This is a genomic window from Pokkaliibacter sp. CJK22405, assembly GCF_046614695.1.
Taxonomy (GTDB): Bacteria; Pseudomonadota; Gammaproteobacteria; order Pseudomonadales; family Balneatricaceae; genus Pokkaliibacter.
Window position 1 is genome coordinate 1 of sequence record NZ_JBKKHQ010000023.1, and the last position, 57,671, is coordinate 57,671.

Annotated in this window: 46 protein-coding genes (1 of these 46 running past the window's edge); 27 read left to right on the top strand and 19 right to left on the bottom strand. The window is 54.7% G+C overall.

Annotation, left to right across the window (positions count from 1 at the left end; all coding sequences use genetic code 11):
• Positions 1 to 161: 161 nt before the first annotated feature.
• Positions 162 to 1,904, bottom strand: a complete 1,743-nt coding sequence (locus tag ACKC9G_RS16020) for a monovalent cation:proton antiporter-2 (CPA2) family protein (RefSeq protein WP_411407222.1) — start codon at positions 1,902 to 1,904, stop codon at positions 162 to 164.
• A gap of 258 nt (positions 1,905 to 2,162) precedes the next feature.
• Between ACKC9G_RS16020 and ACKC9G_RS16025 the strand changes: the two genes are divergently transcribed.
• Positions 2,163 to 3,926 carry a methyl-accepting chemotaxis protein gene (locus ACKC9G_RS16025; RefSeq protein ID WP_411407223.1) on the top strand — a complete coding sequence of 588 codons (1,764 nt, stop codon included), beginning with the start codon at positions 2,163 to 2,165 and terminating at the stop codon, positions 3,924 to 3,926.
• A 70-nt stretch (positions 3,927 to 3,996) separates the two neighbouring features.
• Here the strand turns inward: ACKC9G_RS16025 and ilvD are convergent, their stop codons facing one another.
• Complete coding sequence (gene ilvD / locus ACKC9G_RS16030; RefSeq protein ID WP_411407225.1) at positions 3,997 to 5,841, bottom strand: dihydroxy-acid dehydratase; 1,845 nt, start codon at positions 5,839 to 5,841, stop codon at positions 3,997 to 3,999.
• Positions 5,842 to 6,047: 206 nt separating this feature from the next.
• On the opposite strand from ilvD, the gene ACKC9G_RS16035 reads away from it, so the two are divergent.
• A complete protein-coding gene (locus ACKC9G_RS16035) occupies positions 6,048 to 6,704 on the top strand; it encodes a Crp/Fnr family transcriptional regulator (RefSeq protein WP_411407227.1) in 657 nt (218 codons plus the stop codon).
• A gap of 43 nt (positions 6,705 to 6,747) precedes the next feature.
• Here ACKC9G_RS16035 and ACKC9G_RS16040 read toward each other — a convergent pair whose 3' ends face one another.
• From ACKC9G_RS16040 to ACKC9G_RS16095, 12 genes are all read right to left on the bottom strand, one after another.
• Positions 6,748 to 7,389 carry an MBL fold metallo-hydrolase gene (locus tag ACKC9G_RS16040; protein WP_411407309.1) on the bottom strand — a complete coding sequence of 214 codons (642 nt, stop codon included), beginning with the start codon at positions 7,387 to 7,389 and terminating at the stop codon, positions 6,748 to 6,750.
• Between the two features lie 85 nt (positions 7,390 to 7,474).
• Positions 7,475 to 8,146: a hypothetical protein gene (locus tag ACKC9G_RS16045; protein ID WP_411407229.1), complete on the bottom strand. Its 672-nt coding sequence runs from the start codon at positions 8,144 to 8,146 to the stop codon at positions 7,475 to 7,477.
• 268 nt (positions 8,147 to 8,414) lie between these two features.
• On the bottom strand, positions 8,415 to 9,920 hold the full coding sequence (locus ACKC9G_RS16050; protein ID WP_411407231.1) for a methyl-accepting chemotaxis protein: 1,506 nt from the start codon (positions 9,918 to 9,920) through the stop codon (positions 8,415 to 8,417).
• Entirely contained in the window at positions 9,917 to 10,573 is a 657-nt protein-coding gene (locus tag ACKC9G_RS16055; RefSeq protein ID WP_411407233.1) for a DUF6436 domain-containing protein, read from the bottom strand. Before ACKC9G_RS16055 ends, ACKC9G_RS16050 begins: the two co-directional genes overlap by 4 nt.
• A gap of 145 nt (positions 10,574 to 10,718) precedes the next feature.
• Complete coding sequence (locus ACKC9G_RS16060; protein ID WP_411407235.1) at positions 10,719 to 11,330, bottom strand: SCP2 domain-containing protein; 612 nt, start codon at positions 11,328 to 11,330, stop codon at positions 10,719 to 10,721.
• A 10-nt stretch (positions 11,331 to 11,340) separates the two neighbouring features.
• Entirely contained in the window at positions 11,341 to 12,108 is a 768-nt protein-coding gene (ubiE, locus tag ACKC9G_RS16065) for a bifunctional demethylmenaquinone methyltransferase/2-methoxy-6-polyprenyl-1,4-benzoquinol methylase UbiE (protein WP_411407237.1), read from the bottom strand.
• Positions 12,109 to 12,216: 108 nt separating this feature from the next.
• Positions 12,217 to 12,597, bottom strand: a complete 381-nt coding sequence (locus ACKC9G_RS16070; RefSeq protein ID WP_411407239.1) for a gamma-butyrobetaine hydroxylase-like domain-containing protein — start codon at positions 12,595 to 12,597, stop codon at positions 12,217 to 12,219.
• A 51-nt stretch (positions 12,598 to 12,648) separates the two neighbouring features.
• Positions 12,649 to 13,983, bottom strand: a complete 1,335-nt coding sequence (gene hslU, locus ACKC9G_RS16075; RefSeq protein WP_411407240.1) for an ATP-dependent protease ATPase subunit HslU — start codon at positions 13,981 to 13,983, stop codon at positions 12,649 to 12,651.
• Positions 13,984 to 13,996: 13 nt separating this feature from the next.
• Positions 13,997 to 14,533: an ATP-dependent protease subunit HslV gene (gene hslV, locus ACKC9G_RS16080; protein WP_411407241.1), complete on the bottom strand. Its 537-nt coding sequence runs from the start codon at positions 14,531 to 14,533 to the stop codon at positions 13,997 to 13,999.
• A gap of 120 nt (positions 14,534 to 14,653) precedes the next feature.
• Positions 14,654 to 15,301, bottom strand: a complete 648-nt coding sequence (locus ACKC9G_RS16085) for an SPOR domain-containing protein (RefSeq protein WP_411407243.1) — start codon at positions 15,299 to 15,301, stop codon at positions 14,654 to 14,656.
• Positions 15,302 to 15,304: 3 nt separating this feature from the next.
• Positions 15,305 to 17,059 (bottom strand): arginine--tRNA ligase, encoded by a 1,755-nt coding sequence (gene argS, locus ACKC9G_RS16090; protein WP_411407245.1) that lies wholly within the window; start codon positions 17,057 to 17,059, stop codon positions 15,305 to 15,307.
• Positions 17,060 to 17,206: 147 nt separating this feature from the next.
• Positions 17,207 to 19,435 (bottom strand): primosomal protein N', encoded by a 2,229-nt coding sequence (locus ACKC9G_RS16095; RefSeq protein ID WP_411407247.1) that lies wholly within the window; start codon positions 19,433 to 19,435, stop codon positions 17,207 to 17,209.
• A 301-nt stretch (positions 19,436 to 19,736) separates the two neighbouring features.
• Between ACKC9G_RS16095 and rpmE the strand changes: the two genes are divergently transcribed.
• From rpmE to ACKC9G_RS16150, 11 genes are all read left to right on the top strand, one after another.
• Positions 19,737 to 19,952: a 50S ribosomal protein L31 gene (gene rpmE / locus ACKC9G_RS16100; protein ID WP_411407249.1), complete on the top strand. Its 216-nt coding sequence runs from the start codon at positions 19,737 to 19,739 to the stop codon at positions 19,950 to 19,952.
• 318 nt (positions 19,953 to 20,270) lie between these two features.
• Positions 20,271 to 21,917, top strand: coding sequence for a methyl-accepting chemotaxis protein (locus ACKC9G_RS16105; protein WP_411407251.1), 1,647 nt, complete (start codon positions 20,271 to 20,273; stop codon positions 21,915 to 21,917).
• 255 nt (positions 21,918 to 22,172) lie between these two features.
• Complete coding sequence (locus ACKC9G_RS16110) at positions 22,173 to 23,819, top strand: methyl-accepting chemotaxis protein (protein WP_411407253.1); 1,647 nt, start codon at positions 22,173 to 22,175, stop codon at positions 23,817 to 23,819.
• A 258-nt stretch (positions 23,820 to 24,077) separates the two neighbouring features.
• Positions 24,078 to 25,346 (top strand): ABC transporter substrate-binding protein, encoded by a 1,269-nt coding sequence (locus tag ACKC9G_RS16115; protein WP_411407255.1) that lies wholly within the window; start codon positions 24,078 to 24,080, stop codon positions 25,344 to 25,346.
• A 95-nt stretch (positions 25,347 to 25,441) separates the two neighbouring features.
• Positions 25,442 to 26,389 carry a carbohydrate ABC transporter permease gene (locus tag ACKC9G_RS16120; protein ID WP_411407257.1) on the top strand — a complete coding sequence of 316 codons (948 nt, stop codon included), beginning with the start codon at positions 25,442 to 25,444 and terminating at the stop codon, positions 26,387 to 26,389.
• Positions 26,382 to 27,257 (top strand): carbohydrate ABC transporter permease, encoded by an 876-nt coding sequence (locus ACKC9G_RS16125; protein ID WP_411407259.1) that lies wholly within the window; start codon positions 26,382 to 26,384, stop codon positions 27,255 to 27,257. Before ACKC9G_RS16120 ends, ACKC9G_RS16125 begins: the two co-directional genes overlap by 8 nt.
• Positions 27,258 to 27,336: 79 nt before the next feature.
• Complete coding sequence (locus ACKC9G_RS16130) at positions 27,337 to 28,455, top strand: ABC transporter ATP-binding protein (RefSeq protein WP_411407261.1); 1,119 nt, start codon at positions 27,337 to 27,339, stop codon at positions 28,453 to 28,455.
• A 193-nt stretch (positions 28,456 to 28,648) separates the two neighbouring features.
• Positions 28,649 to 29,284 (top strand): hypothetical protein, encoded by a 636-nt coding sequence (locus ACKC9G_RS16135; RefSeq protein WP_411407263.1) that lies wholly within the window; start codon positions 28,649 to 28,651, stop codon positions 29,282 to 29,284.
• Positions 29,285 to 29,426: 142 nt separating this feature from the next.
• The gene (locus ACKC9G_RS16140; RefSeq protein WP_411407265.1) at positions 29,427 to 30,275 is read left to right on the top strand and encodes a S1 RNA-binding domain-containing protein; all 849 of its coding nucleotides are present in this window, start codon (positions 29,427 to 29,429) and stop codon (positions 30,273 to 30,275) included.
• A 129-nt stretch (positions 30,276 to 30,404) separates the two neighbouring features.
• A complete protein-coding gene (locus ACKC9G_RS16145) occupies positions 30,405 to 31,367 on the top strand; it encodes a carbohydrate kinase family protein (protein ID WP_411407267.1) in 963 nt (320 codons plus the stop codon).
• A 3-nt stretch (positions 31,368 to 31,370) separates the two neighbouring features.
• Positions 31,371 to 32,555 carry an AGE family epimerase/isomerase gene (locus tag ACKC9G_RS16150; RefSeq protein ID WP_411407269.1) on the top strand — a complete coding sequence of 395 codons (1,185 nt, stop codon included), beginning with the start codon at positions 31,371 to 31,373 and terminating at the stop codon, positions 32,553 to 32,555.
• A 92-nt stretch (positions 32,556 to 32,647) separates the two neighbouring features.
• Here the strand turns inward: ACKC9G_RS16150 and ACKC9G_RS16155 are convergent, their stop codons facing one another.
• Positions 32,648 to 35,155 (bottom strand): penicillin-binding protein 1A, encoded by a 2,508-nt coding sequence (locus tag ACKC9G_RS16155; protein WP_411407271.1) that lies wholly within the window; start codon positions 35,153 to 35,155, stop codon positions 32,648 to 32,650.
• Positions 35,156 to 35,530: 375 nt separating this feature from the next.
• On the opposite strand from ACKC9G_RS16155, the gene pilM reads away from it, so the two are divergent.
• From pilM to ACKC9G_RS16205, 10 genes are all read left to right on the top strand, one after another.
• On the top strand, positions 35,531 to 36,619 hold the full coding sequence (gene pilM, locus ACKC9G_RS16160; protein WP_411407273.1) for a type IV pilus biogenesis protein PilM: 1,089 nt from the start codon (positions 35,531 to 35,533) through the stop codon (positions 36,617 to 36,619).
• Entirely contained in the window at positions 36,619 to 37,200 is a 582-nt protein-coding gene (locus tag ACKC9G_RS16165; RefSeq protein WP_411407275.1) for a PilN domain-containing protein, read from the top strand. The genes pilM and ACKC9G_RS16165 overlap by 1 nt, the downstream gene beginning before the upstream one ends.
• Positions 37,190 to 37,828 carry a type 4a pilus biogenesis protein PilO gene (locus tag ACKC9G_RS16170; protein WP_411407277.1) on the top strand — a complete coding sequence of 213 codons (639 nt, stop codon included), beginning with the start codon at positions 37,190 to 37,192 and terminating at the stop codon, positions 37,826 to 37,828. The genes ACKC9G_RS16165 and ACKC9G_RS16170 overlap by 11 nt, the downstream gene beginning before the upstream one ends.
• On the top strand, positions 37,828 to 38,412 hold the full coding sequence (locus ACKC9G_RS16175; RefSeq protein ID WP_411407279.1) for a pilus assembly protein PilP: 585 nt from the start codon (positions 37,828 to 37,830) through the stop codon (positions 38,410 to 38,412). Before ACKC9G_RS16170 ends, ACKC9G_RS16175 begins: the two co-directional genes overlap by 1 nt.
• Positions 38,413 to 38,439: 27 nt before the next feature.
• On the top strand, positions 38,440 to 40,488 hold the full coding sequence (locus ACKC9G_RS16180; protein WP_411407281.1) for a type IV pilus secretin PilQ: 2,049 nt from the start codon (positions 38,440 to 38,442) through the stop codon (positions 40,486 to 40,488).
• 13 nt (positions 40,489 to 40,501) lie between these two features.
• Positions 40,502 to 41,032, top strand: a complete 531-nt coding sequence (gene aroK, locus ACKC9G_RS16185) for a shikimate kinase AroK (protein WP_411407283.1) — start codon at positions 40,502 to 40,504, stop codon at positions 41,030 to 41,032.
• The gene (aroB, locus tag ACKC9G_RS16190) at positions 41,025 to 42,128 is read left to right on the top strand and encodes a 3-dehydroquinate synthase (protein ID WP_411407285.1); all 1,104 of its coding nucleotides are present in this window, start codon (positions 41,025 to 41,027) and stop codon (positions 42,126 to 42,128) included. Before aroK ends, aroB begins: the two co-directional genes overlap by 8 nt.
• Before the next feature lie 31 nt (positions 42,129 to 42,159).
• A complete protein-coding gene (locus ACKC9G_RS16195; protein ID WP_411407287.1) occupies positions 42,160 to 43,812 on the top strand; it encodes an AAA family ATPase in 1,653 nt (550 codons plus the stop codon).
• A gap of 307 nt (positions 43,813 to 44,119) precedes the next feature.
• A complete protein-coding gene (gltB, locus tag ACKC9G_RS16200) occupies positions 44,120 to 48,577 on the top strand; it encodes a glutamate synthase large subunit (RefSeq protein WP_411407289.1) in 4,458 nt (1,485 codons plus the stop codon).
• Between the two features lie 93 nt (positions 48,578 to 48,670).
• On the top strand, positions 48,671 to 50,101 hold the full coding sequence (locus ACKC9G_RS16205; protein ID WP_411407291.1) for an FAD-dependent oxidoreductase: 1,431 nt from the start codon (positions 48,671 to 48,673) through the stop codon (positions 50,099 to 50,101).
• An 87-nt stretch (positions 50,102 to 50,188) separates the two neighbouring features.
• Here the strand turns inward: ACKC9G_RS16205 and ACKC9G_RS16210 are convergent, their stop codons facing one another.
• Positions 50,189 to 50,962 carry an exodeoxyribonuclease III gene (locus ACKC9G_RS16210; RefSeq protein ID WP_411407293.1) on the bottom strand — a complete coding sequence of 258 codons (774 nt, stop codon included), beginning with the start codon at positions 50,960 to 50,962 and terminating at the stop codon, positions 50,189 to 50,191.
• A gap of 331 nt (positions 50,963 to 51,293) precedes the next feature.
• On the opposite strand from ACKC9G_RS16210, the gene pyrE reads away from it, so the two are divergent.
• Positions 51,294 to 51,935 (top strand): orotate phosphoribosyltransferase, encoded by a 642-nt coding sequence (gene pyrE, locus ACKC9G_RS16215; RefSeq protein ID WP_411407295.1) that lies wholly within the window; start codon positions 51,294 to 51,296, stop codon positions 51,933 to 51,935.
• A 68-nt stretch (positions 51,936 to 52,003) separates the two neighbouring features.
• On the opposite strand, the gene hisA is transcribed toward pyrE, so the two are convergent.
• From hisA to hisB, 3 genes are all read right to left on the bottom strand, one after another.
• Positions 52,004 to 52,738: a 1-(5-phosphoribosyl)-5-[(5-phosphoribosylamino)methylideneamino]imidazole-4-carboxamide isomerase gene (gene hisA, locus ACKC9G_RS16220; RefSeq protein ID WP_411407297.1), complete on the bottom strand. Its 735-nt coding sequence runs from the start codon at positions 52,736 to 52,738 to the stop codon at positions 52,004 to 52,006.
• A gap of 82 nt (positions 52,739 to 52,820) precedes the next feature.
• Positions 52,821 to 53,468 (bottom strand): imidazole glycerol phosphate synthase subunit HisH, encoded by a 648-nt coding sequence (gene hisH / locus ACKC9G_RS16225; protein WP_411407299.1) that lies wholly within the window; start codon positions 53,466 to 53,468, stop codon positions 52,821 to 52,823.
• Positions 53,468 to 54,061 (bottom strand): imidazoleglycerol-phosphate dehydratase HisB, encoded by a 594-nt coding sequence (gene hisB / locus ACKC9G_RS16230; RefSeq protein WP_411407301.1) that lies wholly within the window; start codon positions 54,059 to 54,061, stop codon positions 53,468 to 53,470. The genes hisH and hisB overlap by 1 nt, the downstream gene beginning before the upstream one ends.
• Positions 54,062 to 54,304: 243 nt before the next feature.
• Here hisB and ACKC9G_RS16235 point away from each other — a divergent pair, with 243 nt between their 5' ends.
• The 3 genes in view from ACKC9G_RS16235 to ACKC9G_RS16245 are tightly spaced (at most 8 nt apart) and all read left to right on the top strand, a layout consistent with a single transcriptional unit that may run on beyond the window.
• The gene (locus ACKC9G_RS16235; protein ID WP_411407303.1) at positions 54,305 to 56,494 is read left to right on the top strand and encodes an AsmA family protein; all 2,190 of its coding nucleotides are present in this window, start codon (positions 54,305 to 54,307) and stop codon (positions 56,492 to 56,494) included.
• Positions 56,491 to 57,549, top strand: a complete 1,059-nt coding sequence (gene mutY, locus ACKC9G_RS16240; RefSeq protein WP_411407305.1) for an A/G-specific adenine glycosylase — start codon at positions 56,491 to 56,493, stop codon at positions 57,547 to 57,549. The genes ACKC9G_RS16235 and mutY overlap by 4 nt, the downstream gene beginning before the upstream one ends.
• Before the next feature lie 8 nt (positions 57,550 to 57,557).
• Positions 57,558 to 57,671 carry the start of an oxidative damage protection protein gene (locus ACKC9G_RS16245; protein WP_411407307.1) on the top strand. 159 nt of this gene lie beyond the right edge of the window, so only the first 114 of its 273 coding nucleotides appear in the window; it begins with the start codon at positions 57,558 to 57,560; the stop codon falls past the right edge of the window.

Here is a 57,671-nt window from a genome sequence, read left to right on the forward strand (position 1 = left end):
TCACGCTTCACGCTTCACGCTTCACGCTTCACGCTTCACGCTTCACGCTTCACGCTTCACGCTTCACGCTTCACGCTTCACGCTGATTAGGTTTTCTATACCTTAAAAAGCATTCAGGCCTGCGTGATGGCAAGCCTGAATGTCTGAGAGGGTTTGTAGGGTCAGTGCGCATCCCATTGAGTGGATTGCGGTCCGGCAGCACGATGAAGGCGTTTGGCATCCAGTTGTGCCAGATCGGCCTCTCGGAAGGCGTGAATACGATCAATCGCCTGATCCCGATGAATTCCCAGTGCCTCCAGGGCTTGCTGACCTACCGCAAGGCTGGTGTCGTAGGTTTCCAGAAACACGTGATCAAGGTCCAGTTCCAGCAGGTGCTGGGCATTCTCCGTATTACGAGCGCGCGCAAATACCTTCACGCCCGGGAAGTGCTGGCGAATCTGACTGGCGGCCTTGCCGGAAATGTCCGGGTTATTGATCGCCAGAATGATCAGCTGCGCTTTATTGGCGCCAGCGGCTTCCAGTACATCGGTGCGAAGAGCATCACCATAGAACACCTCATAACCGAGACGGCGTGCGATACGAATGTGTGCCGGGTTCGCATCGATAGCGGTAAAGGGGATGTGACTGGCCTTGAGGATGCGCGCAACCGTCAGGCCAATACGACCAAAACCAATGATAATGGCCTGTGGCGTATGTTCGGGGAAGGTTTCATGTTCCAGGTCTCCCTGTTCAGGCTCGCTGGAATGCGTTTTGGCTTTTTTCTTGCCCAGATAGCTGTCCATCAGCTTCACGCTGAGAGGCGTCAGGGCCATAGAGAGGCTGACGACCAGAATGAGTATGCCCGTGAGCTCTGGCGCCATTACCTGGCTCTGTAGGGCGGTACTGAAGAGCACAAAAGCAAACTCGCCGCCCTGTGACAGTAATACACCCACTTTCAGAGCATTCTCACGTGACTGGCCAAAGCGCTGCGCCAGGCGATAGATGATGTAGCTCTTGCCTGCCATAAGCACGACCACCAGCGCTGCAATTAGGAAGACATGATCCAGCAGTAGCGCCAGATCCATCTGCATGCCAATGGCCATAAAGAAGAGGCCCAGGAGTAATCCACGGAAGGGTTCAATATCCGCTTCCAGCTGATGACGGAACTCGGAATCAGACATCAGCATCCCGGCCAGGAAGGCGCCCAATGCCATGGACAACCCCACCATTTCTGTCAGCCAGGCCGTTCCCATTACTGTCAGTAGTGCTGCTGCGGTAAAGAGTTCACGACTGCGTGCTTTGGCGACCAGATGAAAGGCGGGCTGCACGATAAAACGCCCAACCAGAATAATCAGTGCGATAGCGCCCATTTCCAGCAGTAGTGTGACGAGCGCATTACTTTCGTGCTGCTTGCTCTCTGCCAGTGCGGATACCAGTGCCAGCAAGGGAACGACTGCCAGATCCTGAAATAGCAGGATGGCAAAGGCGCCGCGTCCATGGTGGCTATTGAGTTCATTTCGCTCCGACATGAGCTGCAAGGCAAAAGCGGTGGAGGAAAGTGCAAGACCAAATCCTGCAACGATGGCGCTTTTCCAGCCGATTCCGGCGATCAGTCCGATAAGTGCCAGCACCAGGCCGCAGGCGATGACCTGAGCACTGCCGAGGCCAAAAACAGCTCGGCGCATGACCCAGAGTCGGCGGGGTTTTAGCTCTAAACCGATAAGAAATAGCAGTAAAACGACGCCAAATTCGGAGAAGTGGAGAATGCTCTCGGTTTCGGTCACAAGGCCAAGTGCGCCTGGGCCGATCAGAAGACCAGCGCCGAGATAACCCAGGATGGCGCCGAGTCCATTCTCTTTGGCGATAGGGACAATGATAACGGCGGCCAGCAGGAAGATGACCGCACTTTGCAGAAAATGATCCATAAGGAGTGCTGTGCTCACAGTGGAGGGTGAAAGTCTGTGGTCACAGACTACGCGAAGGTCTAGCACGCTAAAATGCAAAAATGTCGTCTTTTCGTATCAGAACCCGTGTCAGGTCAAGGTCAGTAGATAAAACTCGGGCTACGCTTGTCTGGATGCTGGGGTTGTTATTGCTTTTAAAAGGGCAGAGCGACGCCAGCCTTGTCACCCTGAGTGAATAATCAAACTAATAACAACAGCACGGATGTCAGGAGGTGGGCAGTGGGACGAGTGTTTCAGCGTTTGTACAAGGCGGTTGAGAGGCGCCTTTTCTTCACTTTAACCCGCAAGCTGCTAGGTAATCTGGGGTTTATTTTTCTGGCGACGACACTGCCATTGTGGGGCATTGCCTGGGCTATGGCAGAGCAGGGTGACCGTGCTACAGAAGCATGGCTGATGCCGTGGTTGTGGGGAATCGCTCTGAGTAATCTGGTGATCTGCACCGGGATTGGCCTTTATATGCGTCATCTCTTCCTGCACCCCATTCGACATATGATCGACGTACTCTCGGCGATCAAAGAGAAAGATGGCGATATCTCTGCCAGCCTGCCGACCTTTACTTACGATGAAATAAGCCTGATGGCCGAGCGCTACAACCACTTCTCCGGCAATCTGAAGGAGGTGATCGATAAGGTGCGTGGCCGCAGCGTCACATTGTCCCTGGAAGCGACCCGGGTGCGTAAGGTGGTGGCGAGCAGCCGGGATGCCATGGCCCAGCTGGAGCAGGCTTCTAACGTTTGTTATCAGGAAAGTGAAAAATCCACCCATACGGTACAGGGGATTGCCTCACACACCTCAAGTATTGCCGCCAAGAATACCGCCACCATCGAAAAGGTTGGCCAGACTGCGCAGGAGCTGACCCATACCAGCCAGCAGATTGAGCAGGCGCATGTGCGTATTAGCGAGTTCCAGCAGACGGTGGGTGAGCTTCGGGAGAACTCTGATCAGATCCAGCGCATTCTGGCGATGGTGAATGATTTCTCTGACCAGACCAACCTGCTGGCTCTTAATGCCGCCATTGAGGCCGCGCGGGCCGGAGATCATGGCCGGGGGTTTTCTGTGGTGGCGGATGAGGTTCGGCAGCTATCACAGAAGGTAGGAGCAGCGACCAAGGAAATTCACGGCTATATCACGCATATGAGCACGCTGGTGGATCATACCCAAAGCGCTTCGGAAGATATTCAATCCACCATCGATAAAGCCCGTACGGTGGTGGAAACCACCTGTCGGGATTTCTCCTCGATGCAGATGGGTTTTCGTGAGAGCAACGAAGAGATTGCCGAGATCAGCCATTCGCTGGCGGCGGTTTCCACCATCAATGAAGTGCTGTTGCGGCGTGTTGCAGAAATTCAGAACCTGACGGAAGCGACCTTTTCTGCGATGGATCAGGCGCGAGGTTTTGTTCGCGAGCTGACACAGACGACAGAAGAGACTCAGCAGTACCTGTCACGCTATCAGATCGGTCGCGGCAGCTTTGAGAAGGTGTTGAACACGGCACGCGGCTTTCGTGATGAGCTTCAGGCTGCCCTGCCTGATCTGGCAAAAGGTGCCAACTTGTTTGATCAGCACTATCAACAGGTCGCAAACACACAGCCACCTAAGTTTCTTACCAGCTATACCCGACAGGTCGAAGATGCGCTGCGTCAGCGTTACGATGCCTTCCTGAAAGCCCATCCCGGGCTGGTTTACGCCATTCTGGTGGATGCCAGAGGTTATGCGCCTGCGCACCATGCGCATGTATCACAGCCGGAAACCGGTGACCCGGCGGTCGATAACCTTAAAAGCCGCCATCATCGCTTGTTTGATGGCAGCGAAGAGGAGAAGCGCCGTGCCGCCAATACTCAGCCCTTCCTGTTGCAGACCTTTATCCGCGATACCGGTGAGGTGATGTTTGATTTGTCCCTTCCGCTGTATATCGACGGGAAGCACTGGGGGGCTTTGATTATGGGTATGAAAGAGGACTCTCTGACCGGACAGCCAGAGTGATTTCGAGGCCTTCCGCGGCAATAAAAAAAGGACGCCGAAGCGTCCTTTTCTATGCAGAGGCCTCAGAGGCTTAGTCTTCCAGCATACTCAGGTCACGCACCGCGCCTTTGTCCGCGCTGGTGGCCAGCATGGCGTAGGCTTTCAGTGCAGGGCTCACCTTGCGAGGACGCTTCTCGGCAGGTTTCCAGCCGTCCTTGCCTTTCTCGTTCATCGCCGCACGACGGGCGGCCAGTTCTTCGTCACTCAGCAGAACGTCAATGCGACGGTTGGGGATGTCGATACGCACACGATCACCCGGCTCAACCAGCGCAATATTACCGCCGCCCGCCGCTTCAGGAGAAACGTGACCGATGGACAGGCCAGAGGTGCCGCCAGAGAAACGGCCGTCAGTCAGCAGGGCGCACTGTTTGCCCAGTCCTTTGGACTTGATGTAGGACGTGGGATAGAGCATTTCCTGCATGCCTGGACCCCCTTTGGGGCCTTCGTAACGGACGATAACGACATCGCCGGCTTTGACCTTGTCATCTAGGATATTGCGTACCGCTTCATCCTGAGATTCGGTGATGTGCGCCGGGCCTTCAAAGACCAGAATGGAGTCATCGACACCGGCGGTTTTTACCACACAGCCATCTTCAGCCAGGTTACCGAACAGTACGGCCAGACCGCCTTCCAGTGAGAAGGCATGTTCCAGTGAGCGGATGCAACCCTGAGCGCGGTCACCGTCCAGGCTGTTCCAGCGCTCAGACTGGCTGAAAGCTACCTGAGTCGGGATGCCTGCAGGGCCTGCACGGTAGAACTCTTTCACCGCCGGGCTTGGGTTGCGCATGATGTCCCATTCATCCAGCGCATCTTTCATGCTGGCGCTGTGGACCGTGGGCAGGTCGGTATGAAGCAGACCCGCACGATCCAGTTCACCCAGAATGCCCATGATACCGCCTGCGCGATGAACATCCTCGATGTGGTATTTCTGGGTGTTGGGCGCGACTTTACACAGCTGTGGCACCTTCCGGGACAGCTTGTCGATATGGCTCAGGTTGAACTCCACCTCAGCTTCACGGGCAATGGCCAGAATGTGCAGGATGGTATTGGTGGAGCCGCCCATGGCGATATCCAGCGTCATCGCATTTTCGAACGTCTGGTAGTTGCAGATATCGCGTGGCAGGACTTTCTCTTCACGCTCGTAATAGGCTTTGGCCAGCTCGACAATACGGTGACCGGCACGCTCGAACAGCTGGCGACGATCTGAGTGAGTCGCCACAACCGTACCGTTACCGGGCAATGCCAGACCCAGCGCTTCGGCCAGGCAGTTCATGGAGTTGGCGGTGAACATCCCTGAGCAGGAACCGCAGGTGGGGCAGGCGGAACGCTCGTATTCGTTGACCTTTTCATCGTCTGCATTGGGATCAGCGGCGATGACCATGGCGTCGACCAGATCCAGCTTATGCTCGGACAGTTTGGTTTTACCGGCTTCCATTGGGCCGCCGGAGACAAAGATGACCGGGATGTTCAGGCGCATGGCGGCCATCAGCATTCCGGGAGTGATCTTGTCGCAGTTGGAGATACAGACCATGGCATCAGCGCAGTGGCCGTTCACCATGTATTCGACCGAGTCGGCGATGATGTCACGGGAAGGCAGCGAATAGAGCATGCCGTCGTGGCCCATGGCGATACCATCGTCGATGGCAATGGTGTTGAATTCTTTGGCTACACCACCGGCTTTTTCGATCTCGCGGGCGACCAGCTGACCCATGTCTTTTAGATGCACGTGGCCGGGGACAAACTGGGTGAAGGAGTTGACGACCGCAATGATCGGTTTCTGGAAGTCGTCATCTTTCATGCCGGTGGCACGCCACAGGGCGCGGGCACCGGCCATATTACGTCCGGCGGTCGAGGTTTTCGAGCGGTAGGCAGGCATGTCAGTTCCTCACAGGGGCGGGTACACGGAACCCTTGATTTGTTTGTTATGGTCGCCCGAATCAACGGGCAAGGCAGACGCATCCGGGATGCAAGGGACGGCAGTGGCGCTGGTGACGGGGAGTCCGTGTAACCTCCAGGCTTGCCGAATGACTGCATCTGACTATTCTAAGCAAAAGAGCTTCACTAGAAAACGGCGTGACGGCGATGACAAAACAACTGCAACGTTTTCGGCAGCAAATTCATGATGTTGCAGGGCTTGATGTCCTGCAGACCGCGGCATTGCTGGAAATTCCTCCGCAAACCTCAGTGTTTCGCCAGGGGGAACGCTGTAATCAGTTCCTTCATGTCGTGGCGGGCACCATGAAAGTCTATGGGCGAACGGCCACCGGGCGGGATCGTACCCTGTATCGGGTCAGTGCCGGTGAGAGCTGTTTACTGACCACCAGTGCGTTGCTGGACGACAGCGATTATGACGTCAGCGCACGCAGCGAAACCTTCATGCAGATACTGGCAATACCGCGTGCGGCGTTTCTGCGTGGCATTGCCGAAAGTGAAGACTTCCGGCAGCTGGTGTTCAGTCGTTATGGCGAGCGTTTGGCCAGTCTGACGGCTTACCTGCAGGCGCTGGCCTTTGATCGGCTAGATGTGACTCTGGCGCGCTATCTGGTGGATCACCAGCATCACGGGCGGGTACCGGTGTCCGTGGAAACGCTGGCGGTACGGCTGGATGCGGAAGTGCTGGCCGTCAGGCAGGTGCTTGAGGAGTTTGAGCAGCGTCACTTCATCATGATCGGCCCGGAATGGATCGATGTTTTGGAGGAGCAGCTGCTCAATTACTACGTAGCTGAGGCGACGGCCTGAACCTGTTGATCGTGCAGGCGGGAAGGGGCGTTGCGTTCGCTCCTTAACCTGCGCGACCGGCGACAAAGGGGTTGGTGCGGCGCTCTTCGCCGAGAGTTGACTCCGGTCCGTGACCCGGTACAAAACGGACATCATCACCCAGTGGGAACAGCTTGGTCTGAATCGCGTTGATCAGATCCTGATGGTTGCCGCCGGGAAAATCCGTTCGGCCAATTGAGCCTTTAAACAGCACATCACCCACCTGCGCCCAGCGGCTTTCGGGATGATAGAAAATCACATGGCCTGGTGTATGTCCGGGACAGTGATAAACCTCCAGCGTTAACTCGCCCAGTGCGACCTTATCACCCTCTTCCAGCCAGCGATCCGGAGTGAAGCCTTCAACCGGCGCAAAGCCAAACATTTGAGCCTGCTGTGCCAGTGCTTCAATCCAGTACTGATCCGCTGTGTGCGGGCCTTCAATCGGCAAGCTCTGTTGCTGGCTAAGTTCAGCGGTGGCGCCGACATGATCCAGATGGCCGTGAGTGAGCAGGATTTTCTTCAGAGTCAGACCTTCTTCCGCCACCGCCTCCAGCAAGCGCGCGGGCTCGCCGCCCGGATCAATCAGTGCAGCTTCGTTTGTGCTGTCACACCAGATCAGGGTGCAGTTTTGCTGGAATGCCGTTACCGGCAAGACGCGATAGCGCAGCATAAAAAGGCCTCGTCAAAGAATCGAAAGGGATATCTTCAATGACGAGGCGGGGAGGTGCAAGGTGTGGCCGCGGTGCTGAGCCTCAGAAGCTGACCTCACGCAGCGGGAAATAGCCCATTTCCTCATGGTCAGCGTAAACCCACTGTTGGTTCAGGTTCTTCTTTTGACAGGCACAGCCAAATTGCATGGCGGTACGGACAGGCAGTGGAATGCCCATGGAAATGGACTGCAGCGGTGTTTCGACCAGACCCGTGCTGGCGACGCTGCCACAATCCCCCGAAACGTCGGTGTAGGGGCCAAAGTAAACGGGGTTCTTGTGTTGATCGAGAATCAGGGCGGCAGGCATCGGAGGAATGTCAGCAACCAACGGCTCCTGAATCACACCAATCTGGCCATTCCAGGCATGAATCAGTGCGCTCCACAGGCGCTGGTCGAGCAGCCGTGGTTTCCCTACCAGTACCAGATGAACGCCCTGATGGGCATAGCGCATACCAAGATCGGTCAGATACGCCACCACTACTTCGTTACTTTCGCAGTCGGGCGCCCAGAAGTGCAGCAAGTGGGCTTCATCATCATCTTCGGGGATATGGTCAAGCAGCGGTTGCCAGCTGACAGGGAGTTCGTTGGCATAGCTGCGCCATTCACTGCCGATACCAAAGGCCGTTTTATAGTAATGGTTGGCACCCCAGAGTGCCGCAGCGATGGAGACGACCCACAGGATCAGCAGTTTCAGTGAGAATACGGGGCTTTTCATGGCGCTGACCTCCTGAACCTGACAGCATTTTTAAACAGGTTCATTGTACGGCGTTGAGTCAGAGGGTTAGTGTCAGTTAGATAATCAATAGTGACAGGTTAGACAGTTTATTTTATTTAGGCAAGATTCTGCGGGATGAATGGTGAGAGGAAGGCTTCTCAAAACATGTGAGCTTGCGGTAAAGCGCGATGAACCATAAAAAAGCCCCACCCGAAGGTGAGGCTTGCTGACGGATACGTTGAACGCCAGGGGGGGGGGGGAGATGTGTTCAGGTCAGGCGGAACTGATTCGCCATGCCGGTAAGCTGGCGCACATCCTGACGTAGCTGCTCGCTCAGACGCTCCATTTCGGAAGCGCTCTGCTCGGAGTGTTCTACCTGCTCGCCAATCATGTAGCTCTGTTCCTGCACCTGACCGATCCAGCTGCTTTGCTGACTGACTGCACCATCCATCTTGCGGTTGTTATTGAGGACGCGGCTGACAGCGTCCTGCATTTCCTGCAGCTTGGCATGCAGCGTGGAGACCTGACTAATGGCTTCCTGACCACATTCATGCTGGTGCTCGGCGCCATCGACCAGTTGCTGGGTTTCGCTGCCCAGATTGCTGGTGAGTTTGTGGATATCTTCGGTGGCCACCTGAGTTCGCGCCGCAAGGCCACGGACTTCATCGGCAACGACCGCAAAGCCACGGCCGGCTTCACCAGCACGGGCGGCCTCAATCGCCGCATTCAACGCCAACAGATTGGTTTGCTCAGCGATGCTGTTGATAACGTCCAGCGCCGAGGCGATTTCCTTGCTACGGGTGGCAAAGTTCTGAATTACCGGCAGGCTGGACTGCATGCTGTCGCTCAGGGTTTGCATGTAGCCAAAGAGTTCATCGGCGGATGAGCGGCAATCGCGCAGGCTGTTGTCGCTCTTCGCCAGCTCATCACGGTTCTCATTATTGTGATGTTCCAGTTGCTCACTCAGGCTGCTCAGGCCGGAGACGGCCTCTTTCAACATGGATGAGCCTTTGGCGCTGCTGCTGGCCTGTTGCTGGGCCTCCTGAGTCGAGTGGCCAAGAATGTCGCTGGCGTTATCGAGTGCGGTGGATTGCTGGTTCAGTGAGGCGGCCATATCGCGCAGACGGTTGATGAATGCCAGTAATTGCTGACCCATAGGCGAGGTTGCCGTCAGATTTGAGGTCAGCGTTACCTGCTGGCTGTTCTGCTTCAGTTCCAGGGACTCAATCAGGCTCAGCACATCATTCGCGGACTCGGCCGCTTTCATGGCGTTCACTGACATCACGATCAATACCGCCGATTCCAGCACCACGTAGACCGCGTGAATAATCACGATGTCAAACTTGGAGCCCGCGGCAAAAGCGTAAACGCCAGTATTGGCCATCTGCAGGAAGTAGAAGGTCAGGTGGTGGATGGCAATGGTGACCGCCGCCACAACGACCACTTTCCAGTCTCGGTAATAGAGCAGGAAAGCCAGCAAGGCGAAGATCCCGAAGTGTAATTCGACCAGTCCGCGGCCCTGGTGGATTAGCAGCGCTGAAAACACCATAAAGGCGATTGCCACTGAGCAGCGGGAGATAAAGCTGCCCGGCTGCAGCCTGATGAGCAAAATGGGCACCAGCATGCTTGGCAGGCCGATGACCAGCGCTGGCAGCCAGGTGTCGTACCAGGGAGCAACGGCCAGACAGACGATGAAGTGTGCTACCAGCACACCTGTCATGACACGATCGCCGCTCTGGCGAATCTGATCAAGCAGTGAGTTGGTTTTGTTCATAGGGTGCCTCGCAATACAGGCTGGTAAACCACGTCCGCAGGACGGGCAGAGGAAAATTCGGGCTGATCACAGAAGCAGCCAAAGCTGAGGTAGGACTGGGGTCGTACCGGCATTGCATCGACCACCGACTGCAAGGGGTATTCAATAAGCCCTTCATCAGCGACTGAACAGTCCGCAGAAGAAGAGTATGGACCGAAATAGATGGGTTGTTGATGTGCATCAAGCACCAGTGCCGCAGGGGTGCCAGGAATGACGGGTTTTAGTGGAGCGCTGAGAATGCCGATATGGCCATCCCAGGTTTTCTCGACCCGACGCCAGAGCTTGGGCAGCTCTTCATCCGGATGGCCAATAACGACCAGCTGAATACCTTCCGCAGAAAAGCGTGCACCCAGACGGGCAAGGTGTTCGAGGTTGCCAACATTGCAGGCACAGTTGGGCGTCCAGAAATGCAGGAGGTAGCCTTTGGCTGCGTCTTTCGGCAGCCGGGCCAACAAGGGCTGAAGTTCAGCAGGCAGGGTTTCTGGATAAAAGCGCCAGCTTTCACTGGTATCAAAGCTGCGAAGATTACGCCACTGAAACCACCAGAAAGCCGTGGCCATGGCAATCACCCATACCACGAGAATCGAAACTGAAAGCACGGTGCGCTGTGTCATGGCCCCCCTCCCTGAAAAACTCACCTCAGAATTCGCAACGCGAAATTCCTATAAGACAGGAGGGATTATAAAAGGGGGCGATAACGCAAGTATGTCAGTTATCGTACTGAGCGTGACAGGAATGACAGTTAATAGATAATCGTTCTTATTTCGCGCTAGCAGCTGCTTCCTGCAAGGCGAAGCGGGCTTCCAGGCGGTCCAGGCGAAGTTGCAAAGCCTGACTGTCGGAAATCCAGTCTTCAATCTGATAGCGGTTAGGGAGGACTTTCAACTCTTCCTGCAGGTACTCCTGCACATCCTGATGCAGATCGCCGCGAGCGCGACTCAGCCAGCGCTTTCCACTCTGAAACCACTGCCCAAAACTATGAGCAGGAACGTCTCCAACGTAGCTGGCGAGCCAGCCCTCCCAGTCCGGGTCCAGTTGCTGAACCAGCGTATTTAACGCTTCGCACAAGCCAAGGTCGCCTTCGATAATGAGGCCCGAAGCTGCCGCCGGACGCTGATCCTTCATCATTCGCAGGAACTGGCTGCTGTCGCCTTTCATGCGCAGGTCGCAGGTGTCGGTATCCCCCGGCATCAGGGTCAGGCCTGCGCTGGTGATCAGCACCTGCAAAGTTGTGATGCTCTGGATCTCAATGGCAACGCACTTGCCGGTATGGGGGGCAAGGATTTCCTGTGCCAGCGGATCACGCTGCAATACTGCATTAACCCGATCTTCGGCGGTGGCGAATATCAGTTCCTGAAGAGATTGCAGCATGGAGTGATCCTCAGGGCTTGATGCCCATGTGCAAGGCAACAATGCCCTGGGTCAGGTTGTCGTAGTTCACGCGAACGAAGCCTGCGTTTTCCATCATGCCTTTCAGGGTTTCCTGATCGGGGTGCATACGGATCGACTCAGCCAGATAGCGATAGGAGTCGCTGTCGTTGGCGATGATCTGGCCCATCATGGGTAGCAGAGTGAAGGAGTAGGTGTCGTACAGCTTGCTCATCAGCGGGTTGTTGGTTTTGGAGAACTCCAGTACCAGCAGGCGGCCACCGGGCTTCAGAACCCGCAGCATGGAGGCAATGGCCTTGTCCTTGTCTGTGACATTACGCAGGCCAAAGGCAATGGTGATGATGTCGAAGGTGTTATCGGGAAAGGGCAGGCATTCGGCATTGGCCTGCACAAACTCAATATTGCCGACGGCGCCCTTGTTGGTGAGCTTGTCGCGGCCAACATTGAGCATGGAGTCGTTGATGTCGGCCAGTACCACTTTACCGGTCGGGCCAACAATCTGGCTGAACTTGAGGGTCAGGTCACCAGTACCGCCGGCAATATCCAGAATGGTCTGGCCTTTGCGCACGGCGCTGCGATTGATGGTGTGGCGCTTCCACAGACGGTGGATACCGCCGGACATCAGGTCATTCATCAGGTCATATTTGCCAGCAACCGAGTGGAAAACTTCGGCAACCCGGCCCACCTTGTCCTCGACTGCGACCTGTTCGTAACCGAAGTGAGTAGTGCCTGCGCCGGAAGTTGTGTCCTTCTCGCTCATTGCTGTGACCTTATCGATAAATGGAAATTGGTGGCTATTGTAAAGCCTTGAGCCCTGTGGGCCTACCTCTGAAACAGCTCAATCACGCCGGGGGAATTGAGGCCGGTGTCAGAGAAAACGCACAACGCTTTCACTGGGGTCGCGTGAGGCCTTGGCATCGTCCAGGCGTTTCAGGTAAGACTGCCATTTTGCCTCCTGATCGACGCACAACTCAAACAGATAATCCCAGGTGTAAAGGCCTGAATCATGGCCGTCATCAAAGGTCATCTTTACGGCATACTGGCCGCTGGGCTCAACCTTGACCAGCCGCACATTCACTTTACCGATTTGCAGTACCTCGTTGCCTTTGCCGTGACCCCGGACTTCGGCGGAAGGTGAGTGAACACGCAGGAATTCTGCAGGCAAATGAAAGTGGCGACCTTCGGGATACACCAGCTCCAGCGTATTGGAACCTTTGTGTAATTTGATGGCGGTGGGTCTCGGCGTCATGGTGCTTATCCGCAAAAGAGAAAGGGGCGCTGAGCGCCCCTGAGTATCGGTTTACAGAATGTACTGGCTGAGGTCCTGATCCTTGGCCAGATCACCCAGGTATTTATCCACATAGGCCGCATCAATGGCGACATCCTGCTGCTCGTCACCCGATAGGTAGGAGACCTCTTCCAGCAGACGCTCCATCAGGGTGTGCAGGCGACGGGCACCAATGTTCTCGGTCTGCTCGTTAACCTGGAAAGCCAGCTCCGCCAGACGGCGAATACCACTTTCCTCAAAGCTGATGTTGACGCCTTCTGTGCCCAGCAGTGCCTGATACTGCTCGGTCAGGGAGAAGTTAGGCTCCGTCAGGATGCGACCGAAATCGTCCGGTGTCAGCGCATTCAGCTCAACGCGGATTGGCAGACGGCCCTGCAGCTCAGGAATCAGATCTGAAGGCTTGGACAGGTGGAACGCACCTGAGGCAATAAACAGAATATGGTCGGTTTTGATCATGCCCTGCTTGGTATTCACGGTGCAGCCTTCGATCAGTGGCAGCAGGTCACGCTGAACCCCTTCACGGGAAACATCATTTCCGCTGGTTTCGCCACGCTTGGCGACCTTGTCGATCTCATCAATAAAGACGATACCGTTCTGCTCAACCAGCTCGACCGCACGGGCTTTAAGATCATCATCCTTGACCAGACGAGCCGCTTCTTCTTCCTGCAGCTTCTTGAGAGCATCCTTCACCTTCAGGCGACGGCTCTTCTTGCGCTCGTTGCCCATGTTGGAGAACAGGCTCTGCAGCTGATTGGTCATCTCTTCCATGCCAGGAGGGGCCATGATCTCGACACCCATGGGGCTGTCAGAGACTTCGATATCAATTTCCTTGTCGTCCAGATCCCCTTCACGCAGCTTCTTGCGGAAGACCTGACGAGTGGCGTTGTCGCTTGGGCGCGCAGCGGCTTCCTGTTCAAAGCTGGTGGCACTGCGAGCGCTGGGCAGCAGGGCATCCAGAATGCGCTCTTCGGCGGCATCCATGGCTTTGTCCTGCACTTTTTTCATTTCCTGTTCACGCAGCATTTTTACCGCCGCGTCAGAAAGATCGCGGATGATGGATTCCACATCACGGCCGACATAGCCCACTTCGGTGAACTTGGTTGCTTCGACTTTCAGGAAAGGGGCGTTAGCCAGCTTGGCCAGACGACGGGCTATCTCGGTTTTACCGACACCGGTCGGGCCAATCATCAGAATATTCTTGGGAGTAATTTCTGCACGCTGCTCAGCAGGCAGCTGCATCCGGCGCCAGCGGTTACGCAAGGCAATGGCCACGGCGCGCTTGGCTTCGTCCTGGCCGATGATGTGCCGGTTCAGTTCATGCACGATTTCACGGGGAGTCATAGACATAGCGGCGTAATCCTCAGGCCTCAGAAGTGTTGTCGATCTTCTCGATCGTCAGATGATGGTTGGTGTACACGCAGATATCTGCGGCCATCGCGAGCGCTTTCTCAGTGATTTCCTGAGCGCCAAGATTGGTGTTTTCCAGCAGGGCACGGCCGGCAGCCATGGCGAAGTTGCCACCGGAGCCGATGGTCAGGATGCCGTGTTCGGGCTCGACCACATCGCCGGTGCCGCTGATCAGCAGAGAGGCCTGTTGGTCGGCCACAATCAGCATGGCTTCCAGACGGCGAAGGGCACGGTCGCTGCGCCACTCTTTGGCCATTTCTACCGCCGCACGGGTCAGGTGGCCGGAGTGTTTTTCCAGATGACCTTCAAAGCGTTCGAACAGGGTGAAAGCATCCGCCGTGGAACCAGCAAAACCTGCCAGCACCTTGCCATGATAAAGGCGGCGTACCTTACGGGCGTTACCCTTCATCACGCTCTGGCCCAGTGATACCTGGCCGTCGCCGCCGACGACAACTTCACCCTCACGGCGAACACATACAATCGTGGTCATCCCATTCTCCATACGCCGGAATCAGCTTCCGGAAAGACTCAGTTTTTCAGTTACTGGGGAGGTGGAGGCGGGGGCGGGTAATTTCAAGTGCTGGTTGCCAGCACTTGAAGGTAGGGCGGGTCAGTTGGCGCGCAGACGCAGAGACTGCATGCCAGCAGAATAGAGCTTCTGTTCGGCATGGATGAGCGGGCTGCCGCCTAATGGACCAAGGCGGACGCGATACCAGCCATCGCCAGGAACGATGGACACATTGGAGAAGCCTTTCAGTAACAACTGAGCGCGAACCTTTTCTGCCTCAGGCTGTGTGCGGAAAGCGCCGACCTGTAGCATGAACATGCTGTCTGAGGCCTTGGCCGGAGTGGCATCGCCGGAAGCCGAGGCTTTGTCGGCAGTGGAAGAGGCTTCCTCCACCGCTGGCGGTTTGACTTCCAGTGGCGTAACACCCGGTGGCAGAGGCACTTCAGACTCAGGCAGCATCTTGTAGAAGTCCCAGTCCTTGGTGGCCACATCCGTTGCCGGTTTGACCTTGGTCCGGGGCTTGGGCTTTTCTTCTTTGGCTTCTTCCTTGGGAGCTGCCAGCGCCTCCTGCGTCACCTGCGGATCGGTTTTCACCGTCGCCAGTTTCACCAGAATAGCGATAAACAGCCCCAGCAGTACCAGAACGCTAATCAGCCGCCAGGATAACCCCGAGCGTTTAGGCGGCTTTTTACGGCCGCCATTATTGCTGGAGCGTCGGGCATTGCGCTTGGCAAAATCCTGAGTCGCCATTGCTTACATGCTTTCTGGTGCGCTGACACCCAGCAGGGTCAGACCGTTTTCCAGAACCTGACGCGCTGCCTGGGACAGGGTCAGACGAGCATCACGCAGGTTAACGTCATCGACCAGCATACGATGGGCGTTGTAGTAACTGTGGAAGTCGCCTGCCAGCTCTCGCAGGTAATGCGCCAGCACATGAGGGTCGCCATTCACTGCACTGTTTTCCAGAGTTTCCGGATAACGCGCCAGTTTCTGCATCAGGTCTTTTTCAGACTCTTCAACCAGCAGGTCCAGATGGTTAAGACCGCGATCCAGAGAGAATTTCTCGCCTTCCTGATCGGCTTTAAGCGCCATGGTGCAGATACGTGCATGAGCGTACTGGATGTAATAAACCGGGTTGTCCTTGCTTTCGGACTTGGCCAGATCAAGGTCGAAGTCCATGTGCTGTTCGGCTTTACGGCTGACGTAGAAGAAGCGTGCAGCATCATTACCGACTTCATCACGCAGTTCACGCAGGGTGACGAAGGAGCCGGAGCGGGTCGACATCTGCACGCGCTCACCGCCGCGATAAAGAATAGCGAACTGCACCAGACGAATCTGGATGCGCTCAGGGTCATAACCCAGAGCTTCGCAGGCTGCTTTCATGCGGGGAATGTAGCCGTGGTGATCTGCACCCCAGACATAGATCACACGGTCAAAACCACGCTCAAACTTGTTCTGAACGTAAGCAATGTCAGAGGCAAAGTAGGTGGTTTGGCCGTTGTCGCGCTTGACGACACGATCCTTGTCATCACCAAAGGTGGTGGAGCGGAACCATAGCGCACCTTTCTCTTCGTAGATGTGGCCGTTCTTTTCCAGTGTCTCGATCGCGCGCTCGACATTGTCAGACAGGCTGCGCTCGGAGAACCACTCATCAAAGTGCACGCCGAACTCGCCAAGATCCTGACGGATGTCATCCAGAATACGGGTCAGACCCAGCTGGAAGACCACCTCGTACGGCTCGTTGCCGAGCAGTTCACGGGATTTATCGATCAGCGCATCAATGTGCTCTTCTTTGTCACCACCGGCAGGTTCATCAGCAGGAATGCCCGCGAAAACGCTGTCAGCAGAATGACGATAGGCATCACCAATGCGCTCTTTGAGTTCTTCAGCGTAGGCCAGGATGTAGTCACCCTTGTAGCCATTGCTGGGGAAGGTGAAAGTCTCACCACACACTTCCAGATAACGCAGCCAGACGCTGGCGGCGAGAATGTTCATCTGACGGCCGGCATCATTCACATAGTATTCGCGCTGGACATCGTAGCCTGCCGCAGCCATCAGGTTGCTCAGGGTTGCGCCATAGGCAGCACCACGGCCGTGGCCTACGTGCAGAGGGCCGGTTGGGTTGGCAGAGACGAACTCGACCTGAACCTTGTCCTGCTGGCCAATAGTGCTACGACCAAAACGGTTGCCTTCGCTCAGAATGGTGGCAACGACCGCGCTGGTGCTGGCAGTGCTGACAAAGAAGTTGATAAAACCGGGGCCGGCGATTTCCACCTTGGTGACGGCAGCGTCAGCGGGCAGGGCATCAATCACAGCCTGAGCCAGTTCGCGTGGATTTCGTCGGGCAGGCTTGGCCAGCACCATGGCGATGTTGGTGGCAAAGTCGCCGTGAGCCTTGTCACGGGTATTGTCTACCTGAGGTTGAACATCGGTATCCGCAGGCAAAGTACCTGCAGCCTTCAGCGAATCCAGTGCGCTGGAGATCAGATTGGCAATCAGCTCTTTCATTATGACCCGAGCGTTTTCACGCGTTTTTGACTGTCTGTCGACAAAATCTGGAGGGAAAATTTAGCGGTCATTATGGCGATAAGGGCCTGCAGGCGCAACCAGCATGGCGGCCCGTCCGGCGCCAATCTGCCTTGCCTTTTAGCCTGCCTAGAAGGTGTCCGCAGGATCCACATCCAGTGACCAGCGAAGGCCGCCTGGTACGGGGTTTAGTTCAATCAGGGCGCAGAGCCAGTGCAGCTGATAATGCAGCGCCTTGCGATTATCGCCGTAAAGATGCAGCAGCGCCCGGTAACGGTCATGACGCCGCTCCATACTGGCGGGCAAGGGGCCTGCCAACTGGCAGTCATTGCGCTGTTCACTCACCAGATGCTGCGTCAGGGTGTCACGAATCTCCTGCAGCCAGTTCAGTGCGACGTTGGGGCGCTGATGATCTGCTCTCAGCAAGGCCATGGGTTGCCAGGGCGGCAATCCGACATGCTCACGGCTGATAAGCTCCTGCTGGGCGAAGGCACGGTAGCCTTCATCGCAGAGGGTTTCGATAAGAGGATGATCCGCATGGGCCGTCTGCAGAATGACTTCCCCGGCTTTGTCGGCGCGACCGGCCCGGCCCGCGACCTGAACCAACAGCTGCGCCATACGCTCCATTCCACGGAAATCCGCGCTGAACAAACCCTGGTCAGCATCAATAATGGCGACGAGAGTGACGTTGGGAAAATGGTGCCCTTTGGCCAGCATCTGGGTGCCGACCAGAATGCAGGGCTCGCCTTTGTGCACAGGTTCCAGCAGGGTTTCCATCCGCGTCTTGCCACGCACAGTGTCACGGTCGATACGGATGACTGGCGTCTCAGGGAAATGCTGTTGCAGGCTGTCTTCGCCCCGTTCTGTGCCCTGACCCACGGGTTCGAGCCCCGGTTGATGGCATTCCGGACAGGTCAACGGAATTGGCGTCATGTGATCGCAATGGTGGCAGTTCAGCGAGCGGCTACGCTTGTGCAAGGTCATGCGTGCATCGCAGAACTCGCATTCGGCCAGCCAGCCGCAGGAAGGACAGTGCAGGCTGGGAGCAAAACCGCGACGGTTAAGGAAAACCAGCACTTGCTGGCCCGCCTCCAGGTGCGCCTGCATGCGTGCCAATAAAGGCTCACTGAAACCGTCCTGTAGCGGCAGCTTGCGAATATCAAGGCGCTCAATGGTCGGGGCGATGGCGTTACCCGCGCGCTCATCCAGGCGGTGATAGCGATAATGCTGGCGCAGGGCATTGTGCAGACTTTCCAGTGATGGCGTGGCTGAACCCAGCAATACCGGCACCTGCGCTCGCTGGGCACGCACGATCGCTAAGTCACGGGCGTGATAACGAAAACCTTCCTGTTGCTTGAAAGAGGCATCGTGCTCTTCATCAATCACGATCAGGCCAAGGTTGGGCATCGGCGCCATCAGTGCCGAGCGTGTGCCGATCAGAATGCAGGCGCTGGCTTCACGCGCTTCCAGCCAGGCGTGCAGGCGCTCAGTGTCATTCATGCCGGAGTGCATAATGGCGACATTGACCTGAAAACGATGGCGGAAACGGCGCAGAGTCTGCGGGGTAAGTCCGATTTCCGGCACCAGCACCAGCACCTGTTTACCCTGCCGCAGTACCTGTTCAATCAGTTGCAGATAGACTTCAGTCTTGCCGCTCCCGGTCACGCCATCCAGCAAGTGAACGTGAAAGCCATCCAGTTGCGATGCGATGGCTTCGAGCACTTGCTGCTGTGCTGTGCTGAGTGAGTGCGGCACTTCGGCGAGCAGTTTTCCCTGGTGCTTGCCTGGGCGTTGCTCACGCTCGATCTTTTCAATCAGTTCACGTTTTTCCAGACTGCTAAGCGTCTGGGAGGAATACTCCAGTGTGCGCAGGGCTTCCTGCGTCAGGCCATTAGGCATGTGCTGCAGTTCGGCCAGCAGCTGTTGCTGGCGGATGCCTTTAAGACTGTCCGCAGGGGTTGACCTGCCTGAGGTGGTCACCCGCCAGAGCGTCTGAATGGGGAAGTGAGCTGGTTTACCCTGACGCAAAGCGGCGGGCAGTGCATGGTGCAACACCTCTCCCAGCGGATGGCAATAATACTGGGCTGCCCAGCGCAACAAGTTCAGCATGGCTTCATCAAGCGCTGGCGTGTCATCGACCAGTTCCGTGAAAGGTCGGACTTTAGCAGGCTCAAGCAGGGTGGTGGCACGTACCTGATTAATCACTCCCAGCACACGCCGTGGGCCAAACTGTACCCAGACCCGCATGCCCGGCATAAGGCTCTGCGGATCAATGCCTTCAGGCACGCGATAGTCGAAGGCCTGAAACAGCGGTACAGGCACGACAACTTCTACATAGCAGGGCGATGACTCGGGCACGCAGACCTCATGATGCTGGCAGCAGAAAACTCCGGGCTAGTGTAGAGAGCAGGGCTGGCGCTGTACATCTTTCAGCGGTGTGGATGGGCTCGGACGAAGCTCAATATCAGGTGTATAAAAAGTAAGCAGTGCTTGCGAAGCAGGGGTGGAGGCTGGTAGAATGCGCGCCCTTGCCACAGATGTATGAATTTTTCAGGCATTTGAATGGCATCTTCCGCGGGCAATATTTGCCCTGACTATCTGTGCGGTGCCCGACCCCACGTGGCTTTCGGGTAGCGGCACACATAATGAGGCTATGGTCATGAGACAGGGTATCCACCCAAAGTACAGTGAAATCAAAGTCACCTGTACCTGCGGCAACGAATTCACTACTCGTTCCACCGTTGGTAAAGATCTGCACGTTGACGTGTGCAGCTCCTGCCATCCTTTCTACACCGGCAAGCAGAAAGTCCTGGACACTGCAGGCCGTATCGATCGCTTCAACAAGCGCTTCGGTGGTATCACTCGCAAGGCTTAATCGCCTCTGCTGGTGGAACGATAACAAAGGCGCCTTCGGGCGCCTTTGTTGTTTCTGGAATCTGGCTTCTGACCTGCTGCTTTTCGAACCCTGTTATTGCCCATTGGTCAGCTCACTCCCCTGCGCTGCAATGCGCCCGATGGGGTGCAAATCCGCGCAACAGCGTCAAAAACGCACCTTCTCGTTTTTTTGGCACTTCTTTGGTCGTAAATGCCGGTTTCTCAGGCCTGCAGCCGTATTTTTTGCCGCTATGATACGCGCAATCGCAGCCTCTTCTGGCTGCTGGCTTTGTTATCACTGTTTGATGGAAGTAGCGCCATGAGTTGGTTCAAGCACTTGCGTTTACGCTGGAAAATCACCCTGCCACTGGGCATTGTACTGCTCGCTTCACTCTCTATTGCCACGGAAAACCTGCTGGCGTATCGCGAGCTGATCAACAAGGTGGAATCCTCCAGCCTGACCTATCAGCCCGCGGTAGCCTTGCTGTTGAATGCCGACCGGGATCTCTACCAGGCGCAGGAAGGTGAGCGCGGTGCGGTCTTCAGTCAGCCCGGTAGTGGCATCTTCGCCGAGTTTTCCCAATCCCGGCAGGAAAACGTGCAGCAGGTGCATGACCGTGTCGCCAAGTTTGCTGATCTCATGACCGGGACGGCTTCTCTTAAGCAACCGATTGCGACCTTTGAACGGGAGTTTCTGCATTGGCAGGAGCTGAGCGACCAGGTCATGGCGCTGGCGGGGGGGAGTGATGCCGAGCGTCAGCAGGCACAGACCCTGGCATTTGGTGAGTCCAAAGCGGCCTTTGATGCCCTGCGTCAGACCCTCAGTGAGCTGAGTGATAGCGCTGAAGCGGCCTCCGTGGCGAACAGTGATACCGCACTGACAACGGCGCGCTCTGCCAATACTGTCCAGTTGATTGGCAGTCTGGTGACGATTGTGCTGCTGGTCAGTGCCATCCTGCTGCTGCCGCCTATGGTGACCCGACCCATGAGCCAGCTGCGCGCCCGTCTTGATGACATCAGTAAAGGCGAGGGCGACCTCACTGCGCGTATTGATGTTGAAGGGAGTGATGAAGTCGCCGAGCTGGGTCACAGCTTCAACACCTTTGTCGGCAAGTTGCACCACACCATTCGTGATGTGGTGAGTCAGACCCGGCAACTGGCGCAGGCCTCTGCGCAGCTGGAAAAAGTCGCCAGCCATTCTCAGAAAATCTCCACTGAACAAAATGCTGCCGTGGAATCCATCGTCGCGGCATCCACGGAAATGAGCGCCGTGGTCAATCATGTGGCCGAAAGCACTCAGGCCGCCGCTGCCGAAACCAGTCAGGCTGATACTCATGCAATCCATGGTCAGGATATGGTGCGCTCAACGCTGGATAGCATGCATGCGCTGCAGCGTCATGTGGACAGTGCCTCCTCGGTCATCGGCCAGTTATCTCAGGATGTGGGCGAGATTTCCTCAGTACTCGGCATCATTCAGGGGATTGCCGAACAAACCAACCTGCTGGCGCTGAATGCGGCGATTGAAGCGGCGCGAGCCGGTGAGCAGGGCCGTGGTTTTGCGGTCGTTGCTGATGAAGTCCGTTCGCTGGCAAGCCGCACTCAGCAGTCCACACAGGATATTGACCGCATGATTGAACGCCTGAAAACCGGTGCGACCAATGCGGTGAATTCCATGCAACAGGGCGCCAGTCAGGCGACGCGGACCGCCGAGCAGGCGCAGCAGACAGATGAAGTGCTGCAGGCAATTGGCGCGGCTATTCGGCATATTCGCGATATGAGCCATCAGATCTCGACCGCTTCGGAAGAGCAAAGCTCGACCACTGAAGACATCACCCGTCATATCACCCATATTGGTGATCTGTCGCGGGACAACGCCCAGGAAGCCCGGCAGGTCACTGAGGCCAGCGATTACCTCAACCAGCTGTCGGTATCCCTGAACCGTGTGCTGGGTCAATTCAAAGTCTGATCCTGCGGATTCACTCCCGGCCTCGCCGGGAGTTCCCTTCTTCATCCTTCCTTGTCGTCAAACTGTCCGAAAGTGTCCAGAGGCGGTTTGTCTGTGTCATGAAAAATCGGATCTCTCGGTCTACTATCCAGAAACAAAGAAAAATTAATCGTTGCTAAACCCGTCTCTCGGCTCTATGAGCGTTATATGAGCGACGGGCGCAGGGGCGCCAGGCAGTAATGGTCGTCCTTTCATGACGTTTCTGGAGGTCATCTTATGTCCTGGTTCAAAAACCTGAGCCTGCGCTGGAAAATTCTGCTGCCTTTGCTGCTGATCTTTATCGTCACCAGCTGGGTCAGTATTCACAATATTTTTGAGTTCCGAACCCTTAAAGAGGATGTGACTCAGGAAGCGAATAACTTTCTGCCAGCAGTATCGCTGGTACTGAATGCCGACCGGGACTTTTACCAGGCTCTCGAAGGTGAGCGCGGTGCCGTCATGGCGGCGGGCAACAAAGAGCTGTATCAGAGCTTTGTGGAGGAGGCCCGTGAAAACGCCGATCAGGTCGAGGAGCGAGTCAGCAAAGCGAGTAAGGCGGTGCCCCGGTTGCTGACAGAGGCGAAACTAAACGCGTTCAATAAAGGCTTTGCCGAATGGCGCCAGCTGAACGAACAGGTGCTGGCGTTAGCGGAAAAAGGGGATGCTGAGTCCCTGAAGCAGGCGCAAGCCCTGAGTCTTGGAGAAGCTCGCGCCAAGTTTGATGCGGTACGTGACCAGCTTAACGAGTTTGGTGAACTGATCGATCAAAAAGCCGCTCAGGTGGGGGCGCATGGTGTCGCGGAGTCCCAGCAAGCCATCACGGTGCAGATTATCAGCACGATAGTCACTATGGTGTTGCTGATCATTGTGGGTCTGCTGCTACCCAGCATGGTGATGCGTCCTCTGACGCAACTGCGCCAGCGTCTGGATGATCTGGGTAAAGGTGAGGGTGATCTCACTGTGCGTCTGGATGAAACCCGTGGCGATGAGTACGGCCAGCTGGCCCACAGTTTTAACGAGTTTGTTGCCAAGCTGCATGGCACCATTGCCGATGTGGTGCAGCAAACCCGCAGTGTCACTGATGCTGCCCGAGAGCTGGAAGAAGTCTCCGGCAAGGCGCAGCTGATTTCCGCCGAACAAAGCCGTGCGGTGGAATCCATCGTCGCCGCGGCGGATGAAATGAATTCAGTGGTGCGTCATGTGGCAGAAAGCACTCAACATGCTGCGCAGGAAACCCAGGCGGCCAACGGCCATTCTGATCATGTGCAGAAAGTGCTGGGCACAACCCTTGAGAGCATGAACAACCTGCTCAGTAATGTTGCGGGTGCCTCGCAAGTGGTGCAGAAGCTGGCAGAAGATGTGGAGCAGATTTCCTCGGTGCTGGTCATTATTCAGAGCATTGCCGAGCAGACTAACCTCCTGGCGCTGAACGCGGCCATTGAGGCGGCGCGTGCCGGTGAACAGGGCCGTGGCTTTGCCGTGGTTGCTGATGAAGTCCGCTCGCTGGCCAGTCGCACGCAGCAGTCCACTCAGGATATCAACCGTATGATCGAAGAGCTGCAAACCGGCGTGCAAACTGTGGTGAACAGCCGTGGCCAGAGTGCCGAACAGGCCAAAGGCATGGTGTCTCAGGCCGAAGAAAGTCGCGAAGCCCTGCAGGCCATTGTCAGTGCGATTCGCCATATCCGCGATATGACCAACCAGATTTCCACTGCCTCTGAAGAGCAAAGTGCCACCACGGATCAGATCGTGGGGCATATCAATCACATTGGTGAGCTGTCCCGCCAGAATGCGCAGGAAGCTCAGGGAGTTTCCCGCGCCAGTGAGCATCTGAATACCTTGTCCGATGATCTGAACCGGGTACTGGGCCGCTTTAAAGTCTGATAGTCGCGCAGGATAGCCTGCAGCTGTTCTTGCAAAGCCCTGCGAATCCTCGCGGGGCTTTTTGTTTTAAGGCCCCGTCATTACTGGCTTAGCAGTAATGTTGCAAGCTCGTAATATTCTACTAACCTTTTGTAGGGTTATATAACTCGTCTATTTCCAACCACTTATATAATTTTTACTAACGCTCTGGCGTTTAGACGATTGAGAGCGCTTCCTCAGAGAAGATTATCCCGACAAAAATAATACAGGGGTCACAATATGATTCGTTTGAAGCCACTCATGCTGGCAGCCGCCGTAGGTCTGTCTGCATTCTCCGCTGCTGCATCTTCCTATGCTGCTGGTCAGGTTGAAGTCCTGCACTGGTGGACCTCTGGTGGTGAGGCAAAATCAGTCGCTGAGCTGAAAAAGCTGCTGGAGAAAGAAGGCTATACCTGGAAAGATTTCGCGGTCGCTGGTGGCGGCGGTGACAGTGCCATGACGGTACTGAAATCCCGCGCGGTTTCCGGCAACCCTCCTACTGCTGCACAGATCAAAGGCCCTGAAATTCAGGAGTGGGCGGAGCTTGGCTTCCTGACCAACCTTGATGATGTCGCAGACAAGAACAACTGGGACAAACTTCTGCCCAAAGTCGTCGCCGATGGCATGAAATACGAAGGCCATTATGTCGCCGTGCCTGTTAACGTTCACCGCGTTAACTGGATGTGGGGTAACCCTGAAGTCATGAAAAAAGCCGGTGTGGAAACCATGCCCACTAACTGGGATGAGTTCTTTGCTGATGCTGACAAGATCAAGGCGGCAGGCTTTATCCCACTGGCCCACGGTGGTCAGGACTGGCAGGACGCAACCACTTTCGAAGCGGTAGCGCTGTCAGTCGGTGGTCCCGAGTTTTTCCGCAAAGCCTTCGTCGATCTGGATGATGATGCTCTGGGCGGCGAAACCATGGTCAAGACCCTGAAAACCTTCAAGCGTCTGCGTGACTACATTGATCCTGATGCTGCTGGCCGTGACTGGAACCTGGCAACCGCCATGGTTATCAATGGCAAAGCTGCTTTCCAGATCATGGGTGACTGGGCCAAAGGTGAGTTCCTGAATGCCGGTAAAGTGGCAGGCAAGGACTTCCTCTGCGCTGCCGTGCCAGGTACTGCCAACGCTTACACCTACAACATCGACTCCTTCGCCATGTTCAAAGTGAAGAACAAGGATGACAAGGCTGCTCAGGATGCGCTGGCGCGTATCATCATGGAGCCTACCTTCCAGAAAGTCTTCAACCTGAACAAAGGCTCCATCCCTGTTCGTCCTGATATCGACATGGCTGACTTCGATGCCTGTGCGCACAAGTCCATGGAAGATTTCCAGGCCGATGCCAAAGCCGGCACGTTGCTGCCTTCTATGGCTCACGGTATGGCAGCCAGTTCCTATGTCAAAGGTGCGATCTACGACGTAGTAACCAACTTCTTTAACGATGCTGACATGACTGCGGAAGAAGCAGCAGAGCGTCTGGTTAAAGCGGTTGATGCGGCAGGCTAATGCTGAACGCTGAGTGACGGTAAGGCCGTCACTCTCGTCAGATTGTCTCCACCGGACCCGGTTCCGGGTCCGGTTCTGATGTAAAAGGTGACCCCATGTCTAATCAAAATCCTGCTCTGGATTCCAGAGGGGCCGGTGCTGTGCACCCTCAAAAAAGCCCTCGTTTGACAGACAGACTGCAGGACTGGCTGCCGAAGCTGGTGCTGGCACCGTCTTTTCTGATCAGTCTGGTCTTTGTTTACGGCTTTATTATCTGGACAGGTGCGTTGTCCCTGACCAACTCCCGCATGCTGCCAAGCTTCAACAAGTGGGTTGGCTTCAAGCAATACGTGCGCTTGTTCGAGAACGAACGCTGGACCGTGGCGGCAACCAACCTGCTGATTTTTGGTGGTCTGTTTGTACTGATTTGCCTGTTGCTGGGCGCGATTTTTGCGGTTTTTCTTGACCAGCAGATTCGTCAGGAAGGGGCCATTCGAACCATTTATCTCTATCCCATGGCATTGTCATTCATCGTTACAGGTACGGCCTGGAAGTGGATTCTTAACCCCGGCATGGGCCTTGAAAAACTGATGCATGACTGGGGCTGGACCAGCTTCGAGTTCGACTGGCTGGTGAACCCGGACATGGCGATTTACACCCTGGTTATTGCCGCTGTGTGGCAGTCCTCCGGTTTTGTGATGGCGATGTTTCTGGCGGGGCTTCGTGGAGTGGATAACTCCATGATCAAGGCCGCGCAGCTGGACGGTGCTTCCATGCCGACGATTTACCGCCGTATCGTCCTGCCGACCCTGCGTCCTGTGCTGTTCAGCGCGGTGATGATTCTGGCGCACATTGCCATCAAGAGCTTTGATCTGGTTATGGCGCTGACCAACGGCGGCCCCGGTTACTCCACCGATTTACCTGCCACCTTTATGTACGCCTATAGCTTTACCCGCAGCCAGATCGGTCTGGGTTCGGCCTCCGCCATCATGATGCTGGCCGGTGTGCTGGCGATTCTGGTGCCTTATCTCTATTCCGAACTGAGGAGCAAGCGCAATGGCTGAGGTAAAACATATCTCTGGCGGTGAGCGCGTGGCTCGCCTTGGTATCTACGCGATCCTGATCGTGGCGGCGCTGGTGTATCTGCTGCCTCTGGTGGTCATGCTGCTGACGTCAGTGAAAAGCCTTGAGGATATCCGCACCGGTAACATCATCAGCTGGCCGACTGAGTTTGTCTTCGATGCTTGGGGCAAAGCCTGGTCGACCGCTTGCACCGGTGTTTCCTGTGAGGGCATGAGCGGCTTCTTCTGGAACTCCTTCCAGATTGTTATCCCAGCGGTGCTGATTTCTACCGCTGTCGGGGCGCTGAACGGCTATGCCCTGACCAAGTGGCGCTTCAAAGGCAGCGAGATGTTCTTCGCCCTGATGCTGTTTGGCTGCTTTATTCCTTTCCAGGTGGTTTTGCTGCCCATGGCGCAAACCCTGGGCATGGTGGGCCTGGCCAGTACCACGGCGGGTCTGGTGTTTGTGCACGTTGTGTACGGTATCGCTTTTACCACGCTGTTCTTCCGAAATTTCTATGTCGGTATTCCGAATGAGCTGGTGCTGGCGGCGAAGCTGGATGGTGCCGGTTTCTTCCGTATTTTCTGGCGTATTCTGCTGCCGGTATCGGCGCCGATCATCGTCGTTTGCATCATCTGGCAGTTCACTCAGATCTGGAATGACTTCCTGTTCGGTGTGGTGTTCTCCGGTCCGGAAAACAAACCCATCACCGTGGCACTTAACAATCTGGTGAATACCACTACCGGGGTGAAGGAATACAACGTCGACATGGCGGCTGCCATCATCGCGGCGCTACCGACCCTCGTGGTCTATGTCGCTGCCGGTAAATACTTTGTTCGTGGTCTGACCGCAGGTGCGGTGAAGGGCTGATTCGCCGGGGGAGGCGGTTGGAGTCAGGCTCATCGCCTCCCGATCCCGCGCTGTCGTGTTTTAGTGAGGAGTCCAATCAATGGCCGCACTCGATATCAAAGACGTATACAAGGACTACGGTAAAGTCCGGGTTCTGAAAGACATTAACATCAGCATCGACTCCGGTGAGTTCCTGATTCTGGTTGGGCCATCGGGCTGTGGTAAATCCACGCTGATGAACTCTATCGCCGGTCTGGATGAGATCACCTCCGGCTCCATCTGTATTGGTGGCGATGATGTCAGCAAGCGCTCGCCGAAAGACCGTGATATCGCCATGGTGTTCCAATCCTACGCGCTCTATCCCTCCATGAGCGTGCGCGAGAACATCGCTTTTGGTCTGGAAATGCGCAAGGTGCCGAAGACCGAGCGCGAGCAGGAAGTCGAGCGTGTCGCCAAAATGCTGCAGATCGAACACTTGCTGGATCGTAAACCTGCCCAGCTCTCGGGTGGCCAGCGTCAGCGTGTGGCGATGGGGCGGGCGCTGGCTCGCAAGCCGAAGATCTATCTTTTCGATGAGCCGCTGTCCAACCTTGATGCCAAGCTTCGCGTCGAAATGCGTACTGAAATCAAGAAGTTGCACCAGCAGCTTCGCACCACCATCGTTTATGTGACCCATGATCAGATCGAAGCCATGACGCTGGCTGACCGTATTGCAGTCATGCGCGATGGCGTGGTGCTGCAACTGGATACGCCTCAGAACATCTATGACAACCCGGTCAATATGTTTGTGGCAGGCTTTATGGGCTCGCCAGCGATGAACTTTATCAAGGCGCCGCTTACCAAGCTGAATGCGGGTTATGGCGTGACCATTACCAATCAGGCAGGCGAAAAATTTGAACTCCCTCTGCCGCAGGCCAGCTCCAGCGCGCTGGATGCCTGGGTGGGCAAAGAGGTGATTCTGGGCCTGCGCCCTGAACAGATCACCCATGTGATGCCGCACCGACAGTCAGAAGCGCTGTGCTTCACTCTGCCTGCACGGGTTGAGGTGGCTGAGCCCACAGGGGCGGATACCCTGATTGAAGTCTTCTTTAATGGTCAGGAAGTGGATGCCCGTATCGAGCCACGCAGCCAGGCTCCAGTCGGAAGCCCGATGGAGCTGATGCTGGATATGAGCAAGGCGGTGCTGTTTGATCCCTCCAATGAGGAGCGCCTGGGCTGATTTCGGGTTTCTTTTGTGAGTATCCCGTTCCGGGTTTCCCGGTGCGGGTAAGGCATGGCGGTTAACAGCGTGCGAGCTGTAAAACGTCCTTTTGGATGCCAGTCATTTCGGTGACTGGCTTTTTTTATTCAGTTTTTCGCTCTATGGCCGATAACTCCTGACATCAAGGCAATAACGTGGTGGGAGTGACGACATGAACTGGTTTGGGCAACTGCGCCGATGCTGGCAAAAACTGGGCAGCGATGCGGTCTCACCTGAGGCTAAAACCTGTGCATTGTCGTTGGCTGGCGAAGCGGTTTGCTCCGCGACCGAGCAGGATGTCCCCGCGTTTTTTCAGCAGTCCTTACAGCGCTGGCGTTCTTTGTCGCGCAGTTTGCAGGTGCTGGTGCGCACTCCGCCCATGAATTCTGAGAGCGCTCGTGTTCAGGTGCGCCAGATCAGCGAAGTGCTGGGTCATATGGAAACCGTGCTGGATCAGCTGACGGCGGCCCGGGCGGATCAGTGGCTCGACACTGATACACACGATGCGATGCTCAGCGATCTTATGCGCTGTGAGCAGCATCTGCGATTTCTCAAAACCCTGATGGATGAACTTGAGCGCCGACCACGTCAGCTGGCGGAAAGCGCGTTGCGCCATACCCGCCAATTATGGGCTTCCCTGCATGCTTTGCTGGAAGGTGAGGTGCAGCGTGAAGATCACGAGCAACGTGAGCGTTATCTGCGCCAGGCCGTGGCAGCTCAGGCCTTCGCGGCGCAGGGTGAACCGTCCGGCGATACCTCCCGATCTGCTGGGCGAGTGGCTCAGTCAATGACGATGCTCGAATCCTGAGTGTCACTGCCGTTTTCAACGACAGAGGGCTACGGCCCTCTTTCTTTTTCACCGCGGTAAGCGGATCACGTCAAAGCCATACCTGCCCACTGTCGACTCCGTTACAATAGGCCCTTTCCACGGCAACAGCAGAGGGCTTCTCATGGTACAGATCGGTCGCTTCAATCGCCTTCAGGTGACGCGCATGCAGGATATTGGCGCGCGGCTGGATGCCGGTCGCTGGGGAAGTATCCTGCTGCCCAAGCGTTATGTCCCTGACAACTGCCAGCTCGGTGATGAGCTGGATGTGTTTATTTATCTCGACTCTGAAGATCGTCTGATCGCTTCAACCCAGGCACCCAAAGTGCTGGTGGGTGAATGCGCCTCCCTCAAATGCGTCAGCATCGGCCCGATGGGGGCTTTCCTCGACTGGGGCATGCCCAAGGATCTGTTTGTACCCTTTGCTGAGATGGCGAAGCCGATGGAGGAGGGCAAGTATTATCTGGTGCACGTTTATCTGGATAACAGTAACCGCCTGGCGGCCTCATCCAAGCTGGATCGTTTTATTGATGAGACGGGGCATCAGTATCGCCGTGGCCAGTTGGTGGATCTGCTGATTGGTGAGCGCACAGATCTTGGCTACAAGGCCGTGATCAATCACACCAGCTGGGGGCTGCTGTATCACTCCGAGATCTTCAAGCCAATTCGCAAGGGGTTTCGCATCAAGGGCTTTATCCGTGGTGTGCGTGAAGATGGCAAGGTGGAGCTGTCGCTGGAAAAGCCGGGCTATGGCCGTATCAACGATATTGCTGAGCGGGTGTTGAGCCAGCTCACGGCGGCTGGCGGGCATTTGCCGCTATCGGACAAGAGTGCCCCCGAGGCGATTCAGGAAACCTTTGGCATCAGCAAGGGCGCGTTCAAACAAGCTATTGGCGCGCTGTATAAGCAGCAGCTGATTACGATTGAAAAAGGCGGAATTCGTCTGGTCGATGAAGACGCGACTAAAGCCTGAGGGGCGGGAATAGGCAGGGCAAACTCGCCTTTGCTATCATGCCGCACACGAATGAAAACGTTTTCAGGGGAGGGCGTTCTGCACGCCGTCTCCGCCATTTTTGAGCCTATCCAATAAGGAAAACAAACTATGTGGCCAGTCTGGTGTTTTGGTGAAGTTCTGATCGACTTTCTGAATATTGGCGCAACGGAAGAAGCCGGTCTGTCCCTGGCTGAGTTGCGTCAGTATCCCGGCGGTGCTCCGGCGAATGCGGCAGTTGCCGTTGCCCAGCTTGGCGGTAAAGCCGGTTTTATTGGTCAGGTGGGCGATGATGCGTTTGGTCACTTCCTGCTGGATGCCTTGCAAAAGAAAGGCGTCGATACCTCCCGTACTGTTATCCATCCGGATGCACCGACACCTCTGGCTTTCGTCCTGCTGGATGAGAATGGCGAGCGCAGTTTCGAGTTTATGCGTCGCAACAGTGCTGACGTGCTCTTCCGCCCTGATCAGTTCAAAGCGGAATGGTTCCAGGGCGAAGGGATTATGCACCTGTGTTCCAACACGCTGACGGAAGAGTCCATCGCCAATACCACGCTGCATGGCGTAAAGCTGGCACGCGACGCCGGCTGGTGGGTGACTGTCGATGTCAACCTGCGTGCTAACCTCTGGCCGAACAAGTTGGTGGATACCCAGCGTGTGGATGCCCTGTGCAAGCTGGCTCATGTGATCAAAATTTCCCGCGAGGAACTGAACGTCATGGGCGGCGAAGCCATGCTTCCTCTATGGCTGGCGGCAGGCGTGAAGCTGATCGTTGTGAGTGATGACGGCAATCCGCTGTATTTTGCCACCCGTGATCATTCTGGCTGGGTTGATGCGCCTAAAGTGAAGGTCGTTGATACCAACGCCGCGGGTGACAGCTTCTCGGGTGCGATGCTTTACACCCTGTCACGTTGTCTGCCGAATAACCCGCAACTGCTGGATGATGAAGGCTCCCTGCGTGCCCTGGTCAGCTTTGCCGCGGCCTGTGGCAGTCATACCGTTCAGCGTCGCGGTGCTTTCCCGGCGCTGCCTGGCTTTGCTGATGTTGCTGAGGCCTGGACACTGGAGGGCTAAACCATGGATTTCTTCAATCCTGCCCGTCTGGAAGAGCATGTGCGTAAAACCATGGGGTTTTACCACCCGCGGGTTATTGATACTCAAGGCGGCTTTTTCCAGTATCTGAAAGACGATGGTGAAGTGTATAACGCCAGCCATCGCCATCTGGTTTCCAGTACCCGTTACGTCTTTACCTATGCGCGTTATGCCATGCATTTCGATGCGCCGGAGTATTTGCGCTGGGCGCAGCATGGGCTGGACTATCTGGAACAAACACACTTTCAGAGCGCCTATCAGGGCTATGCCTGGACGATCGAGAGCGGGCAGGCTGAGGACACGACGAACCATTGCTATGGGTTAGCCTTTGTCATTCTGGCCTATGCCACGGCACTCAAGGCGGGAATCACCGCCGCCCGCGAGGGCCTCTATCGTGCCCATGCCTTGCAAAGTCGCCACTTCTGGCTGCCAGAGCATAACCTCTATGCCGATGAGGCGGATGCGAGCTGGAGCGTTGGTGAGTATCGTGGCCAGAATGCCAATATGCACAGCTGCGAAGCCATGCTCTGCGCCTATGAGGCTACTGGTGATCGCCAGTTTCTGGATCGTGCGCTGGCGGTGGCCCGCACTATGTGCCAGCGACTGGCGCCACTGGGTGGCGGTCTGATATGGGAACATTACAACACGGACTGGCAGGTTGATTGGGATTACAACAAGGAAGATCCCAAGCACCTGTTTCGTCCCTGGGGTTTTCAGGTAGGTCATCAGACCGAATGGGCAAAGCTGCTGGTATTGCTGGAGCGTCATGCGCCTGAAGAATCTTGGTTGCTTCCCTGGGCGGAGCATTTTTTTCTGACTTCAGTGCCCGCAGGCTGGGATGAGGTTCGCGGTGGTCTGGTCTACGGGCTGGCACCTGACATGACCGTCTGTGATGGTGATAAGTACTTCTGGGTTCAGGCCGAAACGCTGGCAGCGGCGGCGCTGTTAGGTGAGCGCACCGGCGATCAGCGCTACTGGCGCTGGTATCAGAAAATCTGGGAGTTCAGCTGGGATCACATGATCGATCATGCTCATGGTGGCTGGTATCGCATTCTGAGCCCTGAGAATGCCGCCTATTCGGATGAGAAGAGCCCGGCAGGCAAGGTGGATTATCACACCATGGGTGCATGTTACGACATGATTGGCGTGCTGAATCGTCTCAAGGGTTAAGCATGCTGAGATGTTTGCCCTGGGTACAATAAAAAAACCGCGATGTGAGTCGCGGTTTTTTTGTGCCTGAAGAGGCCTGTTGCTGACTCAGGTCAGAACAGGTCTTCCGGAGTGATGGTCTTCTGCACTTCACCATCGGCATTCATTTTCAGCGCAGGTGGTGCCAGTTCTTCCTGGAAGAGCTCGAACATACCATCCGTACCGGGAGGTGCGCGCAGACCTGTTTGTGGGTTGATACGCACACTGACAATGCCGGCAGGACGTTTGGGCTCGTCTTCCGGAACACCTTTCAGGGCATAAGCCATGTACTCCATCCAGGCTGGCAGCGCGGCAACAGCGCCGAACTCATGACGGCCAAGCGTCGTTGGCTTATCGAATCCTACCCAGACAGAGGTGGCAATCTTGGAGTTGTAGCCGGAGAACCAGGCATCGACCTGATCGTTGGTCGTTCCGGTTTTGCCTGCCAGATCGGTACGCTTCAGCGCTGAGGCTTTATGGCCGGTACCCTGACGGATAACGTCTTTCAGCATATCGGTGATCAGGAAGTTCGCACGCGGCTCCATGATCTGCTTGGCGACCGGATGGCCATCGGCAGTCAGAGACTCCTCTTTCTCGACGCAGCTGGAGCAAACGCGCGAGGCGTTATTCTCGATCAGCACATCGCCGTCTTCGTTTTCGACCCGATCAATCAGATAGGGCGAAACCTTGTAGCCGCCGTTGGCAATAGAGGCATAGCCAGTGACCAGCTCCAGTGGCGTGATGGACGCGGTGCCCAGTGCCAGTGAAAGACCGTGAGGCAGCTGGTTCGGGTCAAAGCCGAACTTGCTCAGGTAACTGATGCCCGTATCAATACCGATGGCGCGCAACAGGCGAATCGATACCAGGTTACGTGACAGAAACAGCGCCTTGCGCATGGGCGTTGGGCCATAGAACTTGCCGCCGGAGTTCTCCGGACGCCAGGCGCCTGACGCCAGGCTTGGGTCATCATAAACAATGGGAGAGTCGTTAATGATGCTGCCGGGGGCAAAACCGTTTTCCAGTGCTGCCGAGTAAATGAATGGCTTGATGTTCGAGCCTGGCTGGCGGCGCGCCTGAGTCGCACGATTAAACTTCGATTGGTAGAAGTTAAAGCCACCGCTCAGGGCCAGAATCGCACCATCTTCCGGGCGCAGGCTGGCAAGAGCACCCTGAACCTCTGGCAGTTGGCTCAGGCGCCAGTTAAGGCTGGCCAGATCCGGTTTGGCTGGTTCATCGGAAGTTGCATCAGCGGCGACTGCATCTGTTGCAGAATCGGCACTGTCAGCCGTTGCAGGAGTATCTGCAGTGGCGTCATCCTCGACATCACGTACTGCCTGAGGCTCTGGCTGATCTTCTGCAGCAACACGAACCACATCACCCACGCTCAGGATATCAGCAGCATTTTTGGGGACAGGGCCCAGGCTGTTTACATTGATATGCTTGCGCGCCCACTTAAGTCCATCCCAGTCGATGCTGATGACAGTGCCGTCGCTCAATAGCGCCTTGATGCTCTTATCAGCCACTTCGGTGACCAGTGCAGGGCGGACATTGTTATACGAAGGAATCTTGCTCAGCTTCTTCAGATTGTCCTCGGAAGCGCTGGTGTCATCCCAGTGATCTTCAGGACCACGGTAGCCATGACGATAGCTGTAGGCCAGCAGGGCATCCGACAGACTGCGATCGGCCTTGGCCTGAAAGTCACTGCGAATGGTGGTGTAAACGCGGTAACCACCTTCGTAAAGGTCAGGATAGCGATCGACCAGATCTGCGCGAACCATCTCGGAGACGTAAGGCGCATCCAGCTCGGTCTGCAGACCATGATAGACCGCGGTATTAGCCTCGGCGGTAGCGTTCTCGTAGGAAACGTCGTCGATATAGCCCAGATCCAGCATGCGACGAAGAATCCAGTTGCGGCGTTCCATCGCTCGTTTCGGATTCGCAATCGGGTTGTAGGCAGAAGGTGCTTTGGGCAGTCCGGCGATCATCGCCATCTGCGCAAGGCTCAGTTCATTGATGGACTTGCCGTAATAAACCTGGGCAGCTGACTCGATACCGTAGGCGCGGTTGCCCAGATAAATCTTGTTCACGTACAGCTGGAAGATCTCATGCTTGCTCAGCTCCTGCTCCATTTGCAGCGACAGCAGAATTTCCGAGAACTTACGGCCGAAGGTCTGTTGACGGGTCAGGAAGAAGTTACGCGCCACCTGCATGGTGATGGTAGATCCACCACTTTGGATATGGCCGGTTTTGATCAGCTGGACTGCTGCACGGGACAGGCCTTTGATATCGATGCCGTGGTGGGTCTCAAACCGCGAATCTTCCGCAGCGTAGAATGCCTTCACGAACAAAGGAGGTATGACATCGTAGTCTACCGGTGAGCGGCGCTTTTCTCCGAACTCACCAATCAGCTTGCCATCTGAGCTATAAATACGCAGAGGCGTTTGCAATTGAACGGTTCGAAGGGTCTCGACATCGGGCAGTGTTGGGGCAATTTGGCGGTAAATGACAAATGCGGCGAGGGCGCCAACAACGGCACCTACCAGACACAGCCAGAACAGCCAGCGAAAAATCGCGCGTAGCATTATGAGTAATATCCTGATTTGATGGAGCGGTTTCCAGGCAAAGCCTTCCTTGCTTCACGCCCAAGGCCTTGGTTCCGGAGGTTAAATTCCGAACCTTCTGGCGGAAAAACCGACGTTAAAACCGGGCGAGTCGCTATTCTAACAGGCTGAAAAAACAAGTCATGGGGCGGGGTGCGAGAAAATGTGAGTCTCTGGCACGAATATGGCGTTTATTTACACAGAGCTCCCAAAAGCCCGGTAGACAAAACAAAAAAAATTTCTTTACCATGCATTGTATGTGCAAGTGTTTCTTGCTCTTATTCCGCAGGCGTGTGGCGTAAGTGCCAATAGCATCGACGTGATGTAAGACACGTTCCTTAGATAAAGGATGAATAAGTGCCTTCCTGGTTAAGTTTCAAACAACAGTCGTTGCTGGGCATAGATATCGGTACGACAGGCGTCAAGCTCGTGGAGCTGGCGCGTCGACGCAAGCAGTTTGAACTACTGAGCTATGCGGTCGTGCCTTATGCCAATGGTCAGTTTATTGACCCGATGCTGCCGGATATCGAAACGATGTCTGCGGCGATTCTGGAAGCTATCAAGGTTTCAGGTACCTCCAGTAAGCGTGTTGCCATCGCGGTCAACGGCGCTTCCGTTATCACTCGTGAAATCGAAATTCAGTCTGACGGCACGGATGAAGGCAACGAGCGCGCCGTCTATGACCAGGCCGATCAGATCATTCCGTACTCTCTGGATGACGTCATCATTGATTACTGCTCCGTGGGCGAACCTAATCCCCGCACCGGACTGCAGCCCATGTTTATTGCCGCATGCCGTAAGGATCAGGTGGAAAGTCAGGAGCAGCTGCTAGAAGCGGTGAGCCTGGATTGCCGACTGATTGATGTCGATACCTTGGCTATCGGTCGTGCGCTCAAGCAGAGTCTGGGGGCCCAGTCTCTTCGTCCTGAAAAAGGGCTGATGCTTTTGCTGGACATCGGTGCCATGCGCTCAGTGTTGTATGCCTTTGATGATGAGCGTCTGGTTTACTCCCGCGAGCATGACTTTGGTGACAAGCAGCTGCGTGAACCTCCCGCAGCGAATCCTTTCGAATATAACGACAATCCCTTCAGCTACGATGAAGAATCGGCGCCAGAGCCTGCTAAGCAAAGTGCGCCTCTCACAGAGGCCGATCGCTATCGTGAGACTCTGGGCAACCAGCTTCAGCGTGCTTTGGAACTCTTTGCAGAAGCTCAGCCCGAAAGCATGATTGGCTGTCTGGTGCTTGCCGGTGGTGGTGCCTGTCAGCAAGGTCTGGCCATGTCTGTGGGTAAGCATCTGGGTATCAAGGTTCATCAGGCCAATCCGCTGGCTGGTATTAAACGTCCAGCCAAGCTGGATGCCGAGTTGCAGCAGCGTGCTCCCTCATTGATGACAGCGTGTGGTCTGGCGATGCGCGTGGGTCAGGAATGGGGAGGTGATCAATAATGCGTATTAACCTCCTTCCCTGGCGTGAAGAGCGAACTGAGCTTCGTAAGAAGCAGTTCAATAATGCTCTGGCAGTAGCATTATTGGCAGCGGCTGGATGCGTCGGTGGTTACTGGCTCTGGCAAGAGCGCAACATCGAAGTACAGCAGGGCCGCAACCAGTTCCTTAAACAGCAAATTACCATTCTCGACCGTAAAGCCGGTGAGCTGACACGGTTGCAGGAAAAACAGCAGCAGCTGGAAGAACGTATTTCCGTGATCAACGGCTTGCAGGCGGATCGTCAGGTGATGGTGCGTCTGATGTCCGATGTGGTGCGGATGGTCCCGGACAAGGTTTTCCTGACCAGTCTTCGCCGAGAAGGCAACAAGGTGACTATGCAGGGCCGGGCCGCGACCAACCTTCAGGTTTCGACCTTCCTGCGTAATCTGGATGGCAATGACCTTTTCAGTTCGCCGCAATTGTCCAAAGTAACCAAGGCTGATCAGCCCGTGGGCTGGATGAACTTTGACCTGAGTGTGACCCTGAATATGCCGGGCGCAAGTGCCGATGATGCAGATAAGGGGTCAAGCAATGGCAAGTAAACGCGGACTCGATTTCAAGCGCTATTTTGCGGGCTTTGATGTCAATAACGTTAATCTCAGTGAGGCGGGTACCTGGCCGATTGGGATCAAGGTTATTTTCATCGTTATCCTGTTTGTGGCGGTCACCGTTGCTGGCAATTTCTTACTCCTGACGGATCAGCAGACTCAGCTTGAGTCACTTAAACGGGATGAGCCGCAGCTAAAAGCTCAAATCACTAAGAAAAGTGAAGTGGTCTCTGGCTTGCCCATGTATCAGACTCGTCTGAAAGAGCTGGAGAACCGCTTTAAAGAACTCTTAACTCAGCTGCCGCAGAAGCAGGAAGTGCCTGGCTTGCTGGACCAGATGACGAATCTGGGTAAAAACTCGGGCCTGACTTTCCGCCAGATTGCACTGCAACCTGAGCAGAAGGCTACTTTTTATCAGATTCTGCCCATCGATATCTCCGTTTACGGCTCCTACCACGCCATGGGTGAGTTTGCCTATGGGCTGGCAGCACTGCCCCGTATCGTGACCCTGCATGATTTTACGCTGACACCTCAGGATGACGGCTCTTTGCAGATGGTGCTTCGTGCCAGCACCTATCGCTATCTGGATGATAGTGATGACAGCATGGCGGGGGCTAAGTGATGAAGATATTAACCAGCTTGCTAGCCCTGTCACTTGTTGCCGGTCTGAGCGGTTGCAGCCCCAGTGTGCCAACAGATGACCTGCAGCGTTTTGTCGAAAAAGCACAGTCGCGCCAGCCCGATCCACTGGATCCGCTACCGCCTTTGCCTGAATACCGTGTGGCACCGTACTCCGTGACAAGTTTGCGTGAGCCCTTTACCAATCCGGATGTCGAGATCCTGCAGAAGCAGCAGGATGAGGAATCGGCGATCAAACCGGACCTGAATCGTGAAAAACAGCCACTTGAGTCGTTTGAATTGGATGCATTGTCCTTCGTTGGACTAATGAAAAAGGAAAACACCCAGTATGCTGTCATTAAAGCCCCGGATGGTCAGTTGCATCTGGTCGCCAAGGGTGACTATATGGGCAAAAACTATGGTCGTATCGTGGCAATTACCGTGGAAGATGGCGAATCGCAAGGGAACCAACTGGACACTCGCCCCCCACTTAAAGCTCAGTTGGAGCTGGAAGAAATTATACCGACCAGTGACAACCACTGGCGTGTTCGGCCGCGGGTCATCTCCATGCAGTTTAGTGATAACTAATAAGGTTTTTGGGTGAAGGGGGTAGAAGTGACGGCTACATCAGTGCGAAACCTGCTATTGATTGGGAGTGGCCTGGTGCTTGGTCTCATGAGCCAGATGGCGATGGCCCTGGATCTGAAATCGGTGCAGGTCAGCGACAAGGATCAGCCTTTGCTGGTTAGTCTTGGCTTTGACAGCAAGCCTCAGCGCGTACGTGTGACTCGGAGCGAGCAGCCTCCCTACACGTTGTTGACCATTGAAAATGCCGGTAACGGCTCAGGACAGCAGCGTTGGAGTAATTTGAATCCTGCATTGCGTGACATCACTGCTGAACAGGATGGCCAGAATCTTAAAGTCAAACTTGAGCTGCGTGATGCGATGGCCATGCAGACGCGTATTGATGGTAATCGCGTGGAAATTTTGCCTGCGGATGCCGAAGCTGACAGCACACCTCTGCCTGAAGCCAAAGCCAGTGATGAGCAAGCCCTGCTGTTTGAACGAAATGAGAACGGCGACGGCAAACTCCGTGTGTTACTGCCTGATCCACAGGTTCATGTACAGGTTGATGACCTGGGCGGCTCTATTCAGGTAACTCTCGAAGGCCAGCAGCTGCCCGCCATTTGGCAGCGTCAGTACGATGTTGCTGACTACGGCACTTCTGTCAGCAAAGTGAATGCACGCCGCATTTCCGACACCAAAGGTACCATTACTCTGGTGCCTGTTAATGGTAAACGTCTCAGCTCCCTGACGTATCAGGACGGCCTGGAATTGGTCGTTGAAGCCAGTCCTAAACAACCCCCTGAGCGTGAACAGGTCAGTTATAACGGCGAGCGCATCAATCTGGCGTTCCAAAGCGTGGATGTGCGTCGCGTATTGCAGTTGATCGCGCAGTCTCAGAATAAGAACGTCCTGATCAGTGACGGCGTCACTGGTGATATCAGCGTGAACTTTCATAACGTTCGCTGGGATGAAGCGCTGGATATGGTCTTGCGCTCTCGCAAGCTCTCCAAACGTGAGCAGGGCGACATCTGGCTGATTGGACCCGCAAGCGAACTGGCTGATTATGAACGTCAGGAACTTGAGCGTCAGAAGCAGATTGAAGACCTTGCGCCACTGGAGCTCGATTACTTCCAGATTAATTACGCGAAAGCGGCAGATCTGGCGCTGGTTCTCCAGAGTGAGAATGACAAGAAGAAAGGCTTTATGTCCGAACGCGCCAGCATTACGGCGGATCCACGCACCAACATGTTGTTGGTCCAGGAAACGGCTGATCGTATGGACAAAATCCGTGATCTGATTAAGAAACTGGATCGTCCCGTACGTCAGGTGCAGATTTCTGCTCGCGTTGTTATCGCTCAGGATGGTTTCAGCAAACAGTTAGGTGTTGCCTGGGGCGGAAGTTCTACTCAAACCCATGGCTCCGACAGCTTTATTCTGGGCGGTTCAACAGACACTATCGTTCAACGCGATCAGCAGCTTCGTGGTAACGATGAAGACATCACCTTCCCGGGAGCGCTGGCGGTCGATATGGGTCTGGACGATGTGGATAGCGCCACATCCTTTGCGCTCGGTTTCTCTAACGATTCCAACCTGTTGTCTCTGGAGCTCTCCGCTTACCAGAGCGACAGCAAGATCGAAATCGTATCCCAGCCGAAGATTGTGACCACTGACGGTAAGAAAGCGCTAATCGAGTCTGGTACAGAGATTCCTTATCAGACAGTGGAAAACGATGAAGTTAATATCGAGTTCAAGAAAGCCGTACTGTCTATGGAAGTAACGCCACAGATTACTCCTGATAACCGCATCATTATGGATCTGGATATCAGCAAGGATTCTAAAGGCGAGACGCTGAGCACCGGTAACTTTGCTGTCGATACCAACCATATTTCGACTCAGGTTCTGGTCAATAATGGCGAGACTCTGGTTCTGGGTGGTGTGTTTGAGGTGAATACCGAAAACAGTGTGATCAAAACGCCTTTCCTGGGTGATATTCCCTATATCGGGAATCTCTTCAAGAAGCGTGTAAACAGTGAAGATAAAGCTGAACTCTTGATCTTTATTACGCCAAGACTACTCTCGGACATAAATATTCCCTGATCACCGGGCTAATATGCACCCGCAAAAAAATATCATTCTTGTTGGGCCGATGGGGGCTGGAAAAACCACCATCGGCCGTTTGCTATCTCAGACTTTGGGTCTGAGTTTCGTCGATTCTGACAAAGCCATTGAAGAGCGCGCTGGCGCAAATATTCCCTGGATTTTTGATGTCGAAGGGGAAGAGGGCTTTCGTCGCCGTGAAGAAAGCATGATTGCTGAACTCTGCGAACAGCAAGGTATTTTGCTGGCGACAGGCGGCGGCGCCGTCACGCGCGAGGCGAATCGTAATGTATTGAAACTGCGTGGTTTTGTTATTTATCTGCATACTACAGTCGCGCAGCAGATTGAGCGGACTTCCCGCGACCGTAATCGCCCCTTGTTGCAAACAGAGGATCCAGCCGCTGTGCTGAGAAAACTCTTTGCCGTGCGGGACCCGCTTTATCGTGAAACCGCTAATATGATTATTAATACTGACCGTCGCAGTCCGCGCTCGGTTGTGAATGAAATTCTCAAGAAACTTCAGACGGAAGGCTGGCATGTCTGAGCAGAATGCATCTCCAATTCGTCACACCCTAACGGTGCCTCTGGCGGATCGAAGCTACGATATTCATATTGGTCGTGACCTGTTTGAGCAAACAGCGCTGTGGACATCGGCTATCCGAAGCAAGCAAGTGCTGGTTGTCACTAACGATACCATTGCGCCTCTTTATCTGGATCAGCTGTTGTCCCATTTGCAGGACTTTAATGTTGATACCGTGATTTTGCCGGATGGCGAAAAGTACAAAAACCTGGATCAGATCAACTCCATCTTCGATGTGTTGCTAGAAAAGGCGCATAACCGCACTACCACACTGATCGCGTTGGGCGGTGGCGTAGTCGGCGACATGACTGGTTTTGCAGCAGCCTGCTATCAGCGTGGTGTCGACTTTTTGCAGATTCCCACGACCTTACTTTCTCAGGTGGACTCCTCTGTTGGTGGTAAAACCGGGGTCAATCATCCGCTGGGCAAGAACATGATTGGTGCTTTTCATCAGCCCAAGGTGGTTCTGGCCGATGTCGGTGTATTGGATACTTTGCCTGAACGTGAACTCTCTGCTGGCCTTGCAGAGGTGATAAAGTACGGTCTGATCTGTGATCTTGATTTTCTTGCCTGGCTTGAAGACAACATGGCGCTCTTGCGTGAGCGCGATGAGGCCGCGCTGGGGTACGCAATTTTCCGTTCATGCCAGGTGAAGGCGGAAATCGTTGCTCAGGATGAAAAAGAGGGCGGTGTTCGTGCCCTTTTGAATCTGGGGCACACTTTTGGTCATGCCATTGAAGCGCATCAGGGCTATGGCAACTGGCTACATGGTGAAGCAGTGGCAGCAGGAACCATGATGGCCACGCGCATGTCAGCCTTGCTGGGCTGGCTGAGTGCAGAAGATGTGGCTCGCGTTGAGGCGATTTTTGTCGCCGCAGGGCTGCCAGTGAATCCGCCAGAAACCATGACCGGTAGCGATTTTATGCGCTGGATGGCAGTGGACAAGAAAGTCATGCATGGCCAGCTGCGCTTGATTCTCCTGAAGGGTTTGGGCCAAGCTGTTATTACGGCTGATTACCCCGCTGATGTTTTGGAAACGACATTAGCTTCAAATGCCTGATTCACACACGCGTTAGACAGGGCAAAGGACTATGAGTCTACATACGGATGTTCTCCACCGCTTCGGATTGCGACACAATCCCTTTGGTGATGAGCTATTGCCGGAAGATGCCTATCTGACCGAAGAGCGAAGTCAGTTGCTCGATAAATTGAGCCACTTGAGTCGTTATAGCCAGTTTGTGCTGGTGGTAACGGGTGAACATGGCGTTGGTAAAAGTACCTTTCTGAATCAGCTCTTACCCGGCAGTGATCCTGTCATGCGCCCGGTGACCTTGCGTCTTAAGCATGAAACCGGCCCGGCGCAGATGGTCAGTAGCCTGATTCAGCAGGCGCGCATCGAAATGGAAGAGGGTTCTCATTTCGAGCAGCAAATTCAGGCCTTGCATCAGCACGCGCAAATGCTGCGTGATCTTGATCGTATGATGCTGATTCTTGTGGATGATGCTGAATTATTGACTGACGGTGCCCTGGATGTGCTCTTTACCCGCGTTATGCAGACACCTGATCCTGCCGCCAGCCCTCACATTATTCTTTTTGGACAACCTGATGTTCTGTCGCGTCTGAGCAGTCCGCGTTTGCAAACGGTGCTGACAGGGCGCAGTCATCATGCCTCGTTAAGTCCGCTGACGCTGGATGAAACGGAAGGCTACATTGCGCATCGCCTCGATCTGGCCGGGATGCACGGTGATATTCCCTTTACCGTTGCCCATTACAACCGTATTCATCAGCAATCTCAGGGTATACCTGCGGTCATTAATCGCCTGGCGCAGGCCATGCTGTTTGATCAGCCAGAGCCTGCCGCAGGCGGTAAGCGCTCTTTTGCCAAGAAAGTGTCTGGCAACAATAAGGGCGCTAAGGCTCAACTGCCATGGATGCATATCGCGGCGGTCGTTATTTTACTGGTCACCATTACAGGTGCCTTTATGCTTACCGGCGGAAGCAGTGATGCGCCTGAGCCTCAGCCGGGCAGTTCGTTGTCTATTACCTTGCCGGGTCAGGCAACTCAGGATTCCAGTCCTGTGCAAGCGGCGCCTGGTCAGCCAGCAGCCGTGTCCGGGCCTGACATCGTTCCACAGCAACCAGCGACTCTCTCTGAGCGTCTGGCTCTGGAAGAGCAGAAACTGGGTATCAAACCCAGTGATTCTCAAAGCCCTGATTCTCTGACAGGCGTGGTTCCTGAAATTCCTGTTCCGGATGCTCCCGCAGTGCCTGTGCAGACACCTGTTGGTCGTCCTTTGGTGGATCAGCCGGATGAGCCTGCTGCGCCGGAGCCTGTTGCCACTGTTTCGACAGCGCCAGCAGTCCCCGCCAAAGCAGCAGAGCCAGCAAAACCTGTGGCCAAGCCAGCTCCTGCCGCCAAACCAAAAGCCACTGTCAGTGCCTCTGGCTCGTCATCCGCCTATGGTGCCCGACTCAAATCATGGCCATCTTCTGATTACACCCTGCAGATGCTGGGAACGCGTAGCGAAAGCAGTGCGGCAGAGTTTATCCGCAAGAATGGCTCGGGTTCCGACTTCGCCTATTTCGAGACGGAATATAAAGGGGCACCCTGGTTTGTTGTCGTCTATGGTCATTACAGCAGCCGCGATGCTGCTCAGCAGGCAGCCAATGGCTTGTCCGACTCCCTTAAAAAGCAAAAGCCATGGCCGCGTTCGGTCAGTGGCGTTCAAAGCTCTCTTCGATAATTTCAGGCGCTTGTGCGCCTGTTAAATTTGACGCTTGTAAAGTATTTGTCGAATACCGGCAGGTGCTTTCGTCTGCCTCTGCGACTTAAGGCTAATGAAGCGGCAAAAACCGGTAAAAAGCGGTTTTTCCGACTTGCTGTCATAAAAATATCCTTGCTAGGATGAGTTCCCTTTTGCCCTCTGGCGTGCCAAAAAAACACGAGAGACACATCTCAGGGTGTGCCAGCCTTCCGGGCGTTATAACTATAAAAAAAGTAAAAGAACGATATTTAGCTATTTTCAGAACGAATTTTAGTGAGATTGGCTTATGAAGACAGGTTTGTTCAACGCAGCAGAGTTTAAAGACAACTGCGGCTTTGGTCTCATGGCCCACCTGAAAGGACAGCCCAGCCACGATGTGCTGCGCCGCTCCATTGAAGCTCTGGCATGTATGACTCACCGTGGCGGTATCGCCGCTGACGGTAAGACCGGTGACGGTTGTGGTCTGCTGCTGCAAAAGCCCGATGGCTTTTTGCGGGCAATTGCCAAAGAGCAATTTGGAGTGAATTTGTCCCCTCAGTACGGTGTGGGCATGGTGTTTCTCTCTCAGGATCCCGAAAAAGCGGATCATGCTAAAGATGTGATGAATGAAAACATCCGCAAGCATGGTTTGCGCCTGATCGGTTGGCGACAGGTGCCGATTGATCCTTCCTGCCTGGGACGTATTGCTCAGGAATGTCTGCCTCGTATTGAGCAGGTATTCGTGGACTCGGATTGTCGAAGTGAGCACGAACTCAATATTCGACTTTTCCTTGCGCGTCGCCAGACGGCGTATCACCTTTTGAATAAAGACCCGGACTATTACTGCTGCTCTATGTCAGCCAGTGTTCTGTCCTATAAAGGTCTGATGATGCCGGCAGATCTGCCGGTGTTCTACAAGGACCTTGGCGACCCGCGTTTGGAAACCGCGATATGTACTTTCCATCAGCGTTTCTCCACCAACACGCTGCCGCGCTGGCCCTTGGCGCAGCCATTCCGCGTACTGGCGCACAATGGTGAGATCAATACGATCGAAGGTAATCGGAACTGGGCGCGTGCCCGTGTTTCCAAATTCACCTGCGAGGCGATCCCTGATTTCAGTGAGATTGAGCCCGTAGTTAACACCCATGGTTCAGATTCCTCCACGCTGGATAATATGCTGGAGATTCTGCAGATCGGCGGTATGGATATCTTCCGTGCGATCCGCATGCTGATTCCGCCTGCGTGGCAGAACTGGCAATCCATGGATGCTGATCTTCGTGCCTTTTATGAATACAACTCCATGCATATGGAGCCATGGGATGGCCCTGCCGGCATCGTACTGAATACTGGCCGCCACGCGATCTGCATGCTGGACCGTAATGGTCTGCGTCCATCGCGTTGGGTGCTGACCAAAGACGATATGTTCTGCTGTGCCTCTGAAATCGGTGTTTATGACTACAACCCCGAAGATGTGGTGTCTAAAGGCCGCGTTGGGCCGGGACGTATCGTGGCAGTGGATACCAAGACCGGCGAGATTCTCGAAACAGAAGATATCGACAATCGCCTCAAGGTAGCCCAACCCTATCGTAAATGGCTGCGTGACAATGCGCTGCGTATTGAAGGTCTGCTGGATGAGGGTGAGCCAGATATCGAAGATTTCGGTGTCGATGAGCTGAAAACCTATATGAAGCAGTACCACGTGACTTTTGAAGAGCGTGATCAGATTCTGCGTCCACTGGCTGAAACCGGTATGGAAGCGGTCGGCTCCATGGGGGATGACACGCCGATGGCGGTGCTGTCTTCCAAGACTCGCGTGCTGTATGACTATTTCCGTCAACAGTTCGCTCAGGTGACCAACCCGCCGATTGACCCATTGCGTGAAGCGGTGGTGATGTCACTCGACACCTGCCTTGGCCCGGAGAAGAACGTCTTCATCGAGCTGCCAGAGCATGCCAACCGTATTAAGCTGTCTTCGCCAGTCTTGTCGGCACGCAAGTTCAGCCGTTTGCTGCATATGGATCGTCCGGGCTACAGCGTTAAGCGTATCTCCCTGCATTACGATCCCAATGAACAGAGCCTGAAAGAGGCGGTTGCGGCGCTGTGTAAGACCGCTGAAAGTGCGGTGCGTGACGAAGGTGCAGTCCTGCTGATCATGACCGATCGTGATCTTGAACACGGCAAATTGCCTATTCATGCGCTGATGGCCACTGGTGCTGTTCATCACCATCTGGTTGTGACCGGTCTGCGTTGTGACTGCAACCTGATCATTGATACGGCAACGGCACGTGATACTCATCACTATGCCTGTCTGATTGGTTTTGGTGCCTCTGCGGTGCATCCGTATCTGAGCTACCGCGTCATCAATGACCTGATTGCTCAGGGAACGGTGCTGGGCGATCCGGGTGAATGTCATCGCAATTATCGTAAAGGGATCAACAAGGGCCTGATGAAGATCATGTCTAAAATGGGGATCTCCAGTATTACCTCCTACCGTGGTGCGCAGCTATTTGAAGCTGTGGGTATTTCTTCCGAGGTGGTCGAGCAATGCTTCCGCGGTGTGCCAAGCCGTATTGAGGGGGCGCGTTTCGAGCATTTCCAGCAGGAAACTCAGGCACTGCATACCGTAGCCTTTACGCTACGCAAACCCATCGCTCATGGCGGTTTGCTCAAACACCACCATGAGGGTGAGTACCATGCCTTCAACCCGGATGTGGTGAAGTTTCTGCAGCAGTCTGTGGAGTCGGGAGATTACGGTGTTTATCGTGATTATGCCGGTCTGGTGAATAACCGCGGCGTGGCGACTATCCGAGATTTGCTGAAGCTGCGCGAAGATGTGTCGCCGATTTCCATTGATGAAGTGGAGTCAGTCGAAGCCATTCTGCAGCGTTTTGACTCTGCCGGGATGTCCCTTGGTGCATTGTCGCCCGAGGCTCACGAAGCTCTGGCACAGGCAATGAACGAGCTGGGCTGTCGCTCCAACTCGGGTGAAGGTGGCGAAGATCCAGCGCGCTACGGCACGATTCGTCGCTCAAAGATCAAGCAGATCGCCTCGGGTCGTTTTGGTGTTACGCCGGAATACCTGATGAGTGCGGATGTGCTGCAGATCAAAGTGGCGCAGGGTGCCAAGCCGGGTGAAGGTGGCCAGCTGCCAGGCGGTAAGGTCAACGATCTGATTGCCCGACTGCGTTACTCCGTTCCGGGTGTGACACTGATTTCCCCACCGCCTCATCACGATATCTATTCGATCGAGGATCTGGCGCAGCTGATTTTTGACCTCAAGCAGATCAATCCGGAAGCCCTGGTGTCGGTCAAGCTGGTCTCACGTCCTGGCGTTGGCACGATTGCCGCGGGCGTGGCGAAAACCTACGCTGACCTGATCACGATCTCCGGTTATGACGGCGGTACAGCAGCAAGCCCGATCACCTCTATCCGCTATGCCGGCTCTCCCTGGGAGCTGGGGCTGGCGGAAACTCACCAGACGTTGCGTGGCAATGATCTTCGCGGCAAGGTTCGGGTGCAGACTGACGGTGGTTTGAAAACGGGGCTGGATGTTGTCAAGGCAGCGATGCTGGGTGCAGAGAGCTTCGGTTTCGGTACGACGCCCATGATTGCCATGGGGTGTAAGTATCTGAAGATTTGCCACCTCAACAACTGTGCGACAGGTGTGGCGACCCAGAATAAGGGTCTGCGTGATAAACACTTCCATGGCACGGTTGAGATGGTTAAAAACTTCTTCCGCTTTGTTGCCATGGAAACCCGTGAGTGGATGGCCAGGCTTGGTGTTCGCACACTGGAGGAACTGGTGGGTCGTACGGACCTCTTGATCGCGGATAAAGGCTTAACTGACAAGCATGCGGCTCTGGATCTCTCGCCTATTCTTTCTGATGGTGGAGTGGATGCCAGCAAGCCTCATGTCTGTGAAGTTGAGCGCAATGAGCCTTTCGATCCCGGCCAGATGAACCTGGACATGGCTTCGGCGGCAGAGCAGGCGATTCGCGCCAAGTCCGGCGGTAAGTTCAGCTTCTCCCTGACTAACTGTGATCGTTCTGTCGGCGCCCGAACCTCAGGCATGATTGCGCAGCATCATGGTAATCAGGGCATGCGCGATAAACCCATCCGCTTTGAGTTTACAGGGGTGGCGGGACAGTCCTTTGGTGTCTGGAATGCCGGTGGTCAGGAGCTGGTGCTGGAAGGCGATGCTAACGACTACGTAGGTAAAGGGATGACAGGCGGCAAGCTTGTGATTTATCCACCGCGTAACAGTGGCTTTGCCTCTCAGGAAACGGCGATTGTGGGTAATACCTGTCTGTATGGCGCAACCGGCGGCAAGCTTTATGCGGCAGGCCAGGCTGGCGAGCGTTTTGCAGTACGAAACTCAGGGGCTCTGGCCGTTATTGAAGGCGCGGGTGATCACTGCTGCGAGTACATGACGGGCGGTATGGTGGTCGTGCTGGGTGACACCGGCTCCAACTTTGGCGCAGGCATGACCGGCGGCTTTGCCTTTGTCCTGGATCAGGATCGGACGTTTGTTGATAAGTACAACCACGAACTGGTGGATATTCACCGCATTGGTACCGAGAGCATGGAGCAGTATCGTAATCATCTGCGTAGTGTGCTTGAGGACTATGTGGCGGAAACCCAGAGTCAGTGGGGGCGTCAGATTTTGGATGATCTCGAAAGCTATCTCGAGCGTTTCTGGCTCGTTAAGCCCAAGGCTGCTGATCTCGGTCAGCTGCTCAATCAGGTGCGTAGCCGTCCCGAGTAATCCAGCACGGAGCCCGGATGCGGGCTCCGGTCCAGAATCATCGTGATTAGCAGGTGCAGCAAGACTGCGCCGCCATAATGAGGTGTAGAAGACATGGCAGACCGTTTGGATAATGTCTTCCAGTTTGTAGATGTAGGTCGAAAAGACCCGGTCAAGAAGCAGGCTGCTGTTCGCAAGCAGGAATTTAAGGAGATTTACTCGCCTTTCAAGGCTGAGGAAGCCTCCCCCCAGGCGCACCGCTGTTTATCCTGCGGTAACCCTTATTGTTCGTGGAAGTGTCCGGTGCATAACCACATTCCCGACTGGCTGAAGCTCATCAGCGATGGCAACGTCATCAAGGCGGCTGAGCTGATGCATCAAACTAACTCACTCCCGGAAGTTTGTGGTCGCGTTTGTCCACAGGATCGTCTTTGTGAAGGGGCTTGTACCCTGAATGATGGTTTTGGCGCAGTGACTATCGGCTCGGTTGAGAAGTATGCAACGGATGCCGCCTTTGCCATGGGCTGGCGGCCTGATATGTCCCGCGTGGTCTGGACAGATAAGAAGGTTGCCGTCATCGGTGCTGGCCCGGCGGGCCTGGGCTGTGCTGATATTCTGGCGCGTAATGGTGTGAAGCCGGTGGTGTTTGACCGCCATCCGGAGATCGGCGGTCTGCTGACCTTTGGTATTCCGGAATTCAAGCTGGAAAAGGGCGTCATGAGCCAGCGTCGCGAAATCTTCGAAGGCATGGGCGTTGAGTTTCGTCTGAATACTGACATCGGTAAGGACGTCAGTTTTGAATCCCTGCTGGAAGACTATGATGCGGTTTTCCTCGGTATGGGAACGTACACCTATATGAAAGGTGGATTCCCTGGCGAGGAGTTGGAAGGCGTCTACGATGCTTTGCCTTATCTGATCTCCAATGTGAACCGTTGTCTGGGCTTTGAGAAGTCAGCCGATGAGTTCGTGGATATGAAAGGCAAGAAGGTCGTTGTTCTTGGTGGTGGTGATACGGCTATGGACTGTACCCGTACAGCCATCCGCCAGGAAGCCAGCAAGGTCACTTGTGCCTATCGTCGTGATGAAGCCAACATGCCAGGCTCACGCCGGGAGGTTGCTAACGCGAAGGAAGAGGGGGTTATCTTCCAGTACAACGTTCAGCCCGTTGAGCTGATCGGTGAACAAGGTAAGGTGACAGGTGTGAAGGTCGTGCATACCCAGTTGGGTGAGCCCGATGCTCATGGCCGTCGTAGCCCGGTAGTGGTGCCTGGTAGTGAAGAAGTCTTGCCTGCTGATGCTGTGCTGATTGCTTTTGGCTTCCGCCCAAGCCCTGCACCCTGGTTTGAACAGTTTGGTATCGAGCTGGATAACCGAGGTCGAGTCCTGGCGCCAGAACAGGCGAGTGAAGGCAAACATTTCTTCCAGACCAGTAATGCCAAGGTATTTGCCGGTGGTGACATGGTACGTGGTTCTGATCTTGTCGTGACCGCCATTGCAGAAGGCCGCAAGGCGGCCGAGGGTATTCTGGATTACCTCGAAGTCTGAGCCCGCGAGATGCCATAAAAAAAGCCCGCTGTAGCGGGCTTTTTTGTCTCTGGCTGATCCGGTTGAAGGTGTCAGCGAGGAGATCTATTAGAGATCGTGGTCATATTCAATCATTAGCGCAGAGTGCGCCGAAAGGCGAGGCTCTTTAATGATTTTTGCTGCCCGGACTTTCTTGCCAAATTCTGCGGTGGCCACTTGATAATCCAGACGAGCACCTTCGTTAAGCTCAAACGCACGGTTGTAGCTTGGCCACCAGGTGAACTGGCGATCAGCCTGATTAACTTCGCGGAAGGTGTCCACGTAGCCCATTTCATCAAAGACTTCGCGAAAGAAAGCGCGCTCTTCAGGCAGGAAGCCTGAGTTGCGCTGGTTCACATACCAGTTGCTGACGTCGCGCGGCTCGCGGGCAATATTCCAGCTACCACAGAAAATAAACTGTCGGCGCTTGCGTAAAGTCTTCTTAAAGAAGGCAAGCATCTGATCCATGAACTCATTCTTGACCTGCTGCTTGCTCAGATCATTTTCGCCCGCAGGTAACAGAATGGAGCCAATACTGATTTTGTCGTAGTCCGCCTGAATATAGCGGCCATGGAAATCGCAAAGTTCAAAACCAAGCCCGGTCATGATGGCTTTTGGCTGGTGCTTACAGTAAATCGCTACGCCGCTGTAATTCTCATCGGGCGAGTCAAAGAAGTGAGCCTGATATCCCTCCGGATGGAATTGGGCATCGTCCAACTCCCAGGACTTGTCACGGATATCTTGCAGGCAATAGACATCGGCATCTTGTTGGACCATCCAGTCAAACAGTCCACGCTCAGCCGCTTGTCGTATTCCTTGCACATTAAGAGTGATGACACGCATCAGTACGGGAATCCTTTAAAGTCTAAAATTCTGGGCCCTTGGGCGTCTGTGTTTACCGGGAAGACGAGGTAGTGACTGGACATGAGGCATCGTTCGTAGCGGCGCACGGTTTTTTTGGTTGTGCGTCCGTGTGTCGTCCCGCGGCAGACAAAGTCTGGACCTAAGTTGTCGAATTATAACACCTTTTCGTTGAATGACGTTCAAGTCAAGCGAAATAGAACGGCACCAATGGGAGCTAAGACGCCAGCCCAGCAATGATGGGACACAGAGGAGGCAGGCGGTGATGCGATAAGGTAAACTAGCGGCGTTTTTGATCCAGTGGAGTTGTCAGATGCTTGCCTATCAGCGGGATTTTATTGAGTTTGCCATTCAACAGGATGTACTGCGTTTCGGCGAGTTTACGCTGAAGTCTGGTCGCCTGAGCCCTTACTTTTTCAACGCCGGGTTGTTTAATACCGGTAAGGCGCTGGCAAAGCTGGGTCAATGTTACGCTGAGGCGATCGTCAACAGCGGCATCGAGTTCGACGTGATTCTGGGCCCGGCCTATAAAGGCATTCCTCTGGCGGCGGTCACGGCGGTTGCTCTGGCTGAAAAGCACGGTCTTGATGTGCCTTATGTTTTTAATCGTAAGGAAGCCAAGGATCATGGTGAGGGCGGGAATCTGGTAGGGGCTCCGCTGAAAGGGCGTGTGCTGATCATTGATGATGTTATTACTGCCGGAACTGCCATCCGTGAGGTCATGACACTGATTGAGCAAAATGGCGCCACGCCTGCAGGTGTGGTTATCGCGCTGAATCGTCAGGAGAAAGGCAAGGCTGAACTCTCGGCGATTCAGGAAGTTGAGCGCGACTACAACATGCCTGTGGCTAATATCATTAATGTGAAAGACATCATGGCTTATCTTGCCGAGCAGGGTGATAAGGCCGATGCGCTGACTGCGATGGAGACGTACCGTAAGAATTACGGTGTGTGATCCTTAGATTATTGCGCAATAAAAAAAGGGCCAGAGAGGCCCTTTTTTTATGAATGGCTCAATGCGTATCAGACTAGGCTGTCGCAGAGTGCCTGAGCTTCAGCGATATCCAGTGTTCCTTCATAAATGGCACGACCCGTGATGGCGCCGATGACACCTTTATCACTGACTTTGGCCAGCGCTTCGATATCCGCCATATTGGTCACGCCGCCGGAAGCAATCACGGGCAGTCCTGACTCCTGCGCCAGGTTCACCGTGCTTTCCACATTGACGCCCTGCATCATGCCGTCACGGCTGATGTCGGTATAAACGATACTTTCCACGCCATCATCACGGAAACGCTTGGCCAGATCCACCGCTTTGACTTCGGTCACTTCTGCCCAGCCATCAATCGCAACCAGACCGTCTTTGGCGTCCAGGCCAACAATAATGTGTCCTGGAAAGGCTTTGCACATCTCAGTCACGAATTCAGGTTCTTTAACGGCTTTGGTGCCGATGATGACGTACTGAACACCAGCCTTGAGATAAGCTTCAATGATGGCTGCATCACGAATACCGCCGCCAATCTGAATCGGCAGGGTAGGAAAGGCTTTAGCGATTTCCTGAACAATCTCACCGTTCACAGGCTGGCCTGCGAAGGCACCGTTCAAATCAACCAGATGCAGACGACGAGCACCCTGGGCTACCCACTGGCCAGCCATTTCAACGGGGTTGGAGGAAAATACCGTGGAGTCTTCCATTCGGCCCTGTCGCAGTCGAACGCACAGGCCGTCTTTCAGATCGATGGCAGGAATTACCAGCATGGAGATGGACTCTCTCTAGTCAGGTGCAGGCCTCTGTTCGAGGCCATCAAAATCAAACCCGGGCGTACCGGGAGTTCACAGGTCAGGGTTTGCCGTTCCAGTGCAGGAAGTTCTTCAGTAATTGAAGGCCTGCTTCATGGCTTTTCTCAGGATGGAATTGCACAGCGAAAACGTTGTCACGACTAAGAGCGACATCAAACTCAAGGCCATAATGGCATGAGCCTGCGATCTCATCAGTCTGTCCGGCTTTAATGTAATAACTGTGGACAAAATAAAAGCGGCTGTCGTCAGCAATGTTTGCCCAGAGTGGATGAGCTTTACGTTGGGTCACGCGGTTCCAGCCCATGTGAGGTACTTTCAGTTTCTCACCGCTTTCATCTTTCAGGTCATTGCCGAAAAAGTGGGCTTTGCCTTGAAAGGCGCCAAGGCAGGCATGACCGCCATTTTCTTCGCTGAACTCAGTCAGAAGTTGTACGCCGACGCAGATGCCCAGTAGTGGTTTTCCTGAAGCAATCACCTGATGAACAATCTTGTCGAGGCCCAGGCGAACCAACTCTCCCATGCAGTCACGGATTGCTCCGACGCCGGGAAGAATAACGCGATCGGCAGCCAGAATGTCCTGAGTATCGCGCGTCACCAGTACGCGCTCATCCGGCTTTACGTGCTCAAGGGCTTTGGCAACCGAATGCAGGTTGCCCATGCCGTAGTCGATAACTGCCACAGTGCTCATTACAGGCATCCCTTGGTTGAGGGCATCATCCCTTGCATGCGCTCATCGGGCGTTAATGCCATGCGCAGGGCGCGGCCGAAGGCCTTAAACACGGTTTCAGCCTGATGGTGGCTGTTATGACCCTTAAGGTTATCAATGTGCAGAGTCACCAACGCATGATTGACGAAGCCCTGGAAGAACTCATAGAAGAGTTCGGTGTCCAGTCCATTAATGGAAGCACGGGTGAAAGGAATGCTGTACTCGAGGCCAGGGCGGCCGGAGAAGTCCAGAACCACGCGGGATAGAGCTTCATCCAGGGGAACGTAGGAGTGGCCATAACGGGTCATGCCTTTACGATCGCCCAGCGCCTTGTTGATTGCCTGACCTAGGGTAATTCCCAGATCTTCAACGGTATGGTGGGCATCAACGTGAAGGTCGCCGTTGGCATGGATATCCATGTCGATAAGACCATGGCGGGCAATCTGCTCCAGCATATGATCCAGAAAACCGATGCCGGTCTGAGAAGAAAACTTCCCGGTGCCATCGAGGTTAACGGTCACGCTGATCTGAGTTTCCAGCGTGTTGCGTGTCACGCTGGCGGTACGCTCTGCCATGCCAGGCTCCCTTTAATGCGTCGTGATAGGCGATGAGTGCCGTGTTTATGTTTACTGCGGCGCTGATAGCCAAAGAAACCACTAAAAAACGATCCTGAATTATAAAGCCTTGTGCTCTGGGTTAGAACCATTACTAACAGCAAATGCGGGATATCCGCTGGACACAGGCAGGCAAAGGCGGTCTACACTGTCGGCAAGGTGAGTCTGGCAGGCAGTATCGATAATAAGAGTGAGTGAGGGAACATGAAGGTCACGCGACTGGTGTTATGGCTTTTAGGTGCGTTATTAGGTCTGGCAATCCTTTGCCTGATCTATCTTTTTACTGTGTTTGATCCTAATGACTATCGTCAGCGCATTAGCGCTGCTATTGAGGATAAAACTGGTCTGATCGTGGATATACAGGGGGAAATGAGCTGGACGCTGTTCCCGCAATTCGCCATCACTCTTAACAAGGTTGAGGCGCATTATCCGGATAAGCCCAGTCTGGCGACGCTGAATAACGCCAGTGTGGGGTTGGATGTGCCCGCACTGATGGGTGGACAGGTGAGTTTGTCTGACCTGATCGTCGATGGCCTGACCCTCAACCTGCAAAAAGAAACGGCCGGGCAGAATAACTGGACGCGTCCTAGTGAAGAGACGCCTGTTGCCGATGAATCAACAGGTTCTGGCGATAGCGCTGGAAAGTCGGGTTCAACCCAGCTGGCCATTGACTCTGTTGACCTTCAGAACGTGCAGATCAATTACAGTGACCTTACCCAGAACAAGTCGATTGCAGTGGGCCCCGTCAGCCTTCAGGCAAGCAGTATTTCCTTGGGTAAACGTTTCCCCCTAAGTCTGACTTTGCCTCTAAGCATGAGTCAGGAGGGCGGAAGTCAGCAAAGTAGCCAGATTGCACTTAGTAATAAGCTCGATGCTGATGTAATGCTGGATCCAGATCGTCAGCTTTATGAGCTGAGCAATCTGACGCTGGTCAGTGATATCGCAGGCCTTAGCAAACAGGATCTGCTGCTTGAAGCCAAGGGCGATGTGAATCTGGACCTCAAACAACAGAGATTGTCTCTGCCTGCCATGGCGCTGCAGATGAACGGTATCAAGGCGGCTCTTTCTGCTGAAGCAAATCAGGTAATGGGTGACCCCAGCGTCAGTGGAAAGTTGTCTGTTGAGCAGGCAAATCTACGTAAATGGCTGGCCGACCAAGGTATGGCGGCAGACTTCAAATCCAGTGATGCGCTGACAAAAGTTGCTCTGCAAACCCCTTTCAGTTTCAAGCAAAACCGTATTGACCTCTCTGATCTGGTGGTCACCGTTGATGACACCACACTTAAGGGAACGCTGGCCTATGGTCTCGATAGCGGACGACTGAGTACGGTGCTCAAAGGAGACAAAATCAACCTGGATGACTATCAGTCTGCCACTGAGCAGCCTACGGAAAAGCAGGCTGAGTCTGGCAGTAAACAGGCTGGCGTGGCTTCTGCGGATAACAGTAGCTATTCCCGTGCTGAGGTCGTTCCGGTTGAGATGCTTCGTAGTCTGAATCTGGATGCGGACATCACACTCAACAGCGTGACTTATCAGCAACTGGCGCTAAAGAATAATCGTGTGATGGTGCAGGCGAATGGCGGGAAGCTGACGCTGGATAATCTCGCGACTCAGGTTTCAGGTGGCTCAATCAGTGCCAAGGGCAGTATGGATGCCCGTAAAAATCCTATTAACTCTCAGGTGAGCTTTACTGCCAGTCAGGTTGACCTTGGGCAGCTTCAGCAGCTACTTGGTAATGACCCCAGTGTTACTGGCCAAGGGACCGCAACGGGCCAGCTCAGCATGCGTGGAAACTCGGTATATGACTGGGTTAACTCCCTCAATGGCTCCATGCAGGCAGACCTGGCGAAAGGCGTACTGAAGAATATTAATGTGACCCATCAGCTCTGTCAGGGAATAGCTCTGGCCAATGGCGATGCATTAGGAGAGAGCACGCCATCTGCAGATACGACGCTGACAGATGCTCATTTGCAGATTCGGTTTAATGATGGTGTCGCTCAGGTGCAGCAGCTCAACGGTGGTTTAGTTGGTGCCACAGCGAATGGTGCCGGGCAGATCGATCTGCCACAGCGGCGTTTGGATATGCTGGTTAAGGTCATTGTCCAGGGAGATACCAGCCGCGAAGCCTGTACGATCAATCCCAAATTCCAGGGCCTGGAATGGCCACTACGCTGTCAGGGAAGTCTTGATGGTGACCCAGGCAAATGGTGTCGCCCCGATAAGGATGGCTTTGCTAACACCATCAAGGGTTTGGCTGCTCGGGAAGCCGAGCGTAAAGCCAAAAAAGAGGTGAACAAGGCGATTGATAAGCAGACAGAAAAGTTGAAAGAAAAACTTGGGGATGATAAAGCCGAGGCCGTAAAAGGCTTGCTTCAAGGAATTCTCAATAAGTGACCCCCGCTGAGTTTCAACATCGCATTATGGAGTGGTTCGACCGTCACGGTCGGACCACGCTTCCCTGGCAATTCAACAAGACTCCCTATCGCGTCTGGATTTCAGAAATCATGCTGCAGCAGACGCAGGTGGCGACAGTTATTCCCTATTATGAGCGTTTTATGGAGCGCTTCCCCAGTGTTCAGGCTTTGGCTGAGGCAGAGGTCGATGAAGTGCTGCATCTATGGACGGGACTGGGTTATTACACCCGTGCTCGTAATCTCCATCGTGCCGCACAGATACTCGTTAATGACTGGCAGGGAGAGTTTCCCTCGACAGTTGAAGAGGTGGTGACGTTACCAGGGGTTGGTCGCTCAACCGCTGGGGCCATTCTGTCAATCAGTCGGGGAACCTGGGCGCCTATTCTGGATGGTAACGTGAAACGTGTCTTGTCACGTTACGCCGCCATCGAGGGTTGGCCAGGCCAGAGTGCGGTCGAAAAAGAACTTTGGGAGCTGGCGGAGCGGCTAACTCCTGAAGCTCGCGTGGGTGAATATACTCAGGCCATGATGGATATGGGGGCTACGCTCTGTACCCGAAGCAAACCAATGTGTTTGCTTTGTCCTCTGGAGGACAGTTGCGAGGCGCATCAGCAACATCGTGAGGCGGAGTTTCCCGGTAAAAAACCGCGCAAAGCACTTCCCGAGAAAACACGACATTTGCTGATCCTGAAAGATGAACAGGGGCGAGTACTGCTTGAGCAGCGCCCACCAACGGGCATTTGGGGAGGACTCTGGAGTTTTCCTGAAGCGCTAAACCGGTCAGAACTTGATGACATGGCGCAATCAAGAGGAGGCAAAGCCTCTTCCAAGATAACTCTTGAACCGCGTCAACACACCTTTAGCCACTTTCACCTGCAGATGATTCCGGTTATCTACGATCTTGCGGACTCGGGTGAGGTCATGGAAGTCAGTGGGCAGCTCTGGTATAACCTGCGGCAACCTGAAGAGGTCGGGTTGGCGGCTCCGGTAAAACGGCTGTTGCTTGAGCTCGACGCTACCCTGGTAATGACGTGAGGTGAGTTATGACCCGTACTGTATTCTGCCGTAAATATCAGCAAGAAAAGGAAGGCCTGGATCGTCCACCGTTTCCCGGCCCCAAGGGCGTGGACCTCTACGAAAATATCTCTAAGGAAGCC

Excerpts from the sequence above, each read along its gene's own strand:
- gltB (WP_411407289.1), top strand. The coding sequence starts at position 44,120 with ATGAAGACAGGTTTGTTCAACGCAGCAGAGTTTAAAGACAACTGCGGC.
- hisH (WP_411407299.1), bottom strand. The coding sequence starts at position 53,468 with ATGAGCACTGTGGCAGTTATCGACTACGGCATGGGCAACCTGCATTCG.
- ACKC9G_RS16045 (WP_411407229.1), bottom strand. The coding sequence starts at position 8,146 with ATGAAAAGCCCCGTATTCTCACTGAAACTGCTGATCCTGTGGGTCGTC.
- ACKC9G_RS16020 (WP_411407222.1), bottom strand. The coding sequence starts at position 1,904 with ATGGATCATTTTCTGCAAAGTGCGGTCATCTTCCTGCTGGCCGCCGTT.
- ACKC9G_RS16130 (WP_411407261.1), top strand. The coding sequence starts at position 27,337 with ATGGCCGCACTCGATATCAAAGACGTATACAAGGACTACGGTAAAGTC.
- ACKC9G_RS16035 (WP_411407227.1), top strand. The coding sequence starts at position 6,048 with ATGACAAAACAACTGCAACGTTTTCGGCAGCAAATTCATGATGTTGCA.
- ACKC9G_RS16140 (WP_411407265.1), top strand. The coding sequence starts at position 29,427 with ATGGTACAGATCGGTCGCTTCAATCGCCTTCAGGTGACGCGCATGCAG.
- ACKC9G_RS16055 (WP_411407233.1), bottom strand. The coding sequence starts at position 10,573 with ATGACACAGCGCACCGTGCTTTCAGTTTCGATTCTCGTGGTATGGGTG.
- rpmE (WP_411407249.1), top strand. The coding sequence starts at position 19,737 with ATGAGACAGGGTATCCACCCAAAGTACAGTGAAATCAAAGTCACCTGT.
- hslV (WP_411407241.1), bottom strand. The coding sequence starts at position 14,533 with ATGACCACGATTGTATGTGTTCGCCGTGAGGGTGAAGTTGTCGTCGGC.
- ACKC9G_RS16195 (WP_411407287.1), top strand. The coding sequence starts at position 42,160 with ATGAGTCTACATACGGATGTTCTCCACCGCTTCGGATTGCGACACAAT.
- ACKC9G_RS16175 (WP_411407279.1), top strand. The coding sequence starts at position 37,828 with ATGAAGATATTAACCAGCTTGCTAGCCCTGTCACTTGTTGCCGGTCTG.
- ACKC9G_RS16070 (WP_411407239.1), bottom strand. The coding sequence starts at position 12,597 with ATGACGCCGAGACCCACCGCCATCAAATTACACAAAGGTTCCAATACG.
- ACKC9G_RS16235 (WP_411407303.1), top strand. The coding sequence starts at position 54,305 with ATGAAGGTCACGCGACTGGTGTTATGGCTTTTAGGTGCGTTATTAGGT.
- ACKC9G_RS16060 (WP_411407235.1), bottom strand. The coding sequence starts at position 11,330 with ATGCTGCAATCTCTTCAGGAACTGATATTCGCCACCGCCGAAGATCGG.
- ACKC9G_RS16135 (WP_411407263.1), top strand. The coding sequence starts at position 28,649 with ATGAACTGGTTTGGGCAACTGCGCCGATGCTGGCAAAAACTGGGCAGC.
- ACKC9G_RS16120 (WP_411407257.1), top strand. The coding sequence starts at position 25,442 with ATGTCTAATCAAAATCCTGCTCTGGATTCCAGAGGGGCCGGTGCTGTG.
- ACKC9G_RS16165 (WP_411407275.1), top strand. The coding sequence starts at position 36,619 with ATGCGTATTAACCTCCTTCCCTGGCGTGAAGAGCGAACTGAGCTTCGT.
- ubiE (WP_411407237.1), bottom strand. The coding sequence starts at position 12,108 with ATGAGCGAGAAGGACACAACTTCCGGCGCAGGCACTACTCACTTCGGT.
- ACKC9G_RS16205 (WP_411407291.1), top strand. The coding sequence starts at position 48,671 with ATGGCAGACCGTTTGGATAATGTCTTCCAGTTTGTAGATGTAGGTCGA.
- hisB (WP_411407301.1), bottom strand. The coding sequence starts at position 54,061 with ATGGCAGAGCGTACCGCCAGCGTGACACGCAACACGCTGGAAACTCAG.
- hisA (WP_411407297.1), bottom strand. The coding sequence starts at position 52,738 with ATGCTGGTAATTCCTGCCATCGATCTGAAAGACGGCCTGTGCGTTCGA.
- ACKC9G_RS16150 (WP_411407269.1), top strand. The coding sequence starts at position 31,371 with ATGGATTTCTTCAATCCTGCCCGTCTGGAAGAGCATGTGCGTAAAACC.
- pyrE (WP_411407295.1), top strand. The coding sequence starts at position 51,294 with ATGCTTGCCTATCAGCGGGATTTTATTGAGTTTGCCATTCAACAGGAT.
- ACKC9G_RS16155 (WP_411407271.1), bottom strand. The coding sequence starts at position 35,155 with ATGCTACGCGCGATTTTTCGCTGGCTGTTCTGGCTGTGTCTGGTAGGT.
- ACKC9G_RS16125 (WP_411407259.1), top strand. The coding sequence starts at position 26,382 with ATGGCTGAGGTAAAACATATCTCTGGCGGTGAGCGCGTGGCTCGCCTT.
- ACKC9G_RS16050 (WP_411407231.1), bottom strand. The coding sequence starts at position 9,920 with ATGAACAAAACCAACTCACTGCTTGATCAGATTCGCCAGAGCGGCGAT.
- ACKC9G_RS16105 (WP_411407251.1), top strand. The coding sequence starts at position 20,271 with ATGAGTTGGTTCAAGCACTTGCGTTTACGCTGGAAAATCACCCTGCCA.
- ACKC9G_RS16145 (WP_411407267.1), top strand. The coding sequence starts at position 30,405 with ATGTGGCCAGTCTGGTGTTTTGGTGAAGTTCTGATCGACTTTCTGAAT.
- aroK (WP_411407283.1), top strand. The coding sequence starts at position 40,502 with ATGCACCCGCAAAAAAATATCATTCTTGTTGGGCCGATGGGGGCTGGA.
- argS (WP_411407245.1), bottom strand. The coding sequence starts at position 17,059 with ATGAAAGAGCTGATTGCCAATCTGATCTCCAGCGCACTGGATTCGCTG.
- aroB (WP_411407285.1), top strand. The coding sequence starts at position 41,025 with ATGTCTGAGCAGAATGCATCTCCAATTCGTCACACCCTAACGGTGCCT.
- ACKC9G_RS16210 (WP_411407293.1), bottom strand. The coding sequence starts at position 50,962 with ATGCGTGTCATCACTCTTAATGTGCAAGGAATACGACAAGCGGCTGAG.
- ACKC9G_RS16085 (WP_411407243.1), bottom strand. The coding sequence starts at position 15,301 with ATGGCGACTCAGGATTTTGCCAAGCGCAATGCCCGACGCTCCAGCAAT.
- ACKC9G_RS16170 (WP_411407277.1), top strand. The coding sequence starts at position 37,190 with ATGGCAAGTAAACGCGGACTCGATTTCAAGCGCTATTTTGCGGGCTTT.
- ACKC9G_RS16115 (WP_411407255.1), top strand. The coding sequence starts at position 24,078 with ATGATTCGTTTGAAGCCACTCATGCTGGCAGCCGCCGTAGGTCTGTCT.
- ilvD (WP_411407225.1), bottom strand. The coding sequence starts at position 5,841 with ATGCCTGCCTACCGCTCGAAAACCTCGACCGCCGGACGTAATATGGCC.
- ACKC9G_RS16110 (WP_411407253.1), top strand. The coding sequence starts at position 22,173 with ATGTCCTGGTTCAAAAACCTGAGCCTGCGCTGGAAAATTCTGCTGCCT.
- hslU (WP_411407240.1), bottom strand. The coding sequence starts at position 13,983 with ATGTCTATGACTCCCCGTGAAATCGTGCATGAACTGAACCGGCACATC.